This is a genomic window from Streptomyces sp. NRRL S-31 (genome assembly GCF_000718775.1).
In the GTDB taxonomy this organism is placed as follows: Bacteria; Actinomycetota; Actinomycetes; order Streptomycetales; family Streptomycetaceae; genus Streptomyces.
In genome coordinates, this window is sequence record NZ_JOCB01000018.1 from 1 (window position 1) to 57671 (window position 57671).

A 57671-nucleotide genomic window follows, 5' to 3' on the forward strand; every position below is an offset into this window, starting at 1 on the left:
CCCCCACCGCCGTCCGCACCGGCCCCGCCCGGCCCGGCGCCGACACGGCGGCCGTCGCCCGGGACTGGGGGCTGCCCGCACACCCGGCCGGCACCCCCGGCGCCCCCGGTGCCCCGGTCACCGACGGCGGCTGACCCCGCCCCACCCCGCTCGGCCCACCCTCCCGAAAGGCACCCAGTTGAGCACCGAAGCGTACGTGTACGACGCGATCCGCACCCCGCGCGGCCGCGGCAAGGCGAACGGCGCCCTGCACGGCACCAAGCCCATCGACCTGGTCGTCGGTCTCATCCACGAGATCCGCGACCGCTTCCCGGGCCTGGACCCGGCCGCGATCGACGACATCGTCCTCGGCGTCGTCGGCCCGGTCGGCGACCAGGGCTCCGACATCGCCCGGATCGCCGCCCTCGCCGCCGGACTGCCGGACACGGTCGCGGGCGTGCAGGAGAACCGCTTCTGCGCCTCCGGCCTGGAGGCCGTCAACATGGCCGCGGCCAAGGTCCGGGCCGGCTGGGAGGACCTGGTCCTCGCGGGCGGTGTCGAGTCCATGTCCCGCGTCCCGATGGCCTCCGACGGCGGCGCCTGGTTCAACGACCCGATGACCAACCTCGCCGCCGACTTCGTCCCGCAGGGGATCAGCGCCGACCTGATCGCCACCGTCGAGGGCTTCTCCCGCCGGGACGTCGACGAGTACGCGGCCCTGTCCCAGGAGCGCGCCGCCACCGCCTGGAAGGAGGGCCGCTTCAACCGCTCCCTCGTCCCCGTCAAGGACCGCAACGGCCTGGTCGTCCTCGACCACGACGAGCACCCGCGCCCCGGCACCACCGCGGACTCCCTCGCCAAGCTGAAGCCGTCGTTCGCGGACATCGGCGACCTGGGCGGCTTCGACGCGGTCGCGCTCCAGCGGTACCACTGGGTGGAGAGGATCGACCACGTCCACCACGCGGGCAACTCCTCCGGCATCGTGGACGGCGCCGCGCTCGTCGCGATCGGCTCCCGGGAGGTCGGCGAGCGCCACGGCCTCACCCCGCGCGCGCGGATCGTCTCCGCCGCCGTCTCCGGCTCCGAGCCGACCATCATGCTCACCGGCCCCGCCCCCGCCAGCCGCAAGGCCCTGGCCAAGGCCGGCCTCACCATCGACGACATCGACCTCGTCGAGATCAACGAGGCGTTCGCCGCGGTCGTGCTGCGCTTCGCCAGGGACATGGGCCTGAGCCTGGACAAGATCAACGTCAACGGCGGCGCGATCGCCCTCGGCCACCCGCTCGGCGCCACCGGCGCCATGATCCTCGGCACCCTCGTCGACGAACTGGAGCGCCAGGACAAGCGCTACGGCCTCGCCACGCTCTGCGTCGGCGGCGGCATGGGCATCGCCACCATCGTCGAACGCATCTGACCTCCCCGCGGACCCACGCCACTGCAACGGAGACGACTGTCATGACCGAGAGCACCACCATCCGCTGGGAGCAGGACGACACCGGTGTCGTCACCCTCGTCCTGGACGACCCCGACCAGTCCGCGAACACCATGAACCAGGCGTTCCGCGCCTCCCTCGCCGCGATCACCGACCGGCTGGAGGCCGAGCGGGATTCCGTCCGCGGTGTCATCCTCACCTCGGCGAAGAAGACCTTCTTCGCCGGCGGCGACCTGCGCGACCTGATCCGGGTCACGCCCGAGACCGCCCAGGAGCTGTTCGACGGCGGCCTCGCGATCAAGCGCGACCTGCGCCGCATCGAGACCCTCGGCAAGCCGGTCGTCGCGGCGATCAACGGCGCGGCCCTGGGCGGCGGCTTCGAACTGGCCCTCGCCTGCCACCACCGGGTCGCCCTCGACACCCCCGGCACCAGGATCGGCTGCCCCGAGGTCACCCTCGGCCTGCTCCCGGGCGGCGGCGGAGTCGTCCGCACCGTACGGCTGCTGGGCATCGCGGACGCCCTGCTGAAGGTCCTCCTCCAGGGGCAGCAGTACAACGCGCCGCGCGCCCGGGAGAACGGCCTCGTCCACGAGGTCGCCGCCACCCCCGAGGAGCTGCTCGCCAAGGCCCGCGCCTTCATCGACGCCAACCCCGAGTCCCGGCAGCCCTGGGACAAACCCGGCTACCGCATCCCCGGCGGCACCCCGGCCAACCCGAAGTTCGCCGCCAACCTGCCCGCCTTCCCGGCCAACCTGCGCAAGCAGACCGGCGGCGCCCCCTACCCGGCCCCGCGCAACATCCTCGCCGCCGCCGTCGAGGGCTCCCAGGTGGACTTCGAGACCGCCCAGGTCATCGAGGCCCGCTACTTCGTGGAGCTGGCCGCGGGACAGACCTCGAAGAACATGATCCAGGCGTTCTTCTTCGACCTCCAGGCGGTCAACTCCGGCGCCAACCGCCCCCAGGGCATCGAGCCCCGCCCGGTCCGCAAGGCAGCCGTCCTCGGCGCCGGCATGATGGGCGCCGGCATCGCCTACGCGTGCGCCCGCGCCGGCATCGAGGTCGTCCTCAAGGACGTCTCCCTGGAGGCGGCCGTCAAGGGCAAGGGCTACTCGGAGAAGCTGTGCGCCAAGGCCGTCGCCAGGGGCCGGACCAGCCAGGAGAAGGCCGACGCCCTGCTCGCCCGGATCACCCCCACCGCCGAGGCGGCCGACCTCGCGGGCTGTGACGCCGTGATCGAGGCCGTGTTCGAGGACACCGCCCTCAAGCACAAGGTCTTCCAGGAGATCGAGTCGGTCGTCGCCCCCGACGCGCTGCTCTGCTCCAACACCTCCACGCTGCCGATCACCACCCTCGCCGAGGGCGTGCAGCGCCAGGCCGACTTCATCGGGCTGCACTTCTTCTCGCCGGTCGACAAGATGCCGCTCGTGGAGATCATCAAGGGCGAGCGCACCGCCGACGAGACGCTCGCGCGCGCCTTCGACCTGGTCCGGCAGATCAACAAGACCCCGATCGTCGTCAACGACTCGCGCGGCTTCTTCACCTCCCGGGTGATCGGCCACTTCATCAACGAGGGCGTCGCCATGGTCGGCGAGGGCGTCGAGCCCGCCTCCGTGGAACAGGCCGCCGCCCAGGCCGGCTACCCGGCCAAGGTGCTCTCCCTGATGGACGAGCTGACCCTCACCCTGCCGCGGAAGATCCGGACCGAGACCCGGCGGGCCGTGGAGGAGGCGGGCGGCACCTGGACCGCGCACCCGGCCGAGGCGGTCATCGACCGCATGGTGGACGAGTTCGGCCGCACCGGCCGCAGCGGCGGCGCCGGCTTCTACGACTACACCGAGGACGGCAAGCGGGCCGGGCTCTGGCCGGGCCTGCGCGAGCACTTCACCGAGCCGGGGCACGAGATCCCGTTCCGGGACATGCAGGAGCGCATGCTCTTCGCCGAGGCGCTCGACACCGTACGCCTCCTGGAGGAGGGCGTCCTGACCTCGGTCGCGGACGCCAACATCGGCTCGATCCTCGGCATCGGCTTCCCCGGCTGGACCGGCGGTGTGCTCCAGTACATCAACGGCTACGAAGGGGGGCTGCCCGGCTTCGTGGCCCGCGCGCGCGAGCTGGCCGAGCGCTACGGCGAGCGGTTCGCCCCGCCCGCGCTGCTCGTGACGAAGGCCGGGAACGGGGAGACCTTCACCGACGGCCGCTGAGCGCCTCAGCCGGACGGCGTGCCCCGGGACCCGTCTCCCGGGGCCGCCGCCGCGCCGTCCAGCCACTGGCGCAGTTCCTCCCTCAGCGACCGCTGGAAGGTGGTGAGCAGCGCCTGCACCACCAGCGGGTGCATATGGGCCGACAGGGACCTGACGTCCCGCGGGTCGCGTTCGGCCACGGCCTCGCGCAGCAGGTCCGACAGCTCGTGCGCCGCCGCGCGCGCGTGGCCGGTCAGGGCGGTCCGCGCGGCCAGGATCGTCTCCTGCGCCAGCGGCACGTCGAGGAGCCGTACCGCGAGCCGCAGCAGACCGCAGTCCACGCGGAAGGACTCCCCGTCCCGCGTCACCACGTTCATCGCGGCCAGCCGGTCCACGTCCTCCTCGGTCAGCCGTCGTCCCGCGCGCCGCTCCAGCTCCGGGCGGGACACGGTCTCCACCGTGTCCGGGGCCCAGGAGGCGACCACCGCCCGGTGGATCGCCAGGTCGTGCGGGCCGAGGTCGGCCGGCAGCTGCCGCAGGTGCCGTTCGATCGCGGCGAGGGTCATGCCCTGGTGCTGCATCTCCTCGATCAGCGTCAGCCGGGCCAGGTGCTCACGCCCGTAGTGGCCCACCCGGCGCGGACCGATCACCGGCGGCGGCAGCAGTCCCCTGGTGCCGTAGAAGCGGACCGTGCGGACCGTGACGCCCGCCTGAGCGGCCAGCTCGTCGATGGTGAGGGGCGCCGTGTCCCCGTCCTCGGTCGTCATGCGTGTCAGTATCGCTGTCTCACCAATGGTGTGAAACCTCCGGCACACGTCGGGTGGATGACGCGTGGACGCTGGGTGGATCGTGTGAGAAGCGACGCTCTGTGACGTGGGCCACCGCGAACCGGCGCACCTCTCTGGGAAGCTGCTGGCTTGGTCTGTATCGCACACGCGGGTGGTGCGGGCCGAGACCTGTACGACCCCCGGCCATGAGGTCCGGGCGCACCAGGAAGTTGGATCCCACCACGATGAGCAAGGAAGCCGTGGAACCGGCACAGGCCGCCCCGGACACCCGGGTGGCCCCGACGCCCGCGGACGCGGGCGACGCCGGTTACAGCAAGGACCTCAAGGCCCGCCACGTCAACATGATCGCCATCGGCGGTGCCATCGGCACGGGCCTCTTCCTGGGCGCCGGCGGACGCCTGCACAACGCGGGACCGGCGCTCGCCCTGGCCTACCTGGTCTGCGGCGTCTTCGCCTTCTTCGTCGTGCGGGCGCTGGGCGAGCTGGTGCTGTACCGCCCGTCCTCCGGGTCCTTCGTGTCGTACGCGCGCGAGTTCCTCGGCGAGAAGGGCGCCTACGTCGCCGGCTGGATGTACTTCCTGAACTGGTCGACCACCGGCATCGCCGACATCACCGCGATCGCGCTCTACACGCACTACTGGAGCATGTTCACCTCCATCCCGCAGTGGGTGCTGGCGCTGATCGCCCTCGCGGTCGTGCTCACCGTGAACCTGATCTCGGTGAAGATCTTCGGCGAGATGGAGTTCTGGTTCGCGATCATCAAGGTCGCCACCCTCGTGGGCTTCATGCTGATCGGCATCTTCCTGCTGGCCACCCAGCACGACGTCGGCGGCAGCAAGCCGGGCCTCTCCGTGATCAGCGACAACGGCGGCGTCTTCCCGCACGGCCTGATGCCGGTCGTCCTGGTCATGCAGGGCGTGATCTTCGCCTACGCCGCCCTGGAGCTGGTCGGCGTGGCCGCCGGCGAGACCGCCGAGCCGGAGAAGGTCGTCCCGCGCGCGGTGAACTCGATCATGTGGCGCGTGGCCCTGTTCTACGTCGGCTCGGTCGTGCTGCTCGCCCTGCTGCTGCCCGGTTCGGTCTACTCCGCCGACCAGAGCCCGTTCGTGACCGTGCTGTCCAAGATCGGCGTCCCGGCGGCCGGTGACGTGATGAACCTGGTCGTGCTGACCGCGGCCATGTCCTCGCTCAACTCCGGCCTGTACTCCACCGGCCGCATCCTGCGCTCGATGGCGATGGCCGGCTCGGCGCCGAAGTTCACGCGCGTGATGAGCCGCAGCCAGGTGCCCTACGGCGGCATCCTGCTGACCTGCGGGGTCTGCGTGCTCGGCGTCGGCCTGAACTACCTGGTGCCCAGCCAGGCCTTCGAGATCGTGCTGAACGTCGCCTCGCTCGGCATCATCAGCACCTGGGTGATCATCATGGTCTGCCACATGATCTTCGTCCGCCGCGCCCGCGCGGGTCTGGTCGACCGGCCGCACTTCCAGCTGAAGTTCAGCCCGGTCACGGAGATCGCCACGATCGCGTTCCTGCTGGTCTGCCTCGGCATGATGTGGAACGACGACGAGGTCGGCCGCAAGACCCTGCTGCTCATCCCGGTGATCGCCGTCATGCTGGTCGCCGGCTGGTTCGGCGTCCGCCGCCAGGTGGCCCGGAACTCCGCCCAGGAGCTGCCGGACGGCGCGCGGTAGCACCGAAGGCGCCGCCTGTCCCGGGGCCTCGTCCGAAGGCGCCGCCCGTCCCGGCGGGGAGATTCCCCGCCGGGACGGGCGGCGGCCACGACACGCGCGGGGGCGTCAGCGGCCGTGCACGTCGTTCGTCGCCTCGATCTTCTTCCACGACGCCGGCCGCGCCACCGCCGTACCGGTCCTCACCAGGGCGCGGGCCGACGGGGCGGCCGGCTTGGACGTCTGGAACAGCCAGGTGTCGAACAGCGCGGCGAGGGGCTTGCCGGAGACCCGCTCGGCGTACTTCTGGAAGTCGGCCACCGAGGCGTTGCCGTAGGCGTGCTCCCGCGGCCAGCCCTTCAGGATCGCGAAGAACGCGTCGTCGCCGATCGCGTTGCGCAGCTCCTGGATGGCGAGGGCGCCGCGGTCGTAGACGGCGGCGCCGAACTGCTCGTCCGCGCCGGGGTCGCCGGGCGCGACCGTCCAGAACGCGTCGTCGGCCGGGTGCGAGGCGTACACGTAGTCGGCGAGCTGCTGCGCGGTGCCCTCGCCCTCGTGCTCGGACCACAGCCACTGCGCGTACCGGGCGAAGCCCTCGTTGATCCAGATGTCCTTCCAGCGCTTCAGCGACACGTCGTCGCCGTACCACTGGTGGGCCAGCTCGTGCACGACGACGGAGGCGTTGGAGCCGTTCGCGAACTGCCTCGGGCTGTAGTAGACGCGGGACTGCGTCTCCAGCGCGTACCCGGTGGTGGTGTTCGGGACGTAGCCGCCGGCCGAGCTGAACGGGTACGGCCCGAAGTAGCCGCTCAGCCAGTCCACGATCTCCCCGGTGCGCTCCACGCTGGCCCGCGCGGCCCCCTCGTTGTCGCCCAGGTCCCGGCTGTAGGCGTTGATGACGGGCACCCCGCCGTCGGAGGTGCCGGTGGTGATGTCGAACCTGCCCAGCGCGAGCGTGGCCAGATAGGTGGCCTGCGGCTTGTTCTGCCGCCAGTTGTAGCGGGTCCAGCCCAGTTTGGAGCTGGTGGACTGGAGCGTGCCGTTGGAGATGGCCTGGGTGCCGTCCGGCACGGCCACCGACACGTCGTAGGTGGCCTTGTCGCTCGGATGGTCGTTGCTCGGGAACCACCACCAGGCCGACTCGGGCTCGTCGGCGGCCACCGCGCCGTCCGGTGTGCGGTGCCAGGTGCTGAAGCCGTAGGCGCTCTTCGTCGACGGCACCCCGCTGTAGCGGACCACGACCGTCACCGACGCCCCCTTGGCCAGCGGCGTCTTCGGCGTGACGACCAGTTCGTGCTGACCGGACGTGGTGAAGGCCGCCTTGGCGCCGTTGACCCGCACCTCGCTCACGTCCAGCAGGAAGTCCAGGTCGAAGCTGGACAGGTCCTGGGTGGTCTTCGCCAGGATCGTCGCCGTGCCCTCCAACTCGTCCGTCTTCGGCTGGTATTGCAGCCTCAGGTCGTAATGGGAGACGTCGTAGCCGCCATTGCCGTAGTCCGGGTAGTAGGGATCGCCGATGCCCGGCGCGCCCGGGGTGTGGCTCGCGGCCGATGCCGGGATCGCCAGCAGCAGGGAGGCCGCCGCCAGTGCTCCCGGCGCGATGATTCTGCGGTGCACGTTCAGCTCCAAGTCGTCAGGACTGCACGTCCGTTCGGAAGAGTCCACTGCGACCCTATTCAGTCCCCGTGGCCCTGCCCTGTCCATGGCACCGGCTGTCACACGATCGCCATTCAGCCGTCACGAGGCCCCGGAGAGCCCTCTTTTGCCGGGGAGTCGGCCGGAGTACCGTCCGCGCATGCCGACACGCACGCGCTCCGCGATCCGGAGAACGCTCGTCACAGCCGCCGCCGTCGCCCTGACGGCCGTCCCGCTCACCCCGGCAGCCGCCCGCACCGCACCCCGCGAGAGCACCCCCGTCTACTCCTACGCCCAGGCCGTCCGCGAATCCGTGTGGGTCGACACCGGGCTCGACGCGGACGGCGACGGACGGAGCGACCGCGTCGCCACCGACATCGTCCGGCCCGCCGAACCCGCCCGGCAGGGACGCAAGGTACCGGTCGTCATGGACGCCAGCCCGTACTACTCCTGCTGCGGGCGCGGCAACGAGAGCCAGCTCAAGACGTACGACGCACAGGGCCGTGTCGTCCGCATGCCGCTGTTCTACGACAACTACTTCGTCCCCCGCGGCTACGCCTTCGTCGGCGTCGACCTCGCCGGCACCAACCGCTCCGACGGCTGCGTCGACGTCGGCGGCCGCTCCGACGTCCAGTCCGCGAAGGCGGTGATCGACTGGCTGAACGGCCGCGCGAGGGCGTACACCAGCCGGACCGGTGGCAGCCCGGTCCGGGCCGACTGGACCGACGGCAGCACCGGCATGATCGGCAAGAGCTGGGACGGCACCATCGCCAACGGTGTCGCCGCCACCGGCGTCAGGGGTCTGAAGACCATCGTCCCGATCAGCGCGATCTCCTCCTGGTACGACTACTACTTCGCCCAGGGCGCCCCGCTCTACGACGGCGGCCCCGACAGACTCGCCGACTACGTCGAGAGCGCCGACGCGCACGCCCACTGCGCGGCCGTCCAGCGGGAACTCGCCGACGGCAGCCCGCGCAGCGGTGACTGGACCGCCCTGTGGAGCCGGCGGGACTACGTCGAGGACGCGGCCAAGGTGCGCGCCAGCGTCTTCCTGGTGCACGGCATGCAGGACCTCAACGTCCGCACCAAGAACGCCGGACAGTGGTGGGACGCCCTCGCCCGGCACGGCGTGCGGCGCAAGATCTGGCTGTCCCAGACCGGACACGTCGACCCCTTCGACTACCGGCGCGGCGCCTGGGTCGACACGCTGCACCGCTGGTTCGACCACGAACTCCTCGGCTACGACAACGGAATCGACGCCGAACCGGTGGCCGACGTCGAACGCCGGCCCGACCAGTGGGTCACCTCCGGCGCCTGGCCCCCGGCCGGCACCCGCGGCACCGTCCTGCACCCGGCCGCCGGCAGCCGGGCGGGCGTCGGCACCCTCGGACTGCGCCGGGCCGCCGGCACCGAGCGGTTCACGGACGACCCGGGGCTGAGCGAGACCGACTGGGCCGCGCACGTCACCGCGTCCACGCCCGAGAAGGCGGGTTTCCTCACCGCGCCCCTCACCCGTGCCCTCCGGCTGGCCGGCTCCGCCGAGGTGACGGTCACCGCGACCCCGACCACCGCCTCCGCCCACCTGACCGCCGTCCTCGTCGACGTCGGCGCCGACACCATCCGTGACTACGGCGACCCCGCCGAGGGCATCACCACCCTCGCCGAGCGGACCTGCTGGGGCGAGAGCACGGCCGGGGACAGCGCCTGCTACAAGGAGACCAGGGCGAAGACCACCGCGGTCGGCTACACCGTGGTCAGCCGCGGCTGGGCCGACCTCGGCCACCACGCCTCGGCGACCCGGGGCGTCCCGCTCACACCGGGCAGGGCCTACCGGATGACCCTCCACCTCGCCGCCACCGACCACGCCGTGCCCGCGGGCCACCGGCTGGCGCTGATCGTCGCCGGCACCGACAAGGACCTCATCGACCCCGCGTCCACCAGGCCGACGCTCACCCTGGACCTGTCCCGGACGACGGCGAAGGTGCCGCTGGTGGGCGGCGCGGAGGCGTTCGCCCGCGCCACGTCCGGCCGGGCCACCGCCCCCGCGCCGACCGTCCTGGAAGGCATCCGCACACCGCACGGCACCCGGCACGTCCCGGCGGGCTGACGGTTCGGGGACGCCGGACCGCGCGTCACCCCCCGCCCCGGCCGCAGTCGCATCGCGGGTCACCCCGTGCCCGGTCGTGGTCGGGTCGCGGGGCGGCCCGTGCCTGGCTGCGGTGGGGTCGCGGGGCGGCCCGTGCCTGGCTGCGGTGGGGTTGCGGGGCGGCCCGTGCCTGGCTGTGGTCGGATTGCCGGGCGGCCCTTGCCTGGTCGTGGTCGGGGCGCGTGGTGATGTGTGCCCGGTCGTGGTCGGGTCGCCGGGCGATCCGTGCCTGGCTGTGGTCGGGGCGCGTGGTGATGTGTGCCCGGTCGTGGTCGGGTCGCGGCGATGTGTCCCTGACTGTGGTCGGGTCACGGGGCGACCCCCGCCTGGTCGTGGTTCAAATTGCGGGGCAACCCGTGCCCGGTCGCGGTCGGATCGAGGGGCACCCCGCGCCCGACCGTGGTCGGCTCGCGCGGCGGCCCGCGCCCGGTCGTGGTCGGATCGGCGGGCCCCGGCGCCCGCCGGGGTGCCGGTGGGGTGCCGGTGGGGTGTCGGGCGGTCAGCCCGTCGGGAAGGCCAGGGCGGCGGCCTCGCGTGCGCAGCCCCAGGCCACCGTGACACCGCCGCCGCCGTGGCCGTAGTTGTGCACCAGCGCACGGCCGCCGGGGAGGGGGCGGCGCTCCAGCCGTACCGCCTCCCTGGCGGGCCGCAGCCCCACCCGGTGCGCCAGCACACGGGCCCCGGCGATCTCCGGCCGGACCGCCGCGCAGCGGGCGACGATCGCCGCGGCGGTCCGCGGGTCCGGGTCCGGCGACCAGTCGTCCTCCTCGGCCGTACCGCCCAGCAACAGCCGGCCCGGCTGCGGAATGAAGTACGTGGACGCGGTCGAGGAGTGGTCGACGGCGGTGAACCACTCCGTGACGCCCGGGTTCTCCACCACGACCAGCTGCCCGCGCACCGGACGCACCGCCGGGTCCGGCACCAGGGACCGCGCACCGAGACCGGTGCAGTTGACCACCACGGCCGCGGGCACGGCGGCCAGGTCGGTCACCGCGCGGACCTCCACCGTGCCCGCCGCCCCGAGCAGCCGCCGCCGCAGCCACACCAGGTGCGCCGGCATGTCGATCACCGGCAGCCGCGCCGCCAGCCCGTCGGCCACCGCCCGCAGCCCCGGCACCCGGCCCGCCCAGTCGCCCAGCTCCTCCAGCCGGGTCCCGTGCAGCAGGCCCTCGACCAGGCGCACCCCCGTCTCCTCCGGCCGGTCCGCCAGCTCCCGGTACACACCGAGGGACTCCAGCGCCCACGCGGCGGCCAGCGGTTCCGGCTCGATGCGGTACGGCCACCACAGGCCGCCGGCGACCGCGGAGGTCGTCCGCTCGGCCGGCTCCCGGGTCCACACCCGTACCCGCCGCCCGGACTCCGCCAGCAGCACGGCCGTCGTCAGCCCGACGACACCGCCGCCGACCACGATCACTTCGTCACTCGTCGCACGGTCCATGCCAGGACGATAGGCCCCGCCCGTCCGTCTCTGGCAGGCCGGGGGCGGACGGGCGGGCCAGGTGCCCGGTGCCCGGGGGAAACGTGGCCGAGGCGGTCGCGTGCCGCCACTAGGATCGGCGTCCTGATGACTGCCACCCTCGTTGCCAAGAACCTCGCCGCCGGGCACGGCGACCGCCCCCTGTTCTCCGGACTCGACCTGGTCGTCGCGCCAGGCGACGTGATCGGGCTGGTCGGCGCCAACGGCGCGGGCAAGTCGACCCTGCTGCGGATGCTCGCCGGACTCGTCCCGCCCGAGCGGGGCGAACTCCGGCTGTCCCCGCCCGCCGCGACCGTCGGCCACCTGCCGCAGGAGCCGGAGCGCCGGCCGGGCGAGACCGTCCGGGCGTTCCTGGCCCGCCGCACCGGAGTGGCGCGGGCCCAGCGGGTGATGGACGAGGCCACCCAGGCGCTGGTCGACGGCGCCCCCGGCGCCGACGACGCCTACGCGGCGGCCCTGGAACGCTGGCTCGGTCTCGGCGGCGCCGACCTGGAGGAGCGCGCGGAGGAGGTCGCCGACTCCCTCGGTCTGGCGGTGGACCTCGACCAGCCGATGACCGCCCTCTCCGGCGGCCAGGCGGCCCGCGCCGGCCTCGCCTCCCTGCTGCTGTCCCGCTACGACGTGTTCCTGCTGGACGAGCCCACCAACGACCTGGACCTGGACGGCCTGGAGCGGCTGGAACGGTTCGTCGGCGGACTGCGCGCGGGCACGGTCGTCGTCAGCCACGACCGCGAGTTCCTCACCCGCACGGTCACCGGCGTCCTCGAACTCGACCTCGCCCAGGGGCAGGTCAACCTCTACGGCGGCGGTTACGCGGCCTACCTGGAGGAACGGCAGGTGGCCCGCCGGCACGCCCGCGAGGAGTACGAGGAGTACGCCGACAAGAGGTCCGCCCTCCAGGACCGCGCCCAGACACAGCGGGCCTGGATGGACAAGGGCGTGAAGAACGCCCGGCGCAAGGCGGGCAACGACAACGACAAGATCGGCCGCAAGTTCCGCAGCGAGGCCAGCGAGAAGCAGGCCGCCAAGGCCCGCCAGACCCAGCGCATGATCGAGCGCCTGGAGGTGGTCGAGGAGCCGCGCAAGGAGTGGGACCTGCGCATGGAGATCGCGTCGGCCCCGCGTTCCGGCGCGGTCGTGGCGACGCTGCGGGACGCCGAGGTGCGGCGCGGCGACTTCACCTTCGGCCCGGTGTCGCTCCAGGTCGACTGGGCGGACCGGATCGCGGTGACGGGCGCCAACGGCGCCGGGAAGTCCACCCTGCTCGGCGTCCTGCTGGGCCGGGTCCCGGTCGACTCCGGCCATGCGGCGCTCGGGTCCGGCGTGCTGGTCGGCGAGGTCGACCAGGCCCGTGCGCTGTTCCACGGCCCGCAGACCCTGCTCGACGCCTTCCGTGCCGCCGTCCCCGACACCGAGCCGGTGGAGGTCCGCACCCTGCTGGCCAAGTTCGGCCTGAAGTCCGAGCACGTACTGCGGCCGGCCGAGACGCTCTCCCCGGGCGAACGCACCCGCGCCGCGCTCGCCCTGCTCCAGGGCCGGGGCGTCAATCTGCTGGTCCTGGACGAGCCGACGAACCACCTGGACCTGCCGGCCATCGAACAGCTGGAGTCGGCCCTCGACGCCTACGAGGGCACCCTGCTGCTGGTCACGCACGACCGGCGCATGCTGGACGCCGTCCGGGTGACCCGGCGCCTGGAGGTCGCGGACGGCAAGGTGACCGAACGGTAGTCCCGGCGCGACGCCTCCGGGCCCCGCGCCCGGGGGCGGGCCGCTGGGCCCGGGACCGCCGGTCCGGCGAGCCGGACGGGCCGGGCGGGAAGGGCCGCCCGGCCCGCACCCGTAAGGTCAGCGCTTCTTGGGGTCCAGCAGTCCCGCGCGGCGCAGCGCGTCCGCCATGGCGCCGTTGGCGGGCGGCGGGGCCTGCCGTCCGCCGCGGTCGCCGCCACGGCCCTGCCGCTGCCCCTGACCGCCCTGCCGCTGTCCCTGGCCGCCCTGTCGTCCCTGGCCGCCCTGCCGCTGCTGGGGCGGGCGGGCGCCGCCGCGCTGCTGCCGGCCGCCGCCCTGCCCCTGCGGGGCCGCCTCGTCGTCCAGGCGCAGGGTCAGCGCGATCCGCTTGCGCGGGATGTCCACGTCGAGCACCTTCACCTTGACGATGTCACCGGGCTTGGCGACGTCGCGCGGGTCCTTGACGAACGTTTTGGACATCGCCGAGACGTGCACCAGACCGTCCTGGTGGACGCCGATGTCGACGAAGGCGCCGAAGGCGGCCACGTTCGTCACCACGCCCTCCAGGATCATCCCGGCGGACAGGTCGGAGATCTTCTCGACGCCCTCCTTGAAGGTGGCCGTCCGGAACGCGGGCCGCGGGTCGCGGCCCGGCTTCTCCAGCTCCTTGAGGATGTCCGTCACGGTCGGCAGACCGAAGGTGTCGTCCACGAAGTCGGCAGCCCGGAGCGAGCGCAGCACACCGGTGTTGCCGACGAGGGAGGCCACCTCCTGGCCCGTGGTCTTCACCATGCGCCGCACCACCGGGTACGCCTCCGGGTGCACGCTGGAGGAGTCCAGCGGGTCCGTGCCGCCCCGGATGCGCAGGAAGCCGGCGCACTGCTCGTACGCCTTCGGGCCGAGCCGCGCCACCTTCTTCAGCTCCGCGCGGGAGGTGAACGGGCCGTTGGCGTCCCGGTGCGCCACGATGTTCTCGGCGAGCCCCGAGGAGATCCCCGACACCCGCGAGAGCAGCGGCACGGACGCGGTGTTGACGTCCACGCCGACGCCGTTCACACAGTCCTCCACGACCGCGTCCAGCGAGCGGGACAGCTTCACCTCGGACAGGTCGTGCTGGTACTGGCCGACGCCGATCGACTTGGGGTCGATCTTCACCAGCTCGGCCAGCGGGTCCTGGAGGCGCCGGGCGATGGAGACCGCGCCGCGCAGCGACACGTCCATGTCGGGCAGTTCCCGCGAGGCGTACTCCGACGCCGAGTACACCGACGCGCCCGCCTCGGACACCATCACCTTGGTGAGCTTCAGCTCCGGGTGCCGGGCGATGAGGTCGGCGGCGAGCTTGTCGGTCTCGCGGGACGCGGTGCCGTTGCCGATCGCGACCAGGTCGACCGAGTGCTCCTCGGCGAGCCGGGCCAGCTTGGCGAGGGCCTCGTCCCACTTGTTGGCCGGCACGTGCGGGTAGATCACGTCCGTGGCGACGACCTTGCCGGTGGCGTCGACCACGGCCACCTTCACCCCGGTACGGAAACCGGGGTCCAGGCCCAGCGTGGCGCGGGTGCCCGCCGGGGCGGCCAGCAGCAGGTCGCGCAGGTTCGCCGCGAAGACGTTCACCGCCTCGTCCTCGGCGGCCGTGCGCAGCCTCAGCCGCAGGTCGATGCCGAGGTGGACCAGGATGCGGGTGCGCCAGGCCCAGCGGACCGTGTCCGTCAGCCACTTGTCGCCCGGGCGGCCCCGGTCGGCGATCCCGAACCGGTGCGCGACGATGCCCTCGTACGACGACGGGCCCTCCGTCGGCTCCTCCGGCTCCAGGACGAGGTCGAGGACCTCCTCCTTCTCGCCGCGCAGCATCGCCAGCACGCGGTGCGAGGGCAGCTCGGCGAACGGCTCGGCGAAGTCGAAGTAGTCGGCGAACTTGGCGCCCGCCTCCTCCTTGCCCTCCCGCACCTTCGCGGCGAGCCGTCCACGCGTCCACATGCGCTCGCGCAACTCGCCGATCAGGTCGGCGTCCTCGGAGAACCGCTCGGTGAGGATCGCCCGCGCGCCGTCCAGCGCGGCCTGCGCGTCGGCGACGCCCTTGTCCGGGTCCACGAACGCGGTGGCGACGGCCGACGGCTCGACCGACGGATCGCCCAGCAGCCCCTCCGCCAGCGGCTCCAGCCCCGCCTCGCGGGCGATCTGCGCCTTGGTGCGCCGCTTGGGCTTGTACGGGAGGTAGACGTCCTCCAGCCGCGCCTTGGTCTCGGCGCCGCGGATCCGCGCCTCCAGCTCCTCGGTGAGCTTGCCCTGCTCCCGCACCGACTCCAGGATCGCGCTCCGCCGGTCCTCCAGTTCCCGCAGGTAGCGCAGCCGCTCCTCGATCGTGCGCAGCTGCGCGTCGTCGAGCGTCTCGGTCGCCTCCTTGCGGTAGCGGGCGATGAAGGGCACCGTCGAACCGCCGTCGAGCAGTTCCACCGCGGCCCTCACCTGCCGCTCCCGTACGCCGAGCTCCTCGGCGATCCTGCCTTCGATGGACCCTGCTCCGAGGGACCCGGGTGTCGTCACGATGCGGTACCGCCTTCTCCACTGGGGTTGCGCGGCAATTGTGGCAGGTGACACCGGCGACCGGGGATCAGGGCGGCCCCCGGCGGGGCGCCGTGCACCCGGTCCGCCCGGCCGCCGGCCGAGCACGGTCCGCGGCCGGGCGGACCGCGCTCGGCCGGCCGCGGAAGGCGTCCGCGCGCCCGGGGGAGCAGTGCCGGGCGGCTCAGCCGGTCCGGCCGGCCGGGGACGCGCTCCAGGTGAAGCGCGGCTGCCGGCGCTCCAGGAACGCGGCCACACCCTCGGCCGGGTCGCCGCTGCCGCGCGCCTGCGCGCCCCAGTGGGCGTCGCGGTCGGTGCGGCCGGCCGCGAACTCCTTGGCGGCGGCCTGGGTGAGCTGTGAGCGGGACACCAGCACCCGGGTCAACTCCGCGACCCGCTTGTCCAGTTCGCCCTCGGGCAGCACCTCGTCCACGAGACCGGTGCGCAGCGCCCGTGGGGCGTCGATCAACTCCGCCGTGAACAGCAGGTACTTGGCCGCCGCCGGGCCGACCAGGGACACCAGCCGACGGGTCGAGGAGGCCGGGTAGACGAGGCCGAGCCGGGCCGGTGTCACCCCGAACAGCGCGCCGTCCTCCGCCAGCCGCAGGTCGCAGGCCGCCGCCAACTGCGCCCCGCCGCCCACGCAGTGCCCGCGCACCGCCGCCACGGCCGGCTTGGGGAACGCGGCCAGCGCCTCCTCGGCGGCCACCGCGAGCCCCTGCGCCTCCTCCGGCGAGCCCCGGAGCGTGGAGATGTCGGCGCCCGCGCAGAAGGTGCCGCCCTCACCGGTCAGCACCAGAGCCCGTACGCCCGGATCACGCGCCAGCGTGTCCAGCAGCGGGGGCAGGGCCCGCCACATCGCCGCCGTCATGGCGTTGCGCTTGGCGGGGTGGCGGATGACCACGGTGGCGACGGAGTCGGTGACCTGGTGGGACAGCTGGGGCTCCATGCGGCGGATCGTAGCGGAGGTGCCCGTACAACCCGACTAGTTCGGGAACCAGCGGGCCGGGCGACAGGAACGGTCCCGCCCGCTCCCTGCTCATGCGCGCTCGGTCAGAAAGTGTTCGATAACCGCTGACTTCTGTTCAGTCATCCGGGCGGGAGCACATCGTTACCAACACTCGACGGGTGGTGACAATCGAGCGCGAGGATGGCGACCGGACGATGGACGACCACGGGCGCGGGTACGGCCCGTGCCCGGCGGAGGGCGGCGAAGGGCCGCCGGGTCCGCTGCCGTACGAGGGTGTCTGGCGGTTCACCGCGCCGGCGGTGGACGCCTCGGTCCCGCAGGCCCGGCACGCGGTCCGGGACCTGCTGCTGCGCCAGGGCGTGCCGGTCTCCGACGACCTGGCGCACGGGCTGCTGCTGATCGTCTCCGAGCTGGTCACCAACGCGGTGCGGCACGCGGCGCTGCTGTCGCCGGTGCTCGCCGTGGAGGTGGCCGTGGGAGCCGAGTGGGTGCGGGTGTCGGTGGAGGACGACCACCCCTACCGGCCCACCGCCCTGGAGGCCGACCACGGCCGGACCGGCGGCCGGGGGCTGCTCCTGGTCCGCGAGGTGGCCCGGGAGGCGGGCGGGACGGTCGACATGGAGCACACCGCGAGCGGCGGCAAGGTGATCCGGGCCGCCCTGCCGCTCAAGCCCACGGCGCTGTCGTAGGGGGTTGGCTCACCAGCCGGCGGACGGGCCCGTCAGCTCCCTGATCGCCGGACGGGCCGCGTCCAGTACGGTCATGAACCAGGCCGAGAACGGGTCCTGGGCGTGCCGCTCGGCCAGCTCGGCCGCCGTCACGAAGACGGTCGAGGCGACCTCCTCCGGGTCCGGCGCGAGCGAGGCCTGCGCCAGGCCGACGAACAGGTGGTTGAACTCCTGTTCCACCAGGCCCGAGGCGGGGTCCGGGTGGTTGTAGCGGACGGTGCCGGCCTCCGCGAGCAGCGACGGCGACACGCCCAGCTCCTCGAACGTGCGCCGGGCCGCCGCCGCGAACGGCGCCTCGCCCGGGTAGGGGTGACCGCAGCAGGTGTTGGACCACACACCGGGGGAGTGGTACTTGCCCAGCGCCCGCTGCTGGAGCAGCATCCGGCCCTGCTCGTCGAAGAGGAAGACGGAGAACGCCCGGTGCAGCTGCCCGGGCGGCTGATGGGCGGCGAGCTTCTCCGCCGTACCGATCGTCACACCCTTCTCGTCGACCAGTTCCAGCAAAATCGCCTCTGCGGTGCCCTCCGACGAGCTGTGCGTCGCCGTGGCAGGTGTGATCGGCATACCCATCCTTCGCTTCGGTCCTGCACCCCAAGTCTGCCGTACGGATCCGGTGCCCCGGCACGTCCCGCCGCCGCGCGCGGCGTGGCACCGGGATCCGGACCCGGTAGATCATCGTGCCCGGCCTCCGCCGCCGGGAACCGCCCGGGAGCGCGTCGACCGGCGGTGTGCGGCCGGGGCGGCGCGGTCAGTGGCAGAGCCGGGCCTCGTGCTCCGCGTGCCCGCCCGGCTCCAGCTGGAAGGTGCAGTGCTCCACGTCGAAGTGGTGGCCGAGGCAGCCCTGGAGCTCGTGCAGCATCTTCTCGTGCCCCATGGCGTTCAGCACCTCGGAACTGACCACCACGTGCGCCGACAGCACCGGCATGCCCGAGGTGATCGTCCAGGCGTGCAGGTCGTGGACGTCCTCCACACCGTCCAGCGCCAGGATGTGGGCCCGGACATCCGCCATGTCGACGCCCTTGGGCGCGGCCTCCAGCAGCACGTCCAGGGTCTCGCGCAGCAGCTTCAGCGTCCGCGGCACGATCATCAGGCCGATGACCAGGGACGCGATCGGGTCCGCCGGCTGCCAGCCGGTGGCCAGGATCACCGCCGCCGAGATCAGCACCGCCACCGAGCCCAGCGCGTCCGCCGCCACCTCCAGGAAGGCGCCGCGCACGTTCAGGCTCTCCTTCTGCCCGCGCATCAGCAGGACCAGCGAGACGGAGTTCGCGAGCAGGCCGATCAGACCGAACACGATCATCAGCCCGCCCCGGGTCTGCGCGGGCTCGACGAACCGCTGGACCGCCTCGTACAGGACGTACCCGCCGACGCCGAGCAGCAGCAGACAGTTGGCCAGGGCCGCGAGGATCTCCGCGCGGGCGTAGCCGAAGGTGCGGTTGGTGCTGGGCGGGCGGTTGGCGAAGTGGACGGCGAGCAGCGCCATGCCGAGGCCCACCGCGTCGGTCGCCATGTGGGCCGCGTCCGCGATCAGCGCGAGCGAGTCGGCGACCAGGCCGCCGACGATCTCCACCACCATCACCGTGAGCGTGATGCCCAGGGCGATGCGCAGCCGGCCGCGGTACGCGGCCGTGGCCGTACCCGGGGCCGGCGCGTGCGCGTGCCCGTGGTCGTGCCCTGCCCCCATGACAACCGCCTTCCGTAAGCCTGCCCGGACGGCCAGTGAACTACGGGTGGGGGGTATTCGGCAACGCGGCACTGAACACCGTTGTCATCTGCTCTGACCTGCGGAAACGTTCCGCAGGTCAGGGGCCTGGGACGCCCCGGGGACGGGGGCGTGGCGGACTCAGCCGGTGTGGTGCAGCCGCCAGCCCGCCCAGGCGGACTCGACCATCTCCCGTACCCCGCGCCGGGCCCGCCAGCCCAGGACCTCGGCGGCCCGCTCGGCCGACGCCACCGCGCGCGGCGCGTCCCCCGGACGGCGCCCCTCCACCACGGGCGCCCGGCGGTCCCCGGTGACCTCCCCGATGACCGAGATCAACTCGCGCACCGAGACCCCCTCGCCCCGGCCGATGTTCAGCGTCAGATCGCCCGGGACACCGCCGTCGGCCAGCAGCCGCGCCGCCGCCAGATGGGCCTCCGCGAGATCGGCGACGTGGATGTAGTCCCGTACGCAGGTGCCGTCCGGCGTCGGGTAGTCGTCCCCGAAGACGCGCGGGGCCTCGTCCCGCGTCAGCCGGTCGAAGACCATCGGCACGATGTTGAACACCCCGGTGTCCGCCAACTCCGGCGCCGCCGCCCCCGCCACGTTGAAATAGCGCAGACAGACCGTGGAGATCCCGTGCGCCCGCCCGGCCGCCCGCACCAGCCACTCCCCGGCCAGCTTGGTCTCGCCGTAGGGGTTCACCGGGGCGCACGGGGTGTCCTCGGTGATCAGGTCCACGTCCGGGTTGCCGTACACCGCCGCCGACGACGAGAACAGCAGCCGGCCGACGCCCGCCTCCGCGACCGCGTCCAGCAGCGTGGCCAGACCGCCGACGTTCTCCCGGTAGTAGCGGGTGGGCCGGGCCACCGACTCCGCGACCTGCTTGCGCGCCGCGAGGTGGACGACGCCCGTCACGCCGTACTCCGCGAGGACCCGCTTCAGCAGCGGTCCGTCCAGTGTGGAGCCCTTCACGAGCGGCACCTCGGCCGGCAGCCGCGAGGGCACCGCGGCCGACAGGTCGTCCAGCGCCACGACGCTCTCCCCGGCGCCCGCCATGGCCCGTGCCACGTGCGCCCCGATGTATCCGGCTCCGCCGGTGATCAGCCACGTCATGGTCGCCCACCCTATGCCGAGCCACCCCGTGTCCCGGTTGCCCGGGTCTGCCCCACGGGTTTGTGGGCCGGGCCCCGGATCACCGATGATGATCGCGGCAAAGGCGGGGGCAGCCCCCGTGGGCCGGGCCGTGAACGGCCGGTGAACACGGGCTCCGGCCCATCCGATAGCCTCTGCCGACATGCCGCCCGGGTGCCGCAGGCCAGGGCGCCCCACCACGCAGAAGCCCGGCGTCCGCGCGCGTCGGCACCCAGGGAGTGAATGCGGTTGTCGACGGCCATCGTCACCGGTCAGCCGGTCCCCGGATCGTCACTGGAGAGCGATCTGCGGTCCCTCGGCTTCGAGGTGCGCGTGGCCGCCGACACCGCCGAGGCGCGGGCCCTGCTCGCCGCCGTGCCGGCCGACCGGCGCGTGGCCCTGGTCGACGCCCGCTTCGTCGGCCACCCGCACGCGCTGCGCCTCGGCCTGACCGACCCCCGCTTCCCGCTCGCCGCCGTGCCCGGTGCCGTCACCGCCCAGCCGGCCGCCCGGCAGGCGCTCACCGGCGCCGTGACCCGCGCCGCCGCCGAGGGCCCGGCCGCCGCCCCGGAGACCGCGGGCGGCGCCCCCGCGCTCGCCGTGGACAGCCTCGCCGATCGCGTCGTCACCGCCCTCGACGCCGACGGCACCGCGGTGCACCGGCCCGAGCTGGGCAGCCTGGTCGCCGCCGTCCCCGCCGACCCGCAGGCCCGCAACGAGGCCCGGCAGGCCGTCGCCGCCGTCGACGACGAGGCCGTCCGCCTGAGGTCGGCCGTGAAGTCCCGCGACGGCTTCTTCACCACGTTCTTCATCAGCCCCTACTCGCGCTACATCGCCCGCTGGTGCGCGCGCCGCGGCCTGACCCCGAACCAGGTCACCACGGCCTCGCTGCTCACCGCGCTGATCGCGGCCGGCTGCGCGGCGACCGGCACCCGCGGCGGCTTCATCGCGGCCGGCGCACTGCTGATCGCCTCCTTCGTCCTGGACTGCACCGACGGCCAGCTCGCCCGCTACGCGCTGAAGTACTCCACCCTCGGCGCCTGGCTCGACGCCACCTTCGACCGGGCCAAGGAGTACGCCTACTACGCGGGCCTCGCCCTCGGCGCGGCCCGCGGCGGCGACGACGTGTGGGCCCTCGCCCTCGGCGCGATGATCCTCCAGACCTGCCGGCACGTGGTCGACTTCTCCTTCAACGAGGCCAACCACGACGCCAGCGCCAACACCAGCCCCACCGCCGCCCTCTCCGACAAGCTCGACAGCGTCGGCTGGACGGTCTGGCTGCGCCGCATGATCGTGCTGCCGATCGGCGAGCGCTGGGCGCTGATCGCGGTCCTCACCGCGGCCACGACCCCGCGGATCACCTTCTACGTCCTGCTCATCGGCTGCGCCTTCGCTGCCACCTACACCACGGCCGGCCGCGTGCTGCGCTCCGTGACCCGCCGGGCCCGGCGCACCGACCGGGCCGCGCGGGCACTCGCCGACCTGGCCGACTCCGGGCCGCTCGCGACGGCGGTCGGACGGATCGCCCGGCGCGGCCTGCCCGGGCTCGCCGTGCCCGCCGCGGCCCTGCTGGGCGGCGCCGCGGTCGTCGCCTGCGCGGCGCTCACCGGCTTCGGCGGGTTCCTGCCGGTCGCCGGCGCCCTCGTGTACGTCCTCACCTCGGCCCTCGCCGTGGCCCGCCCCCTCAAGGGCGCCCTCGACTGGCTGGTCCCGCCCTTCTTCCGGGCCGCCGAGTACGGCACCGTGCTCGCCCTGGCCGGTAAAGCGGGGGTGAACGGAGCCCTTCCCGCCGCCTTCGGCCTGGTGGCCGCGGTCGCCTACCATCACTACGACACGGTGTACCGCATCCGCGGCGACGCCGGAGCGCCCCCGGCCTGGCTGGTGCGCGCCATCGGGGGGCACGAGGGACGGACGCTGCTGGTCACCGTCCTGGCCGCGGTGCTCACCGCCGCGCAGTTCAAGGTCGCGCTCACGGTGCTCGCCGTGGCCGTCGCCCTGCTGGTGCTCGTGGAGAGCATCCGCTTCTGGGTGTCCGCTGGGGCGCCCGCCGTACACGACGAAGGAGAAACCGCATGATCGGCCTCGTGCTCGCGGCCGGCGCCGGACGGCGCCTGCGCCCCTACACCGACGCCCTGCCCAAGGCGCTGGTGCCGGTGGGGCCCGCGGGCATAGAGGACTCGATCACGGTGCTCGACCTCACCCTCGGCAACTTCGCCGAGATCGGGCTGACCGAGGTCGCGGTCATCGTCGGCTACCGCAAGGAGGCCGTGTACGAGCGCAAGGCGGCGCTGGAGGCCAAGTACGGCCTCAAGCTCACCCTCATCGACAACGACAAGGCCGAGGAGTGGAACAACGCCTACTCCCTGTGGTGCGGCCGTGACGCCCTCAAGGACGGTGTGATCCTCGCCAACGGCGACACCGTCCACCCCGTCTCCGTCGAGCGCACCCTGCTGGCCGCGCGCGGCGAGGGCCGGAAGATCATCCTCGCCCTGGACACGGTGAAGGACCTGGCCGACGAGGAGATGAAGGTCGTCGTCGACCCGCAGAAGGGCATGACGAGGATCACCAAGCTGATGGACCCGGCCGAGGCCACCGGCGAGTACATCGGCGTCACCCTGATCGAGGGCGACGCCGCTCCCGAGCTGGCCGACGCGCTGAGGACGGTCTGGGAGACCGACCCGCAGCAGTTCTACGAGCACGGCTACCAGGAACTGGTCAACCGCGGCTTCCGCATCGACGTGGCGCCGATCGGCGACGTCAAGTGGGTGGAGATCGACAACCACGACGATCTCGCCCGTGGACGGGAGATCGCGTGCCAGTACTGACCCGGCTGATCCCCTCGCCGGTCGTCGTGGACATCCGCCCGGGTGCCCTGGACGACCTGGCCTGCGTACTCGCCGACGAGCGCATCTCGCAGTCGGGCCGGCTCGCCATCGCCGTCAGCGGCGGCTCCGGCGCCCGGCTGCGCCGGCGCATCGCCCCCACCCTGCCCGGCGCCACCTGGTACGAGGTCGGCGGCGGCACCATCGACGACGCGGTCCGGCTGGCGAGCGACATAAAGGCCGGCCACTACGACGCGGTCGTCGGCCTCGGCGGCGGGAAGATCATCGACTGCGCGAAGTTCGCGGCGGCCCGGGTCGGCCTGCCGCTGGTCGCCGTCGCCACCAACCTCGCCCACGACGGCCTGTGCTCGCCGGTCGCCACCCTCGACAACGACGCGGGCCGCGGCTCGTACGGCGTGCCGAACCCGATCGCGGTCGTCATCGACCTGGGCGTGATCCGCGAGGCACCCATGCGGTTCGTGCGCTCCGGCATCGGTGACGCCATCTCCAACATCTCCGCCGTGGCGGACTGGGAGCTGGCCAACCGGGTCAACGGCGAGAGGATCGACGGCCTGGCCGCCGCCATGGCCCGGCAGGCCGGCGAGGCGGTGCTCAGGCACCCGGGCGGAGTCGGCGACGACGACTTCCTCCAGGTGCTGGCCGAGGCGTTGGTCCTCACCGGTATCGCCATGTCCGTGTCGGGCGACTCCCGCCCGTCCTCCGGCGCCTGCCACGAGATCAACCACGCCTTCGACCTGCTCTACCCCAAGCGCGCCGCCGCCCACGGCGAGCAGTGCGGCCTCGGCGCCGCCTTCGCGATGTACCTGCGCGGCGCCCACGAGGAGTCGGCATACATGGCCGAGGTGCTGCGCCGGCACGGGCTCCCGGTGCTGCCGGAGGAGATCGGCTTCACGGTGGACGAGTTCGTCCGCGCGGTGGAGTTCGCCCCGGAGACCCGCCCCGGCCGCTACACGATCCTCGAAGACCTCGACCTCAAGACGAACCAGATCAAGGACATCTACGCCGACTATGTCAAGGCCATCGGTAGCTGAACTCCGTCCGGTCGTCCACCCCGCGGGGGTGAAGGACCGGCGCAGCGGTGAGCACTGGGCGGGACGCCTCTACATGCGCGAGGTGTCCCTGCGCGTCGACCGCTACCTGGTGAACACCAGGGTCACGCCCAACCAGCTCACGTACCTGATGACCGTCTGCGGCGTGCTCGCGGCCCCGGCCCTGCTGGTGCCGGGGATCGCGGGCGCGGTGCTCGGCGTGGTCGCCACCCAGCTGTACCTGCTGCTCGACTGCGTCGACGGCGAGGTCGCCCGCTGGAAGAAGCAGTACTCGCTGAACGGCGTCTACCTGGACCGGGTCGGCGCCTACCTCACCGACGCGGCCGTGCTGGTCGGCCTCGGCCTGCGCGCCGCCGACCTGTGGGGCAGCGGCCGCATCGACTGGCTGTGGGCCTTCCTCGGCACCCTCGCCGCGCTGGGCGCCATCCTGATCAAGGCCGAGACCGACCTGGTCGGCGTCGCCCGCCACCAGGCCGGCAAGCCCCCGGTGCAGGAGGCTGCGGCGGAGCCGCGCTCCTCGGGCATGGCGCTGGCCCGGCGGGCCGCCGCCGCGCTGAAGTTCCACCGGCTGATCCTCGGCATCGAGGCCGCGCTGCTCATCCTGGTCCTCGCGATCGTCGACCAGGTCCGCGGCGACCTGTTCTTCACCCGCCTCGGCACGGCCGTCCTGGCCGGCATCGCCCTGCTCCAGACGCTGCTGCACCTGGTGTCGATCCTCGCGTCGAGCAGGCTGAAGTGAGCACGGCCATGCGCGTCGGCGCCGTCATCATCACCATGGGCAACCGGCCCGAGGAACTGCGTGCCCTGCTCGACTCGGTCGCGGGGCAGGACGGCGACCCGGTCGAGGTGGTCGTCGTCGGCAACGGCTCGCCCGTCCCGGACGTCCCGGAGGGCGTGCGGACCATCGAGCTGCCCGAGAACCTGGGCATCCCCGGCGGACGCAACGTCGGCATCGAGGCGTTCGGGCCCGGTGGCCGCGATGTCGACATATTGCTCTTCCTCGACGACGACGGCCTGCTCGCCCGCCACGACACCGCCGAGCTGTGCCGCGCGGCCTTCGCCGCCGACCCCGAGCTGGGCATCGTCAGCTTCCGCATCGCCGACCCGGACACCGGCGAGACCCAGCGCCGGCACGTCCCCCGGCTGCGCGCGTCGGACCCGATGCGCTCCTCGCGCGTCACCACCTTCCTCGGCGGCGCCAACGCCGTCCGCACCCGGGTCTTCGCGGAAGTCGGCGGGCTGCCGGACGCATTCTTCTACGCGCACGAGGAAACCGACCTGGCATGGCGGGCCCTCGACGCGGGCTGGATGATCGACTACCGGTCCGACATGGTGCTGTACCACCCCACGACCGCGCCCTCCAGGCACGCGGTCTACCACCGCATGGTCGCCCGCAACCGGGTCTGGCTCGCCCGCCGCAACCTCCCCGCCCCGCTGATCCCGGTCTACCTCGGGGTCTGGCTGCTGCTCACCCTGGCGCGCCGCCCCTCCCGGACGGCCCTGCGGGCCTGGTTCGGCGGCTTCCGGGAGGGCTGGACCGCGCCCTGCGGTCCCCGCCGCCCGATGCGCTGGCGTACGGTGTGGCGGCTCACCCGGCTGGGCCGTCCGCCGGTCATCTGACAAGCTCGTCCCCGACGGGCCCGTGCCCGCGCGGACGGACCGGACGGCGCACGCGCACGGACGCACCGCACGCGCACGGACGCACCGGACGACGCACCCGAACGAACCCGAAGACGAAAGTATCCACCTGTGAGTGAGACCACGCACGACGGCACGGTCGCGGTGACCGCGGCGCCGTCGCCCGACGCGGGACTGACGGCGGCCGACCTGGCCGCGAAGTACGGGCTCTCGGTGAGCGGCGCCCGGCCCTCGCTCGTGGAGTACGTCCGGCAGCTGTGGGGGCGCCGCCACTTCATCCTGGCCTTCTCCCAGGCGAAGCTGACCGCCCAGTACAGCCAGGCCAAGCTCGGCCAGCTCTGGCAGGTGGCCACACCGCTGCTGAACGCGGCCGTGTACTTCTTCATCTTCGGGCTGATCCTGCACGCCAGCCGCGGCATGTCGCAGGACGTCTACATCCCGTTCCTGGTGACCGGTGTCTTCGTGTTCACCTTCACCCAGAGTTCGGTGATGTCGGGCGTGCGCGCCATCTCCGGCAACCTCGGCCTGGTGCGGGCCCTGCACTTCCCGCGCGCCGCCCTGCCGGTCTCCTTCTCGCTCCAGCAGCTCCAGCAGCTGCTGTTCTCGATGCTGGTGCTGTTCGTCGTGGCCATCGGCTTCGGCAGCTACCCGGGGCCGTCCTGGCTGCTGATCGTGCCGGTGCTGGTGCTCCAGTTCCTGTTCAACACCGGGCTCGCGCTGATCGTGGCCCGCATGGGCGCCAAGACGCCGGATCTCGCGCAGCTGATGCCGTTCCTGCTGCGCACCTGGATGTACACCTCCGGCGTCATGTTCTCGATCAACAAGATGCTGGAGGGGCGTCCCGAGTGGATCGTCCGGCTGCTCCAGGTCAACCCGGCGGCCGTCTACATGGACCTGATGCGCTTCGCCCTGATCGACGGCTACGGTGCCGCCAACCTGCCGCCGCACGTGTGGGCCATCGCCCTGTTCTGGGCCGTGGCCGTCTTCGCCGGTGGCTTCGTGTACTTCTGGAAGGCTGAGGAGCGGTACGGCCGTGGCTGAGCGGAACACCCAGGACCAGCGCCCGACGGTCATCGCGGACGAGCTGCACATCGTCTACCGGGTCAACGGCGCCAAGACCGGCAAGGGCAGCGCGACAGCGGCCCTGAGCCGCATCCTCAAGCGCGGCGAGGAGCGGGGCGTGCGCAAGGTGCACGCCGTGCGCGGCGTGTCCTTCGTGGCCTACCGCGGCGAGGCCATCGGCCTGATCGGCTCCAACGGCTCCGGCAAGTCGACCCTGCTGCGCGCCATCGCCGGCCTGCTGCCCGCGGAGAAGGGCAAGGTCTTCACCGACGGCCAGCCGTCGCTGCTGGGCGTCAACGCGGCCCTGATGAACGACCTCACGGGCGAGCGGAACGTCATCCTCGGCGGGCTCGCCATGGGCATGTCCCGGGAGCAGATCAAGGAGCGCTACCAGGACATCGTGGACTTCTCGGGCATCAACGAGAAGGGCGACTTCATCACGCTGCCGATGCGCACCTACTCCTCCGGTATGGCGGCCCGGCTGCGTTTCTCCATCGCCGCCGCCAAGGACCACGACGTCCTGATGATCGACGAGGCGCTGGCCACCGGCGACCGGAAGTTCCAGAAGCGTTCCGAGGAGCGGATCCGGGAACTGCGCAAAGAGGCCGGAACGGTCTTTCTGGTCAGTCACAACAACAAGTCGATCCGCGACACCTGCAACCGCGTGCTGTGGCTGGAGCGCGGTGAGCTGCGGATGGACGGACCCACCGACGAGGTTCTCAAGGAGTACGAGAAGTTCACGGGCAGGTGACCCGTTTCGGCCAGGGCCCCGCCGGAATTCGTCCGGCGGGGCCCTGCGTCTGCAAAGGAAACGTCAACTCGGTCTCGCGTTAGGAATCTTGGAGCCAATCGGTGTGTTGTTGTGATGTGCAGGACACCCCGACGGTCGGCGCCGCGTTGTACAACGTAAGCTGTACCAGTGCCGGAAACCGGCAAGTGGGGCGATAACGCACGCCTTCCTTCATGGGGGCGTGCGCGCGCATTGCGGGGCGGCGTGTCCGAAATAGTGTGTATTGGGTCGGCAGTGTAGAACGGGAGATGTGACGGCAATGGCTACGGAGACTCCCCAGCTCAGCGCAGCATGTGCCGTCCCCGTGCGGAGCGGCGCCCGATGACGGGCACCGCCGCGGTGCCCGACCTGGAACGCGCCACGCTGGACAAGGCCGCGCGGGAGAACTTCCCGGTGGCCCCCTTCTTCCTCCCCCGGGCCTGGCGCGACGACCTCATGGCCGTCTACGGCTTCGCCCGCCTGGTGGACGACATCGGCGACGGCGACCTCGCGCCCGGCGGCGCCGACGCCCGCGTCCTCGGCGCGCCGCCCGCCGGCGCGGAGGACCGGATGGTCCTCCTCGACGCCTTCGAGGCCGACCTGCGCCGGGTCTTCGACGGCGTCCCGCGCCACCCGCTGCTGCGCCGCCTCCAGCCCGTCGTCCGCCGCCGCGCCCTCACCCCCGAGCCGTTCCTCGGACTGATCGCCGCCAATCGCCAGGACCAGCTCGTCGCCCGGTACGAGACCTACGACGACCTCCTCGCCTACTGCGAACTGTCCGCCAATCCCGTCGGCCGCCTCGTCCTCGCCGTCACCGGCACCTCCACCCCCGAGCGGGTCCGGCTGTCCGACGCGATCTGCACCGCGCTCCAGATCGTGGAACACCTCCAGGACGTCGCCGAGGACCTCGGCCGCGACCGGATCTACCTCCCCGCCGAGGACATGAAGCGCTTCCACGTCCAGGAAGCCGATCTTGGCGAGAAAACCGCGGGCGCATCGGTGCGCGCCCTGGTTGCATACGAAGCGCAACGCGCCCGCGATCTGCTGAATGAAGGCGCCCCCCTGGTGGGTAGCGTCCACGGCAGGCTCAAGCTGCTGCTCGCGGGGTTCGTGGCGGGGGGGAGGGCGGCGGTCGAGGCGATCGCCGCCGCCGAATACGACGTACTTCCCGGCCCGCCCAGACCCGGCAAGGTCCGGTTGCTGCGTGAGGCGGGCTCGATCCTGCGAGGAGAGGGGTGATCCGGACCGTGGAGTCTCCGCCGCACGTGTCGGCACCGGTACTCGCCGCCTACAGCTACTGCGAGGCCGTCACCGGGCAGCAGGCCCGCAACTTCGCCTACGGCATCCGGCTGCTGCCGACGGCCAAGCGCCGCGCCATGTCGGCGCTGTACGCGTTCTCCCGGCGCGTGGACGACATCGGCGACGGAGACCTCGCCGACGACGTCAAGGTGGCGCGGCTGGAGGACACCCGGGCACTGCTCGCCCGGGTCCAGGCGGCCGAGGTCGAGGAGGACGACACCGACCCGGTGGCCGTCGCCCTCAGCCACGCCGCACGGACCTTCCCGATCCCGCTCGGCGGCCTCGACGAGCTGATCGACGGCGTCCAGATGGACCTGCGCGGCGAGACCTACGAGACGTGGGACGACCTCAAGGTGTACTGCCGGTGCGTCGCCGGTGCCATCGGACGCCTCTCGCTCGGCGTCTTCGGCACCGAACCCGGGGCGCGCGGCGCCGAACGCGCGGCCGAGTACGCCGACACACTGGGCCTCGCGCTCCAGCTCACCAACATCCTCCGCGACGTCCGCGAGGACGCGATGGGCGGCCGCACCTACCTGCCCGCCGACGACCTCGCCAAGTTCGGCTGCTCGGCCGGCTTCCACGCGCCGACCCCGCCGGAGGGCTCCGACTTCGCCGGCCTCGTCCACTTCGAGGTGCGCCGCGCCCGCGCCCTGTTCGCCGAGGGTTACCGGCTGCTGCCCATGCTCGACCGGCGCAGCGGCGCCTGCGTGGCCGCGATGGCCGGCATCTACCGCCGGCTGCTGGACCGCATCGAGCGCGACCCGGAGGCCGTTCTGCGCGGCCGGGTCTCGCTGCCCGGACACGAGAAGGCGTACGTCGCCGTGCGCGGCCTGTCCGGGCTCGACACCCGGCACGTGACCCGCCAGGTCAGCCGGCGTACCTCCGTCAGGAGGCGCGCCTGATGGGCTCCACCGCACCCGACGGCACCCGACGGGCAACCCTCCGCCGCGGCATGGCGTCCCTGACTGCGACGACCGTGCGTGCACCGTTCGACCAGCACGCCCGGCACGCACGGAAGGACGCACGATGAGCGACGGCTCACCCTCTCCCGCGCCGCCGCACGCCCCGCGGACGGCGGGCCGCAGCGCGGTCGTGGTCGGCGGCGGCCTCGCCGGGACCACCGCGGCCCTCGCCCTCGCCGACGCGGGCGTCCGGGTCACCCTGCTCGAAGGCAGACCCAGGCTGGGCGGCCTCGCCTTCTCCTTCCGGCGCGGCGAGCTGACCGTCGACAACGGCCAGCACGTGTACCTGCGCTGCTGCACCGCCTACCGCTGGTTCCTCGACCGGATCGAGGGCGCGGCGCTGGCACCGCTCCAGGACCGCCTGGACGTGCCCGTCGTCGACGTCGCCAAGCCCGCGGGACGGCGGCTCGGCAGGCTGCGGCGCGACCCACTGCCCGTCCCCCTCCACCTGGGGCGCAGCCTGGCCGCCTATCCGCACCTCTCGCTCGCCGAGCGCGCGGCCGTCGGTCGGGCCGCGCTCGCGCTGAAGGGACTCGACCCCGCGGACCCGGCCCTGGACACCCAGGACTTCGGCAGCTGGCTGGCCGCGCACGGCCAGTCGGCGCGCGCCGTCGAGGCCCTGTGGGACCTGGTCGGGGTCGCCACCCTCAACGCGGTCGCGGGCGACGCCTCGCTGGGGCTCGCCGCGATGGTGTTCAAGACCGGTCTGCTGTCCGACCCGGGCGCGGCCGACATCGGCTGGGCCCACGTCCCGCTGGGCGAACTGCACGACCGGCTGGCCCGCAAGGCGCTCGACTCCGCGGGCGTCCGTACCGAGGTCCGTACACGCGTCACCTCCGTCTCCCACAACGAGAACGGCGGCTGGAGCGTTCAGGTTCCCGGCGAGACGCTCTCCGCGGACGCCGTCGTCCTCGCCGTACCCCAGCGCGAGGCCCACGAACTGCTGCCGCCCGGCGCCCTGGACGCGCCCGAGCGGCTGCTGGAGATCGGCACCGCCCCGATCCTCAACGTCCACGTCGTCTACGACCGCGAGGTGCTCGCGCGCCCCTTCTTCGCGGCCGTGGGCACCCCCGTGCAGTGGGTGTTCGACCGCACCCACGCCTCCGGACTGCGCACGGGCCAGTACCTCGCGGTGTCCCAGTCGGCCGCGCGGGACGAGATCGACACACCGGTCGCCGAACTCCGCGCGCGCTACCTGCCCGAGCTGGAGCGGCTGATCCCGGGCACGCGCACGGCCGCGGTACGGGACTTCTTCGTGACCCGGGAGCGCACCGCCACGTTCGCCCCCGCCCCCGGCGTCGGGCGTCTGCGGCCCGGCGCCCGCACCAAGGCCCCCGGCCTGTACCTGGCCGGAGCGTGGACCGCCACCGGGTGGCCCGCGACCATGGAGAGTGCGGTCCGCAGCGGGGTGAGCGCGGCCGACGCCGCGCTCGGCGCCCTGGGCCGGCCCCGCCCGCGCCACCTCTTCGACGTCGAGGAGGCGGCCTGATGCCCGAGCAACGGGCGGCAGCCCCCCGCACCCCCGGTACCGCAACAAGAAGGAGAGACTGTGCCCACTGTGCCCCCGGCCGCGACACCCGCTCGGAGGCCCGCGGTGGACGTGACCGCGCTCCTGGAGCGCGGCAGAACCCTGGCCACACCGGTACTGCGCGAGGCCGTCGACCGCCTCGCCCCGCCCATGGACACCGTCGCCGCCTACCACTTCGGCTGGATCGACGCGGCCGGCAACCCGGCCGACGGCGACGGCGGCAAGGCCGTCCGCCCCGCGCTCGCCGTCCTCTCCGCCGAGGTCACCGGCGCCGCGCCCGAGACGGGAGTACCCGGCGCGGTCGCCGTCGAACTCGTGCACAACTTCTCGCTGCTGCACGACGACCTGATGGACGGCGACGAGCAGCGCCGGCACCGCGACACCGTCTGGAAGGTGCACGGCCCCGCTCAGGCCATCCTGGTCGGCGACGCCCTGTTCGCCCTCGCCGGCGAGGTCCTGCTGGAACTGGGCACGGTCGCGGCCGGCCGCGCCACCCGCCGGCTGACCACGGCCACTCGCGCCCTGATCGACGGCCAGGCCCAGGACATCTCCTACGAGCACCGCGACCGGGTCAGCGTCGAGGAGTGCCTGGAGATGGAGGGCAACAAGACCGGCGCTCTGCTCGCCTGCGCCTCCTCCATCGGCGCGGTCCTCGGCGGCGCGGACGACGCCACCGCCGACGCGCTGGAACGGTACGGCTACCACCTGGGCCTCGCCTTCCAGGCCGTGGACGACCTGCTCGGCATCTGGGGCGACCCGGAGGCCACCGGCAAGCAGACCTGGAGCGACCTGCGCCAGCGCAAGAAGTCCCTGCCGGTCGTCGCCGCCCTCGCGGCCGGCGGCCCCGCCTCCGAGCAGCTCGGCGAGATCCTCGCCGCGGACGCCAAGAGCAGCGACTCCGAGAACTTCTCCGAGGAGGAGTTCGCGGCCCGCGCCGCGCTCATCGAGGAGGCCGGCGGCCGTGAGTGGACGGCCGGGGAGGCCCGCCGTCAGCACACCGTCGCCATCGAGGCCCTCGATGCCGTGAACATGCCCGACCGGGTGCGGGACTCCTTCACCGCGCTCGCCGACTTCGTCGTCGTACGGAAGAGATGATCACTATCGGACGAACACGTCTCGCGTAGTCGCCGGCCGGTGCCGCAGCACATGCGGACACCGGCCGACGGCGGACCCACAGCAGCACGACGCGCACGACTGCACGAAGGGGAAGCCATGACAGCGACGACCGACGGAAGCGCCGGGGCGATCCTGCCGTCCCGAGCTGCCGCGGCCAGCGACACCACCCTCACCACCCCCGAGACGGCCGGGGTGCACGAAGCCGCCGCACGCGCCGCACAGCGCGCCACCGATCTCCTGCTCGCCACGCAGGACGCCGAGGGCTGGTGGAAGGGCGACCTGGAGACCAACGTCACCATGGACGCCGAGGACCTGCTGCTCCGCCAGTTCCTGGGAATCCTGGACGAGCGGACCACGCAGGCCGCCGCGAAGTTCATCCGCGGCGAACAGCGCGAGGACGGCACCTGGGCCACCTTCTACGGCGGGCCCGGTGAACTGTCCACCACCATCGAGGCGTACGTCGCCCTGCGCCTGGCCGGCGACGCCCCCGACGACCCGCACATGGCGATGGCCTCGGCCTGGATCCGCGAGCGCGGCGGTATCGCCGCCGCCCGCGTCTTCACCCGGATCTGGCTCGCCCTGTTCGGCTGGTGGAAGTGGGAGGACCTGCCCGAACTCCCGCCGGAGCTGATCTACTTCCCCACCTGGTTCCCGCTCAACATCTACAACTTCGGGTGCTGGGCCCGGCAGACGATCGTGCCGCTCACCATCGTCTCCGCCAAGCGCCCGGTACGCCCGGCCCCCTTCGCGCTGGACGAACTGCACACCGACCCCGCCGTCCCCAACCCGCCGCAGCCGCTCGCCCCGGTGGCGAGCTGGGACGGGCTCTTCCAGCGGCTCGACAAGGTCGTCCGGGGCTACCGCAAGGTCGCCGTGCGCAGGCTCCGCCGGTCCGCGATGAACTCGGCGGCCCGCTGGATCATCGAGCGGCAGGAGAACGACGGCTGCTGGGGCGGCATCCAGCCCCCGGCCGTGTACTCGGTCATCGCCCTGCACCTGCTCGGCTACGACCTCGAACACCCGGTGCTGCGCGAGGGCCTCGCCTCGCTCGACCGGTTCGCCGTCTGGCGTGAGGACGGCGCCCGGATGATCGAGGCCTGCCAGTCCCCGGTGTGGGACACCTGTCTCGCCACCATCGCCCTGGTGGACGCCGGTCTGCCGGTGGACCACCCGCAACTGGTCAAGGCCGCCGACTGGATGGTCGGCGAGGAGATCGTCCGGCCCGGCGACTGGGCCGTACGGCGCCCCGAACTGCCCCCGGGCGGCTGGGCGTTCGAGTTCCACAACGACAACTACCCCGACATCGACGACACCGCCGAGGTCGCCCTCGCGCTGCGCCGGGTCAGGCACCACGACCCCGACCGCGTGGACCACGCGATCGGGCGGGCGGTGCGCTGGAACCTCGGCATGCAGTCGAAGAACGGCGCCTGGGGCGCCTTCGACGTCGACAACACCAGCCCGTTCCCGAACCGGCTGCCGTTCTGCGACTTCGGCGAGGTCATCGACCCGCCGTCCGCGGACGTCACCGCGCACGTCGTGGAGATGCTCGCCGCCGAGGGCCTGGCGCACGACCCGCGCACCCGCCGCGGCGTCGACTGGCTGCTCGCCGAACAGGAGCCGAACGGCTCGTGGTTCGGCCGCTGGGGGGTCAACTACCTTTACGGCACCGGTTCGGTCGTCCCCGCGCTCACCGCGGCCGGACTGCCCCGCTCGCACCCGGCGATCCGGCGGGCCGTGTCCTGGCTGGAGAGCGTCCAGAACGACGACGGCGGCTGGGGCGAGGACCTGCGCTCCTACCAGGACCCCGGGGAATGGAGCGGTCGCGGCGCCTCCACCGCCTCGCAGACCGGGTGGGCGCTGATGGCGCTGCTCGCGGCGGGGGAGAAGGGCTCCGAGGCCGTCGAGCGCGGCATCCGGTGGCTGGCCGAGACCCAGCGGGAGGACGGCAGCTGGGACGAGCCGTACTTCACCGGCACCGGCTTCCCCTGGGACTTCTCCATCAACTACCACCTCTACCGGCAGGTGTTCCCGCTCACCGCGCTCGGCAGGTACCTGCACGGGGACCCCTTCGAGCGCAATCTGCTCGCCCCGGCCCAGAAGACCGCCGCACGGGTCGAGGGGGACTGAATTGGACCACCAGCCCGCACCGGCCCCGCTGCTGATCGCCTGCGCGCTCGGCATCGAGCACCTCGCCCTGCGCACCGGTGACAGGAGCGGGGCGGACGGGCCGGTCACCTTCGTCCGCACGGGCATGGGCCCCCGTGCGGCGGAACGCTCCGTCAGCCGGCTCCTCGCCGGACCGGCACCGGCCGACACGGCCGTGCTGGCCACCGGCTTCTGTGCCGGGCTGGCCCCCGGGATGCACCCCGGCGACCTGGTCGTCGCCGAGAAGACCCGGGACCCGCGCGGGACCGTCCCGTGCGTGGGCACCGAACTCCTGGTCAAGGAACTCGTGCGCCTGCTGCCCGGACGCACCGTCCACACCGGCCCGCTCACCGGCTCCGACCACGTCGTCCGGGGTCCCGAGCGGTCCGACCTGCTCGCCACCGGCGCGATCGCGGTGGACATGGAGTCGGCGGCCACACTGCTGGCCGCCGTCCGCACGGGCCCCCGCCCGGTCGCGGCGGTCCGGGTGGTCGTGGACGCGCCCGAACACGAACTCGTCCGGATCGGCACGGTGCGCGGTGGGATATCGGCCTTCCGCGTTCTTCGTTCCATCCTTCCTGCATTTTTCGAATGGCACCGTTCTTTGCTGCTCCCCCGGAGGTGAGCCAGATGGCCATGCCGTTGCGCCAGTCCATCAAGGTCGCTACATACCTGGCTGAACAGAAGCTCCGCAGGCGGGACAAGTTTCCGCTCATCGTCGAGCTGGAACCGCTCTTCGCCTGCAATCTGAAATGCGAGGGCTGCGGCAAGATCCAGCACCCGGCCGGTGTGCTCAAACAGCGCATGCCGGTGGCCCAGGCCGTGGGCGCGGTGCTGGAGTCCGGTGCGCCGATGGTCTCCATCGCCGGTGGCGAGCCCCTGATGCACCCCCAGATCGACGAGATCGTGCGCCAGTTGGTGGCGAAGCGGAAGTACGTCTTCCTCTGCACCAACGCCATGCTGATGCGCAAGAAGATGGACAAGTTCACGCCGTCGCCCTATTTCGCCTTCGCCGTGCACATCGACGGGCTGCGGGAGCGGCACGACGAGTCCGTGGCGAAGGAGGGCGTGTTCGACGAGGCGGTGGCGGCCATCAAGGAGGCCAAGCGGCGCGGCTTCCGGGTGACCACCAACTCCACCTTCTTCAACACCGACACCCCGCAGACCATCATCGAGGTGCTCAACTTCCTCAACGACGACCTCCAGGTCGACGAGATGATGATCTCGCCCGCCTACGCCTACGAGAAGGCGCCCGACCAGGACCACTTCCTCGGTGTGGAGCAGACCCGCGAGCTGTTCAAGAAGGCATTCGCGGGCGGCAACCGCAAGAAGTGGCGGCTCAACCACTCCCCGCTCTTCCTGGACTTCCTGGAGGGCAAGGTCGACTTCCCGTGCACCGCGTGGGCGATCCCGAACTACTCGCTCTTCGGCTGGCAGCGCCCCTGCTACCTGATGAGCGACGGGTACGTGCCGACGTACCGCGAACTGGTCGAGAAGACCGACTGGGACAAGTACGGCCGCGGCAAGGACCCGCGCTGCGACAACTGCATGGCGCACTGCGGCTACGAGCCCACCGCCGTCCTCGCCACCATGGGCTCCCTGAAGGAGTCCCTGCGGGCGATGCGCGAGACCGTCTCCGGGAACCGGGAGTGAGACGGTGACCGTCGTCCCCCTGGGCGTTCCCGAGGTGCCGGCCCGTCCGGTCGCGCCGCGGCGGCAGTCGCGGCGCCTGGAGGTCGGGCCGGTGGCGGTCGGGGGCGGAGCCCCGGTGTCGGTGCAGTCGATGACGACGACCCGTACGTCGGACATCGGCGCCACCTTGCAGCAGATCGCGGAACTCACCGCGTCCGGCTGTGAGATCGTCCGCGTCGCCTGCCCCACGCAGGACGACGCGGACGCCCTCGCGACCATCGCCCGCAAGTCGCAGATCCCGGTGATCGCGGACATCCACTTCCAGCCGAAGTACGTGTTCGCGGCCATCGAGGCCGGCTGTGCGGCGGTCCGCGTGAACCCGGGGAACATCAAGAGGTTCGACGACCAGGTCAAGGAGATCGCCCGGGCCGCCAAGGACCACGGCACACCGGTCCGGATCGGGGTCAACGCCGGCTCCCTGGACCGGCGGCTGCTCCGGAAGTACGGCAGGGCCACCCCCGAGGCGCTGGTCGAGTCGGCGCTGTGGGAGGCGTCGCTCTTCGAGGAGCACGGCTTCCGGGACCTCAAGATCTCGGTCAAGCACAACGACCCGGTCGTGATGGTCGAGGCGTACCGGCAGCTCGCCGAGGAGTGCGACTACCCCCTCCACCTCGGGGTCACGGAGGCCGGCCCGGCCTTCCAGGGCACGATCAAGTCCGCCGTGGCCTTCGGGGCGCTGCTGTCCCGGGGCATCGGCGACACGATCCGCGTCTCGCTGAGCGCGCCGCCGGTCGAGGAGGTCAAGGTCGGCCTCCAGATCCTCCAGTCGCTGGGCCTGCGGCAGCGGCGGCTGGAGATCGTCTCCTGTCCGTCCTGCGGCCGGGCCCAGGTCGACGTGTACAAGCTCGCCGAGGAGGTCACGGCGGGCCTGGAGGGCATGGAGGTACCGCTCAGGGTCGCGGTGATGGGGTGTGTGGTCAACGGCCCGGGCGAGGCCCGGGAGGCCGACCTGGGGGTGGCCTCGGGCAACGGCAAGGGGCAGATCTTCGTGAAGGGCGAGGTCGTCAAGACCGTCCCCGAGTCGAGGATCGTGGAGACCCTCATCGAGGAGGCGATGAAACTCGCCGAGCGGACGAACCCCGCGGACCACGCGGGTTGAGGCAAGGCACGGACCGAGAGGGGGCCCGAGAGTTGACCATTCTGGAGAGCATCCGCGGACCACGCGAGCTGAAGGCGCTGTCCCAGGCGGAACTCGGTGAACTGACCGGAGAGATACGCGAGTTCCTGGTGCAGGCGGTGTCGAGAACCGGCGGTCACCTGGGGCCCAACCTGGGAGTGGTGGAACTCTCCGTCGCGCTCCACCGGGTCTTCGAGTCACCGGTCGACCGCATCCTGTGGGACACCGGCCACCAGGCGTACGTCCACAAGCTGCTGACCGGCCGTCAGGACTTCTCGAAACTGCGCGGCAAGGGCGGCCTGTCCGGCTACCCCTCGCGCGAGGAGTCCCCGCACGACGTCATCGAGAACAGCCACGCCTCCACCGCGCTCGGCTGGGCCGACGGCCTTGCCAAGGCCAACCGGGTACGGGGCGAGAAGGGCCATGTGGTCGCGGTCATCGGCGACGGCGCGCTGACCGGCGGCATGGCCTGGGAGGCCCTGAACAACATTGCCGCGGCCCGGGACCGGCCGCTCATCATCGTCGTCAACGACAACGAACGCTCCTACGCCCCCACCATCGGCGGCCTCGCCAACCACCTGGCCGCCCTGCGCACCACTGACGGCTACGAGAGGATGCTCGCCTGGGGCAAGGAGGTGCTCCAGCGGACCCCGGTCGTCGGCAGCACGCTCTACGAGTCCCTGCACGGCGCCAAGAAGGGCTTCAAGGACGCCTTCGCCCCGCAGGGCATGTTCGAGGACCTGGGGCTGAAGTACCTCGGTCCGATCGACGGCCATGACATCGGGGCCGTCGAGTCCGCGCTGCGCCGTGCCAAGCGCTTCCACGGCCCCGTCCTGGTCCACTGCCTCACCGAGAAGGGCCGCGGCTACGAACCGGCGCTCGCCCACGAGGAGGACCGCTTCCACTCCGTGGGCGTGATGGACCCGCTCACCTGCGAACCCCTCGCCCCCTCGGGCGGCCCCTCCTGGACCTCCGTGTTCGGCGAGGAGATGGTCAGGATCGGCGAGGAGCGCGAGGACGTCGTGGCGATCACGGCGGCCATGCTGCACCCGGTGGGCCTCGGCCGGTTCGCCGAGCGCTTCCCGGACCGGGTGTGGGACGTGGGCATCGCCGAGCAGCACGCCGCCGTCTCGGCCGCCGGGCTCGCCACCGGCGGGCTGCACCCGGTCGTCGCCGTCTACGCCACCTTCCTCAACCGGGCCTTCGACCAGCTGCTGATGGACGTCGCCCTGCACCGCTGCGGGGTCACCTTCGTCCTGGACCGGGCCGGCGTCACCGGTACCGACGGCGCCTCCCACAACGGCATGTGGGACATGTCCGTCCTCCAGGTCGTCCCCGGCCTGCGGATCGCCGCCCCGCGCGACGCCGACCAGCTCCGCGCCCAGCTGCGCGAGGCCGTCGCCGTGGACGACGCGCCCACCCTGGTCCGCTTCCCGAAGGAGTCCGCGGGCCCGCGGATCCCGGCGGTCGGCCACGTCGGCGGCATGGACGTGCTGCACCGCGCGGAACGCCCCGAGGTGCTGCTGGTGGCCGTCGGCGTGATGGCACCGGTGTGCCTGGGGGCCGCCGAGCTGCTTCAGGCCCGCGGCATCGGCTGCACGGTGGTGGACCCGCGCTGGGTCAAGCCCGTCGACCCCGCGCTGCCCGGCCTCGCGGCCGGCCACCGGCTGGTGGCCGTGGTGGAGGACAACAGCCGGGCCGCGGGCGTGGGTTCGGCCGTGGCACTGGCCCTCGGCGACGCCGACGTGGACGTGCCGGTACGGCGGTTCGGCATCCCGGAGCAGTTCCTCGCGCACGCCAAGCGCGGCGAGGTGCTGGCCGACATCGGCCTCACACCGGTCGAGATCGCCGGCCGGATCAGCGCGAGCCTGGCCGTCCGGGACGCCGGCGGCACAGTCAAGGAGAGTGAATGACCACGGAGTTCGACCTCGGCGCCCTGCTCGCCGAGCGCGGAGCCGAACGCTACGAGCTGCACGCGAAGCACCTCAACCCGCAGCTCCCGCGCATGCTGCACACCATCGGCTTCGACAAGGTCTACGAGCGCGCGGAGGGAGCGCACTTCTTCGACGCGGAGGGCGGCGACTACCTCGACATGCTCGCCGGGTTCGGGGTGATGGGCCTCGGCCGGCACCACCCGGTCGTCCGCAAGGCGCTGCACGACGTGCTGGACCTGGACCTCGCCGACCTCACCCGGTTCGACTGCCAGCCGCTGCCCGGCCTGCTCGCCGAACGGCTCCTCGCGCACAGTCCGCACCTGGACCGGGTGTTCTTCGGCAACAGCGGCACCGAGGCGGTCGAGACGGCCCTGAAGTTCGCCCGGTACGCCACCGGCAGGCCCAGGGTCCTCTACTGCGACCACGCCTTCCACGGCCTGACCACCGGCTCGCTGTCGGTCAACGGCGAGGCCGGCTTCCGCGACGGGTTCGCCCCGCTGCTGCCGGACACCGCCGTACCGCTCGGCGACCTGGACGCGCTGGCCCGGGAACTGCGCAAGGGCGACGTGGCCGCCCTGATCGTGGAGCCGATCCAGGGCAAGGGTGTGCACGAGGCGCCGCCCGGCTATCTCCGCGCCGCGCAGGAGCTGCTGCACCGGCACAAGGCGCTGCTCATCGCCGACGAGGTGCAGACCGGCCTCGGCCGCACCGGCGACTTCTACGCCTACCAGCACGAGGACGGCGTCGAACCGGACCTGGTGTGCGTGGCCAAGGCGCTGTCCGGCGGCTACGTGCCGGTCGGCGCCACCCTCGGCAAGGAGTGGATCTTCAAGAAGGTCTACTCGTCGATGGACCGGGTGCTGGTGCACTCGGCGAGCTTCGGCGCCAACGCCCAGGCGATGGCGTGCGGCCTCGCGGTGCTGTCGGTCATGGAGAACGAGCAGATCGTCGCCGGCGTGCGCCGCACGGGCGAGCTGCTGAAGTCCCGGCTCACCGCGCTGATCGACACCTACGAACTGCTCGCCGACGTCCGCGGCCGGGGCCTGATGATCGGCATCGAGTTCGGCAAGCCGTCCTCGCTGAAGCTGCGCGGCCGCTGGACCATGCTCCAGACGGCCCGCAAGGGACTGTTCGCCCAGATGGTCGTCGTACCGTTGCTCCAGAAGCACCGGATCCTCACCCAGGTCTCCGGCGACCACCTCGAGGTGATCAAGCTGATCCCGCCACTGGTCCTCGACGAGGCCGACGTGGACCGGTTCGTGGCCGCCTTCACCGCCGTGATGGACGACGCGCACAGCGGCGGCGGCCTGATGTGGGACTTCGGCAAGACCCTGATCAAGCAGGCGGTGGCCAACCGCTGACCGTGCCGGGGGAGTGCGCCGGGGGGCGCGGACGTTCTTGCCTCAGAGGCAAAGAAATTGCCGCAGAGGCAAGATCGGGCTGAAATGGAGGCATGAACGCCTCAGACGCCGCGCCGCCGGCGGCTCCGGACGACGGACTTCCCTCCGTCGCGCCGCAGCTGCGCGCCCTGCGCCGGCGCGCCGGCCTCACGCTGGAGGCCGCGGCCCGCGCCGCCGGTCTCTCGCCGGCCCATCTCTCCCGGCTGGAGACCGGGCAGCGCCAGCCGTCGCTGCCCATGCTCCTCGCGCTCGCCCGTATCTACGGTACGACCGTCTCGGAACTGCTCGGCGAGACGGTCGCCGACCGGGACTCGATCGTGCGGGCCTCCGACATGGAGCCGACCCGGGCCGGCGGATGGACGTACTTCCAGGCCGGAGCGCCCGGCCGCGGCATGCAGGCCCTGCGGGTGCGGGTGCCGTACGGCTCGCAGGGCGACATCGTGCGCGTCCACCCCGGCGAGGAGTGGGTCTACGTCCTCAAGGGGCGGCTGCGGCTGCGCCTCGGGGACACCGCGCACCTGCTCGGCTCCGGTGACAGCGCGCACTTCGACTCGCTCACCCCGCACCGCCTCGCCGCCGAGGACCACGACGGCGTGGAACTGCTGTTCGTCCACACCCTCTTGCAGAGCCCTACGGCCACCCTGTGCCTGGGCCCGCTGACCGGAGAGCTGCCATGAGCAACTTCGAGACCAAGTTCCCCCGCTCCCTGTGGATCCGGCTGCTCATCTACATCGCCCTCGGGCACGTCCTGGCCGCGTTCCTCTACCTGCTGTTCGCGGTGGGCGCCAAGAGCTGACCCGCACACCGGCACCTCGCCTTGGCGGGCGGCCGTCGCCGGCCGCCGTCAGTCCAGCAGGCGCTCGCGCAGGCGCTCGCGGGTCGAAGGGGTGAGCCCGAGGCCCCGGGCCAGGTAGGTCTCGGTGTCGCCCCAGGTCTCCTCGATGCTCGCGAAGGCCGCCTCCAGATACTCGGCGCGGGCGTCGAAGAGCGGGTCGAGCAGATCCATCACCTCGGGCGAGTACGCCGTCCCCGCGCCGCCGCCGCGGCGGATGCGGTAGCGGCGGTGCTTGGCGTTGGACTCCAGGTAGTCGGCGGTGATCGCCTCGCGCTCGACGCCCACGGCGAGGAGCGTGACCGCGACGGAGATGCCCGCCCGGTCCTTGCCGGCCGCGCAGTGCATGAGCGCGGGGACGCTGTCCTCGGCGAGCGCGGCCAGCACCCGGGAGTGCTCGGCGGTGCGCTCCTTGACGATGCTCCGGTAGGAGGCGGCCATCCGGGCCGCCGCCTTGCCATCGCCGAGGATCGCGCGCAACTGGTCGAGGTCGCCGTCCCGGACCATCTTCCAGAACTCGGCGCCGTCCGCCGGGTCGGTCAGCGGCAGGTTCACGTTCCGCACGCCGGGCAGCTCGACGTCGGGGCCCTCCAGCTTCTGGTCGGCCGCGTTGCGGAAGTCGAAGATGGTGTGCAGGCCCAGGGAGGCGAGGAAGGCCGCGTCCTCCTCCGTCGCGTGCGCGAGGTGGCCGCTGCGGTACAGCACGCCCTGCCGCACCCGCCGCCCGTCCACCGTGGGCAGCCCGCCCACGTCACGGAAATTGCGCACTCCGGAGAGTTCCGGCTCGGTCGACGGGGCCTGCTGCGTCACGGGGGGCTCCTCCCGGTCGGTCCCGCCGGCGCGGCTCACCGTCGGGCGCTGCGTCGACCATACGACATGGATTTCGCCGGACGGCGAGTTGACCACAGGCATTGTCAGACGGTCCACGGCCCTTGATGATGTTGGCACTTGAGCGTATCTGTCGGCCCTTGTGAGGTCTCGATGCTGGACATCGCCGAAGACGGTCGCACCTGGCTCCTGTCGGGCCCCGGCAGCAGCTATGCCGTGCATCTCACCGACACGGACGAACTGCTGCACCTGCACTGGGGGCCGCGCATCGCCCTCGCCGACGCCGAGGCGCTCGCGGCGCGCCCGCTGCCCGGCTACTGGCCCTTCGAGTCGCCGCTCGACGGCCGTGAGGAGTACCCGGTCGAGGGCGGCCCCCGCTTCGTCCGGCCCGCCCTGTCCGTCCGCACCGCCGAACGCCGCGGCACCGAGTGGCGTTTCACGGGCCATCAGGAAGAGGATGGCGAGCTGCGGCTGCGCTTCGACGACGACGGCGTCGGCATCACGCTGCACTACCGGATGCGCGGTGACGTCGTCGAGCGCTGGGTGACGGTCGACAACGGCGGCCGCGCGCGCGTGGAGCTGCTGCGGGCCGACGCGGCGACCTGGACCCTGCCCGACCGCGAGGGCTGGCGGCTGTCCCAGCTGCACGGCCGCTGGGCCGCCGAGTCCCGGCTCACCACCGCCCCCCTCACCTACGGGGAGAAGGTCCTCGGCAGCCGCCGCGGCCACACGAGCCACCAGCACCTGCCCTGGGTGGCCCTCGACACCGACGCCACCGAGGAGCGCGGCGAGGTCTACGGCTGCGCGCTCGGCTGGTCCGGCTCCTGGCGCATCGCGGTCGCCCAACTCCCCGACGCGCGAGTGCAGATCACCGGCGGCGCCGGGTACGACGACTCGGGCCTGCTGCTCCTTCAGCCCGGGGAGTCGTACACCACCCCGGTCTTCGCGGGCCTGTGGAGCGACGGCGGCTTCGGCGGCGCGAGCCGCGCCTGGCACGCCTACCAGCGCGCCCATGTCATCCCGGACGCCGGGCGGGACCGGCCGGTCCTGTTCAACTCCTGGGAGGCGACCACCTTCGACATCTCCGAGGAGCAGCAGGCCGCCCTCGCCCGCCGGGCCGCCGAGATCGGTATCGAGCTGTTCGTGGTGGACGACGGCTGGTTCGGCGCCCGCACCAGCGACCGCGCAGGCCTCGGCGACTGGACGCCCAACCCCGACCGCTTCCCGCACGGCCTGGCGCCCCTGGCGGACCGGGTGCACGGCCTGGGCATGCGGTTCGGCATCTGGGTCGAGCCCGAGATGGTCAACCCGGACAGCGAGCTGTACCGCGCCCACCCCGACTGGGTGCAGCACCAGCCGGGACGCGCGCGGACGGAACTGCGCAACCAGCTGGTGCTCAACCTCGCGCGCGAGGACGTCCAGGAGTACGTGTGGGAGCGGCTGGACACCCTGCTGTCCAGTGCCCCGATCGACTACGTGAAGTGGGACTTCAACCGCTGCTTCACCGACGCCGGCTGGCCCGGGGAGCCGTATCCGCAGCGCCTGTGGGTGGACCATGTCCGCGCCCTGTACGCCCTGTTGGACCGGTTGCGGGCCGCCCACCCCCAGGTCGCCTTCGAGTCCTGCTCGGGCGGCGGCGGCCGGATCGACCTCGGCATCATGAGCCGCACCGACCAGGTGTGGACCTCCGACAACACCGACCCGCTGGACCGGCTCGCCATCCAGCACGGCTTCACCCAGCTCCATCCCGCCCGGGTCATGGCGGCCTGGGTCACCGACAGTCCGAACACCCAGCTCAACGGGCGGGTCAGCTCACTGCGCTTCCGGTTCGTCAGCGCCATGGCGGGCGTGCTCGGGGTCGGCGGCGATCTGACGGAGTGGAGCGCGGACGAACTGGCCGAGGCCCGGGCCTGGGTGGAGCTGTACAAGGAGATCCGCCCGGTCGTGCAGCACGGCGAGCTGTACCGGCTGCGGCGCCCGGCGGGCGGCCTCAGCGCCGTGCAGTACGTCCGGGACGAGGAGGCCGTCGTCCTCGCCTGGCTCCAGGCGCAGAGTTACGGCGAGCCGGTCCCGGCGGTGCGGCTGCGCGGACTCGACCCGTCGGCGTCGTACGAGTGCCGGGAGACGGGCGAAGTGCACCGGGGGGCGGTGCTGTTGCACCACGGGCTGCGCACCGGACTCACGGGTGACCTGGACGCGGCGGTGTTCCGGCTGCGCCGCAGATGAGACCCGTGTCCGTAATAGCGTCTTTGTGGGGATTGATTGCGAAATAAAGGGGTGTAGGGAAGTGGTGCGTGACGAGCGTCACATCAGTGACCGTGCGTTGCACGTCATGTCCATGCAATAAACGCGCTGAAATGGGCGATCACCGGTCCGGCGGCACGGAGGTGCACGCTCGGTGATCATCCCTCCCCTCGACTCGCCGCCCGGGGCTCCAACACCGGCGCCCAAGCGCTTGTTTCGGCGCCTCCCGCTCGCTTACTTTCGCCATCCACCCATCCGGACGGAACGCCGAATCCTGCCGCCGCCCGGAGTCCCCACACACTTGACCCGTGCCCGGCAGGAGCGGGGGACCACCAGGTGCGACTGCCTGTCCCGGTCTCCGCGACAGGCCAGGGGTGCAGCCGTCCGCGCACGGCCGGGCGGCTCCAGCCCGAACCCGACAGCTGACCTCGCAGGCGTCGGAGAGGATCGCGCCATGCCCGGCAAGGGTAAGCACCGACGCGCCAAGACCCCGCGTCTTTCCCGCTCCATAGCCGTCGCCGGAACCGGCGGCGCCGCCCTGGCCCTCCCGCTCCTCGGAGCGGCCGAATCCCACGCCGCGACCCCGGCGGCCCCGTCCGCCTCCGGGAAGACCACGACCCCGGCTGCCCCGTCCGGCTCCGGGATGACCGTGCAGATCCAGACGGCGAAGAAGGCCGCAAAGACCGCCGCCACGGCGCGCGCGGACGTGCGCGTGTACAAGGTGCGCAGCGGTGACTGCCTCTCGAAGATCGCCGCCGAGCAGCACGTCAGCGGCGGTTGGCAGCGGCTCTACGACGACAACCGGCGGGCGGTCGGCGCCGACCCGTCGCTCATCCACCCGGGTCTGGCACTCACCCTCGGCAAGAAGGCGGCGCCGGCCCCCGCCCACACCGCCGCGTCCCGGCAGACCGAGACCGCGCCGCGCCCCGCCAAGGCCGCGCCCCAGCACACCAAGGCCGCGCCCCGGCACACCAGGACCGCGGTGAAGCCCGCCCACCGCCCGCGTGCGTCCCAGGCCCACCGGCCCACCGGGTCCGGCACCGCACGGCGGGTCTCCACCGGCTTCACCCTCCCGGTGACCGGCGCCCCCATAGGCACCGCCTACCGCGTGGCCGGCGGCATGTGGTCCAGCGGCCACCACACGGGCGTCGACTTCGTGGTGCCGACCGGCACCCCCCTCAAGGCCGTCGGCGCGGGCACCGTCGTCTCCGCCGGCTGGGGCGGCGCCTACGGCAACCAGGTCGTCATCAAGCTGCACGACGGCCGGTACGCCCAGTACGCCCACCTCTCGCGGCTGTTCGTCTCGGCCGGCCAGGCCGTGACCGCGGGCCGGCAGATCGGCCTCTCCGGCGCCACCGGCAACGTCACCGGCCCGCACCTGCACTTCGAGATCCGCACCACGCCGAACTACGGCTCCGACATCGACCCGCTCGGCTACCTGCGCGGGCACGGCGTCTCCGTCGGCTGACCGCCGCCCCCGCAGCACCCGCCCGGCACCCCGTCGAAGGCCGGACCCGCGATCCCGGGTCCGGCCTTCGGCGCGCCCGGCTCCAACAGCCGCGCGGGCGGCCGTATTCCTGAGATCGCCCAACCTTTACGAGTGGCTTATATCACCGTTCGTCAACCCCGCCTTACGGTCGCGTAGGTCACATCCCAAGGTGAATCATGGTCCGCCGTGGCAAACGATTCGAAGAGTGACAACAGATCAGTGATCGGGTCGTACGTGGCGGTGGGGGACAGCTTCACCGAGGGCGTCGGCGACCCCGGGCCGGACGGGGCGTTCGTGGGCTGGGCCGACCGCTTCGCGGTGCTGCTCGCCGACCGGCGCCCCGAGGGCGACTTCCAGTACACCAACCTCGCCGTGCGCGGCAAACTCCTGGACCAGATCGTGGCCGACCAGCTCCCGCAGGCCGCCGCCATGGCCCCGGACCTGGTCTCCTTCTGCGCGGGCGGCAACGACATCATCCGCCCGGGCACCGATCCCGACGAGGTGGCCGAGCGTTTCGAACGCGCCGTGGCCCGGCTGACCGAGGCCGCCGGCACCGTGCTGGTGACGACCGGTTTCGACACCCGTGGCGTACCCGTCCTCAAGCACCTGCGCGGCAAGATCGCCACCTACAACGGGCACGTCCGCGCCATCGCCGACCGGTACGGCTGCCCCGTGCTCGACCTGTGGTCCCTGAAGTCCGTACAGGACCGCAGGGCCTGGGACAGCGACCGCCTGCACCTCTCGCCCGAGGGGCACACGCGCGTGGCGCTGCGCGCCGGACAGGCCCTCGGCCTGGACGTCCCGGCCGACCCGGAGCAGCCCTGGCCGCCGCTGCCGCCCCGCGGCACCCTGGACATCCGCCGCGACGACGTCCAGTGGGCGCGCGAGTACCTCGTCCCCTGGATCGGACGCCGGCTGCGCGGCGAGTCCTCCGGCGACCACGTGACCGCCAAGGGCGCCCTCTCGCCGGACGACATCAAGATGCGCATCGCCTCCGTGGCCTGACCCCGCCGGCCGCGCCCCGGACCGCCCGCTGCGGCGGCCCGGGACGCGGCCGGCGCGCTCACCGCTCCCGTCCGGTCAACGCCGCGCGGTCCAGGCCCAGTTCCCGGGCGAGGGCGTCGTCCACCCAGCGCTGCGCCCGGGACCGCGGCACCGCGCCCGGGTACGACGTCAGCTGCACGGCCAGCCCGTCCAGCAGCGCCGTCAGCCGCAGCGCCGCACCGGCCGGGTCCGCGCAGGCGAACTCGCCCGCCGTCACACCCTCCGCGATGACCTCCGTGATCGCCGCCTTCCACTGCCGGTCCAGGTCCCGGGTGACCTCCCGCAGGGCGGGCTCGCGCAGGGCCACCGCCCAGCCCTCGATCCACAGCCGCCAGCCCTTGGCCTGGCCCGTCGGCGCGTACCAGCGCACGGCCGACCGCAACCGGCGCAGCGCGGTCGTCCGCCGGCCCACCAGCTTGCGCAGCCGCGCCAGATCGTCCTCCGCCGCGTACGCGAACGCGGCGGCGACCAGTTTCTCCTTCGTGGAGAAGTGGTACAGCACCAGCGCGTTGCTCACGCCGAGCACCGCGGCCACGTCGGCGATCCTGACCGCCGCCACGCCCCGCGCCTCGATCTGCTCGATGGCGGCCCGCAGCAGTTCCTCCCGCCGCTCCGCCACGCTCAACCGCACTCTCGCCACCCCGTCACCCTAGTGGCTCACCCCGGCGCCGCCGAAGCCGTCCGGTACCCCCGCGGACGCCGTACCGCACGCCGGTGACGGCCGGCCGCACCCCGCCGCACCCCGCCGTGCCCGCACCGCCGCGGGCGCCGACCATAATGGAGCACCTCGATCCACTCCACCAGGAGGTACCGTGACCGGTTTGCGTTCCGCGAGCTCCGGGCTGCGCGCGCTGCGGCCCGCCGCGTTCGGGGCGGACCCGGGCGGTGACCGCCTGGCACGCATCCGCCGCTCCCCGCACTTCGCGGACGGTGTCTTCCAGAACCCGGGAGGCCCCGCCCGCACCCGGCCCAGCGGCTCCACCCTGGACCTCGCGAAGGTGTTCCTGGACAAGGACACCCGGCCGCTGCGCGCGCCGAAGGGCACCGTCCCGGTGCACCCCACGACCTTCGCCGACCTGGCCGAGCCGCCCGCGACCGGACTCCGGCTGACCTGGGCGGGGCACTCCAGCGTGCTCGCCGAGATCGACGGCCACCGGGTCCTGTTCGACCCCGTCTGGGGCGAGCGCTGCTCCCCGTTCCCCTTCGCCGGGCCCAAGCGGCTGCACCCGGTGCCGCTGCCGCTGGCCGCGCTCGGTCCGGTCGACGTGGTCGTCATCTCGCACGACCACTACGATCACCTGGACCTGCCCACCATCAAGGCGCTGGCCGGCACGGACACGCTGTTCGCCGTGCCGCTCGGCGTCGGCGCTCACCTGGAGCACTGGGGCGTCTCCCCGGACCGGCTGCGCGAACTGGACTGGCACGAGTCCACCCGGGTCGGCGGCCTCACCCTCACCGCCACCCCGGCCCGCCACTTCTGCGGCCGGGGCCTGCGCAACACCCAGCACACCCTCTGGGCGTCCTGGGTCGTCGCCGGCGAGGAGCACCGGATCTACCACAGCGGCGACACCGGCTACTTCGACGGCTTCGAGGACATCGGCGCCGCGCACGGCCCGTTCGACGCCACGATGATCCAGATCGGGGCGTACAGCGAGTTCTGGCCCGACATCCACATGACCCCCGAGGAGGGCCTGCGCGCCCACCTCGACCTCCAGGGCGGGGCGCCGCACGGCGTGCTGCTGCCGATCCACTGGGGCACCTTCAACCTCGCCCCGCACCCCTGGGCGGAGCCGGGGGAGTGGACCAAGGAGGCCGCCGAGGAGGCCGGCCAGGCGGTGGCCCTGCCGCGTCCGGGCGAGCCCTTCGAACCCGCCGGCAAGCTGCCGGCGGAGGCGTGGTGGCAGACCGTCTCCGGGCCGATCGCACACCCGTGGCGCCGTCCTCGGATCGTCGAGGCAGGGACTGAGACGAGCAACGCCGACCTCGACCTCGCGGGCGGGCGGTGACGCCGGGCGCTACGGCAGCCCGGTGACACCACAACTCGCCTGCGGACTCCGCGATCAGGCGACGGGGGTCGTCAGCGGCCTCGGAACTCCGTTCCGGCAGCTCGCGCAGCCACAGCATCGCGTCGCCACCGGACGTACCCCCTGACTGGTGGAGCTGCCATGGCGCCCGGTGTGACCACCGTGAGCGGGAAATCGTCGGGGACGCCACCGTCGGATCCCGTGCGGCACCGGCCGGCGAGTAAGGCCACCGATTCCGGCATGGACGGAACGGCGGCGCCGGACATTTCCAGCGGCGGGCGGCGGTGGGGCAGGGTGGAAGAGGCCGCCCCACCGCGCCGGGGGGACACCGTCACCGCACGGTTCCTTCCCGATCTGCCGCGCGGTGACAGCCCGGCCGTCCCCCCGACCCACCCTGCGAAGGAGTGCATGATGATCTTCATCACCGTAAAGTTCCCCGTCCGTCCCGAGCGGAGTGCGGACTGGATCGACCTCGTCGACGACTTCACCCAGGCCACCCGGAGCGAGCCGGGCAACCTGTTCTTCGAGTGGTCCCGCAGCGTGGACGACCCGAACGAGTTCGTCCTCGTGGAGGCGTTCCGCGATGCCGACGCGGGTCGTGAGCACGTCGAGTCCGCCCACTTCCGGCAGGCCATGGAGACCATGTCGTACGCCGTCGCCGCGACCCCGAAGATTGTCAGTGTGGAGATACCCGACCGAGAGGGCTGGGCCCCGATGGCCGAGGTCTCTCCCCGTCAGGCATGACGACGGCCACGGGGGAGGAGCGGAAGCCGAGGTCTCCGACCCCTCGGCACCACCCGGGGTCCGTCCCGGCCGAGGTCGGCGCACCCGGTGGGCAGGGAGGGTGACGCTCCCCCTGCGAGAATGGCGGGAGCGGGGCCGGCGGCCGACTCGATCGGGGCACGTGCACGCGGAACAGGGACGAACGAAGCAGGGGAGGCGCCATGCCCGGTCAGACCGGGCCGCGAGCAGCGGAGCGCATCCTCGAGGTGCTGGAACTCGTCGCCGAGGCGGCCGGGCCGGTATCGGCCAAAACCCTGGCCCGCAGTCTCGGCTGCGCCCTGTCCACCGTGTACACCCTGCTCACCCCACTCACCCAACGCGGATACCTGGTACGCGCGGACGGCGGCTACGAACTCGGCTACCGGGTCCCCGCCCTGCACCGCTCGTTCCAGCGGCAGACGGGTGTGGACGACGGCATCGACGGACTGCTGGCGAGGTTGCAGCACGCCACCCGCGCCTCGGCCAACTACGTGGCCTTCCAGGGCGACGGCCTGGTGATCGCGGACGTCAGGACCGTCAGTCCCCGAGGTGAGGAACGGCCCGCTCTGGGCGTCGGGGTCGATCCGCGGACCCACGCCTACGCCCACGGCAAGATCGCGCTGGCGGCCGCGAGCCCGGCAGCGCGCCGTCGATACCTGGAAGAGCCCGGTCTGCGCCGGTTCACCCCGCACACGATCGCGTCCGCCACACGACTCGACGAGGAACTGCGGCGGATCCGGCGTTCCGGAGTCGCTCTGGACGTCGAGGAAGCCCGGCCGGGACTGGCCTGTCTGGCGGCGCCCGTACTCGGTGCGGACGGAACCGTGATCGGATGTGTCGCCCTGTCCGTCGATCCGGACGAACTGCGCGTCAGACGGTCGCCGTTGATCGCCACCGTGCGCCGGGCCGCCCAGGAGGCCACACAGGTCCACCACCGCTGAGCTGTCCTTTTCCGGACGACAGCCTCTTCGGGCTCGCCACCGCACACCCGCGTAGCGCACGCACTTTGTACGTGCGCTTCGTCGTGTGCCCGTGCGTTCCGGCTTCTCCGCCCGCCTGGCCACGGCCAAAGCAAACACTCTCTGTGATGGGAGGCTGGGAATCGGACCGCTGCCCAGGGTTCTCGCCGGTCCCCTTCGGGGTGGGTGGGAAGCGCGCTGCGGCGTGCGCGGGGGCGCTCGGCGCGGAGGAGGAGAACGGGGCGCGACTCACCCGTTTTCCCTCCGCGACCACTTCTGACCAGCGCTGATCGATCTTGCCTGAGTCCGGTCGCCCGCCGAACGGCGGTCATCGGACTTTCGTACGGCCCCTCATACCAGAGCGGGACGCTCCCCGGGGGACTTCGCCAACTGCCCACCGAGCAGGGCGCGCAGGCAACTACTGTGAGTGTCCGTAGGGCGACACGCGGCCGGACTCACCGGTCCGGTCGGCCCACGCCGCGATGACGTGTGCCCGCATCGACGCATGCCCGCAGCGCACCGCACGAGGACACCAGGCCCGACGGACCAGTACGAGGACGCAGATGTCTCACCTCCGAGCACCGGCCACCCGCGCCGACCGCCGCGAGGGCGGCCGGCACGGGCGGCCGGTCGCCCGACCCGCCCCCGCACTGCCCGACCCGCACATACGGCCCCAGCTCATGCGGCTCGCCGTGCTGCCGCCCCTCGCGGTCGCGCTCGGCGCCAGCGCGGCGGTGCTGTTCAGCGTCCGCTCCGCCGGCACCCGCACCAGCCCCCTCCTGTGGGCCGTGATCGCCGGGGCGGTCGGCGTGACCGTCGCCGGCATCCTGATCGCCGCCGTGGCCGCCGACCGCGCCGCCCGCTCGGTCACCGACCGCGTCGACGCGCTCCGCCGCGCCGCCGCGCAGGGCGAGGCCGACCTGCACGCCCTGGTCGACGCGCTGCGCCGGGGCGAGAGCCCGCCGCGGCGCAGCCAGCGCCGCCGGCTCCCCGCGGACGCCGACGACTTCGAACTGCTCGCCGCCGACCTGACCCGCGCGCACGACGGCGCCGTCACCGCCGTCGTACGGGCCGCCCAGCTCTCCAGCCGTACGGGCAGCGAACAGAAACTGGAGGTCTTCGTCAACCTCGCCCGCCGGCTCCAGTCGCTCGTACACCGGGAAATCCTGATCCTCGACGACCTGGAGAACGAGATCGAGGACCCCGGTCTGCTCAAGGGGCTGTTCCACGTCGACCACCTGGCCACCCGCATCCGGCGGCACGCCGAGAACCTCGCCGTGCTCGGCGGCGCGGTCTCCCGCCGGCAGTGGAGCAACCCGGTCAGCATGACCGAGGTGCTGCGCTCCGCCATCGCCGAGGTCGAGCAGTACCCCCGGGTCAAACTGGTGCCGCCCGTCGACGGCGAACTGCGCGGCCACGCCGTCGCCGACGTCATCCACCTGCTCGCCGAACTCATCGAGAACGCCACGGTGTTCTCCGCCCCGCACACCCAGGTGCTGCTCCGCGCCAGCCTCGTCACCTCCGGGCTCGCCGTGGAGGTCGAGGACCGCGGACTGGGGCTGCCCGTCGCCGAGCAGAACCGGATGAACGCCCTGCTCGCCGACCCCGACCAGGTCAACGTCGCCAGCCTGCTGGCCGACGGCCGTATCGGTCTCTACGTCGTCTCCCAGCTAGCCCGCCGGCACGGCATCCACGTGCGGCTCCAGAGCAACATCTACGGCGGTGTGCAGGCCGTACTCGTCGTTCCCCAGGCCGTGTTGGGCCGGACGCGGAGCGCGCCGGAGGCGGACACCGGGGCGTCACGGCAGGTACCGGTGCCCGTGCCGCCACCCGCGCGGGAACCGGCCGCGCGGCCCGCGAGCGGCACCGTGTCCGGGAACGCCACGGAGACCGTCGCGGGGAGCACCACCGAGATCGAGGCGGGGACCGACGTCGGGAACGGCTCCGCGGCCGGCGGGGGCACTGGGGTCTGGGCGGGCTCCGCGGCCGGCGGGGGCACCGGGGCCTGGGCGGGCTCCGCGGCCGGCGGGGGCACCGGGCCGGTTCCGGCCACCGGGCGGCGACTCCACGCACAGCGCGGAAGCGGGCGGCGCGACACGGAGAGCGGTACGCGCGGACGGCACGAAGGTGCCCCGGCCCCGCTGCCCGTGCGCGGCGCGCGGGAGCGTCGGCCCGCCGTCGCCGATTCCGTGCCCGGCGTCAGCGCCGAGGGCCGGGCGGTGGTGGAGGCGAACGCGGGTGTCCTGCCCGCCCCGCGCGTCGGCACGGTCGGCGGCACCGCCGACAAGCCCCTGCTGCCCCGCAGGCGCGCCCAGGAGCACATCGCGCCCCAACTGCGCGGCGGCCCGGCGCCCCGCCAGAACACCGACCGGGTCGCCGGGCACGACCCCGGCCTGATGGCCGCGTTCCGGCGCGGCATCGGACTCGCCGAGGCGCAGGCGCAGCGGAACGTGGAGTCGGGGTACGAGGAGCCGAGGTACGGGCTGGAGCATGGGAGTGTCCCCGCCATGGACTCCGGCCATATGGGCTCCGGGCACATGGGTTCCGGTCATTCCGGTCATATGGGCTCCGACGGCACAGGGTCTGCCCGGACGGCCGTCGGCCACACGGAGTCTGACCACATGGGCGTCCATGACATGGGCTCGGCCCCCACAGCCTCAGACCACACCACCTTAGACCACAGGGGCTCGGCCCACACAGCCTCAGACCACAGGGGCTTGGACCACACAGCCTCGGGCCGTACCACCTCAGACCACGCAGCCGCAGCGCACATGGGCGCCCACGACATGGGCTCGCCCCACACAGTCCCGGACCCCACGGCCCCCGAACAGACGCCCGCCCCGGCCCCCATACCCCAGGTCCATGCCCACGCCCACGCCCCTGTCCACGCGCCCCCGCCGGACGGCAGCCGCGGCGCCGGCCGGGCCGGGGGGAGCGGCGGGAGCGGGGGGAGCGCCCCGGCCGGATGAGCACGTCCGCACCCGCACGTCGTACCCCCACCCCCAGCGCTCCCGCAGACATGCGGACCCCAAGGACCCCAAGGAGTCGATCCACCATGGCGAGCGATGCGCCGACCGCCCACGCCTCCGACCTCGACTGGCTGCTGAGCGGCCTCGTGCAGCGCGTACCCCACACCAGCAGCGCGGTGCTCCTGTCCTGCGACGGACTGGTCAAGTCCGTGCACGGCCTGGACATCGACAGCGCCGACCACATGGCGGCCCTGGCCTCCGGTCTGTACTCCCTCGGCCGCAGCGCCGGCGTCCGGTTCGGCGACGGCGGGGACGTCCGCCAGGTCGTCGTCGAACTCGACGCGACCCTGCTCTTCGTCACCACCGCCGGCTCCGGCACCTGCCTCGCCGTCCTCGCCGGCCGCGAGGCCGACGCAGCGGTGCTCGGCTACGAGATGGCGATGCTGGTCAAGAGCGTGCGCCCCTATCTGGTGACCGCCCCCCGGCAGCACGCCGTGGACTCCGCCGCGACGAGGCCCTGAGCGTGGCCGCAGCCGGCGACGGACCCTGGCTGGACGACGCGGCCGGGCGGCTGGTGCGCCCCTTCACGGTCAGCAACGGACGCACCGAGCCGAGCATCGCCCTGGACCTGATGTCGCAGGTGATGGCCACCGGCGTCACCCCGCTCGGCTACCTCGGCCCCGAGCACGCGCAGGCACTCGACCTGTGCCGCGCGCCCGTCTCGGTCGCCGAGGTGGCCGCCCAGCTGAGACTGCCCGCCGTGATCGGCAAGGTGCTGCTCTCGGACCTGGTCGACTGCGGCGCGCTGACCACCAAGCCGCCCGCCTACCACCACACCCCCACTGACCGGTCTCTGCTGGAGGCAGTGCTCGATGGACTACGACGACAGCTCTGACCCGTTCCCGACCGCGCTCAAGATCCTCGTCGCGGGCGGCTTCGGGGTCGGCAAGACGACCTTCGTGGGCGCGGTCAGCGAGATCGCGCCGCTCAGCACGGAGGAGCTGCTCACCACGGTCGGCGTCGGCACGGACAGCCTCGAGGGCGTCGAGAACAAGATGGAGACCACGGTCGCCATGGACTTCGGCCGGATCACCCTCGACCCGGAACACGTGCTGTACCTGTTCGGCACACCGGGGCAGGAGCGGTTCTGGTTCATGTGGGACGAGCTGTCCGAGGGCGCGCTCGGCGCGGTGATCCTCGCCGACACCCGCCGGCTCCAGGAATGCTTCGCCGCCGTCGACTTCTTCGAGGAGCGCGGACTCGCCTTCGTCATCGCCGTCAACGAGTTCGACGGCGCCCACCGCTACAACCCGGACGAGGTGCGGGCAGCCATCGACCTGGACCCGGAGATCCCGGTGGTGCGCTGCGACGCCCGGATCTCCAGCTCCGGTGTGCAGACCCTGCTCACCCTCGTACGCCATCTGCTCTCCCATGCCCCGGCGACCACGCCCAGCCATGGCGCCCACATGTGATCCCGTCCTACCGCCCACGGAGCCGCTATATGAGGTACTCCCACAGCGCCGGAGCCCGGCCATGAGCTACGAGCCGCCCCGGCCGGTCCGGGGTCTGCTGCTCACCCCCGAGGACAAGGAGGCCCCCGCCCGTGTGCAGCGGCTGCGCCGGCTCGGCCTCGCCGACCGGGCCGACCCCGCGCTCGACGCCTTCGCCGGCCACCTCGCGCAGCTCACCGGCGCGTTCTACGCCATGGTCAACTTCATCGGCGAGGAGCATCAGTTCTTCGCCGGACTGAGCGTCACGGCCACCGCGCCCGTCGTGCGCGAGGACGGCAGCAGGGCCGAGATCGGCCGGGTGCTGCCGCGCGATCATGGTTTCTGCCCCCATGTGGTGGTCCGCCATAAGGCGCTCGTTCTGGAGGACGTCCGCGACTATCCGCGGTTCGCGGGCAACCCGGTCGTCGACGAGTTCGGCATCCGCTCCTACCTCGGCGCCCCGCTCCTCGACAGCTCCGGCAGGGCGCTCGGCACCCTGTGCGCCGCCGACACAGCGCCCCGCACCTGGGGCAGGGCGGGCCTGGAGACCGTCAAGGCGCTCGCCGCCGACCTCGTCGTACGCCTCGAACGCGGGGTGCCGGACGGTCTGCCCCTCTGACGTGGGCGGCTTCCCGGACGGCGGCAGGCAGGCCGTCGCGCGGGGCCTGAAGGAAAGCTGAGGCGCCGGTTAAGAAAAGCTCGATGGACCGGGACTCGCGCGTACGGCAGATTGCAGGGTGATTCCACCCCTCTGACCCGGTGCGGGCGCCTTCGGCGTGCCCGCGGGCCGGGCCTCACCACACAGGAGCCGTAGCGTTGAAGGCGCTCGTCAAGGAGAAGGCCGAGCCGGGACTGTGGCTGACGGACGTCCCGGAGCCCGCCATCGGCCCCGGTGACGTACTGATCAAGGTCATGCGGACCGGCATCTGCGGTACCGACCTGCACATCCGGGCCTGGGACGGCTGGGCCCAGCAGGCGATCCGCACACCGCTCGTGGTGGGCCACGAGTTCGTCGGGCAGATCGTCGAGGTCGGCCGGGACGTCACCGAGATCCGTGTCGGCGACCGGGTCAGCGGCGAGGGCCACCTGGTGTGCGGCAAGTGCCGCAACTGTCTGGCCGGCCGCCGCCACCTGTGCCGGGCCACCGTCGGCCTCGGCGTCGGCCGCGACGGCGCGTTCGCCGAGTACGTCGCCCTGCCCGCGTCCAACGTCTGGGTACACCGGGTCCCCGTGGACCTCGATGTCGCCGCGATCTTCGACCCGTTCGGCAACGCCGTGCACACCGCGCTCTCCTTCCCGCTGGTCGGCGAGGACGTCCTGATCACCGGCGCCGGCCCGATCGGCCTGATGGCCGCCGCCGTGGCCCGGCACGCGGGCGCCCGCAACGTCGTCGTCACCGACGTCAGCGAGGAGCGCCTGGACATCGCCCGCAAGATAGGGGTGAGCCTCGCCCTCAACGTGGCCGGGTCCACCATCGCCGACGGCCAGCGCGAGCTGGGGCTGCGCGAGGGCTTCGACATCGGCCTGGAGATGTCCGGCCGCCCCGAGGCCATGCGCGAGATGATCGCCAACATGACGCACGGCGGCCGGATCGCCATGCTCGGCCTGCCCGCCGAGGAGTTCCCGGTCGACTGGGCCCGGATCGTCACCTCGATGATCACCATCAAGGGCATCTACGGCCGCGAGATGTTCGAGACGTGGTACGCGATGTCGGTGCTGCTGGAGGGCGGCCTCGACCTCGCCCCCGTGATCACCGGCCGCTACGACTACCGCGAGTTCGAGGCCGCCTTCGCCGACGCGGCGAGCGGCAAGGGCGGCAAGGTCATCCTCGACTGGACCGTGTGAGCCCGTACCCCGGACACGCGCACCCCCTCACCCCGTCAGCACGTTCAGGAGCCCCCATGTTCGACACCGTCCGCGACGACCTGCGCGCCACCCTCGACGAGATCCGCGCCGCCGGCCTGCACAAGCCCGAGCGGGTCATCGACACCCCGCAGTCCGCGACCGTGCACGTCTCCGCCGGCGGCCGTCCCGGCGAGGTCCTCAACTTCTGCGCCAACAACTACCTCGGCCTCGCCGACCACCCGGCCGTCGTCTCCGCCGCCCACGCCGCCCTGGACCGCTGGGGCTACGGCATGGCCTCCGTCCGCTTCATCTGCGGCACCCAGGAGGTCCACAAGGAGCTGGAGGCGCGTCTGTCGGCGTTCCTCGGCCAGGAGGACACGATCCTGTACTCCTCCTGCTTCGACGCCAACGGCGGTGTCTTCGAGACCCTGCTCGGCGAGGAGGACGCGGTGATCTCCGACGCCCTCAACCACGCCTCCATCATCGACGGCATCCGCCTGTCCAAGGCCCGC

48 protein-coding genes, 2 pseudogenes and 1 riboswitch (1 of these 51 running past the window's edge) are annotated in these 57671 nt (G+C 72.7%); of the genes and pseudogenes, 40 read left to right on the top strand and 10 right to left on the bottom strand.

Annotated features, from left to right (window positions below; genetic code table 11):
* The 3 genes and pseudogenes from IF37_RS46580 to IF37_RS0109930 all read left to right on the top strand — a co-directional run.
* A pseudogene (locus tag IF37_RS46580) lies at nt 1–134 on the top strand (CoA transferase); the annotation flags it as partial.
* A gap of 44 nt (nt 135–178) precedes the next feature.
* On the top strand, nt 179–1393 hold the full coding sequence (locus IF37_RS0109925; protein WP_030739447.1) for an acetyl-CoA C-acetyltransferase: 1215 nt from the start codon (nt 179–181) through the stop codon (nt 1391–1393).
* 41 nt (nt 1394–1434) lie between these two features.
* Complete coding sequence (locus tag IF37_RS0109930; protein ID WP_030739449.1) at nt 1435–3612, top strand: 3-hydroxyacyl-CoA dehydrogenase NAD-binding domain-containing protein; 2178 nt, start codon at nt 1435–1437, stop codon at nt 3610–3612.
* Nucleotides 3613–3617: 5 nt separating this feature from the next.
* Here IF37_RS0109930 and IF37_RS0109935 read toward each other — a convergent pair whose 3' ends face one another.
* Nucleotides 3618–4358 (bottom strand): MerR family transcriptional regulator, encoded by a 741-nt coding sequence (locus IF37_RS0109935; protein WP_030739452.1) that lies wholly within the window; start codon nt 4356–4358, stop codon nt 3618–3620.
* Between the two features lie 245 nt (nt 4359–4603).
* On the opposite strand from IF37_RS0109935, the gene IF37_RS0109940 reads away from it, so the two are divergent.
* Complete coding sequence (locus IF37_RS0109940; protein ID WP_030739454.1) at nt 4604–6070, top strand: amino acid permease; 1467 nt, start codon at nt 4604–4606, stop codon at nt 6068–6070.
* Between the two features lie 105 nt (nt 6071–6175).
* Here IF37_RS0109940 and IF37_RS0109945 read toward each other — a convergent pair whose 3' ends face one another.
* Nucleotides 6176–7663: a M1 family metallopeptidase gene (locus IF37_RS0109945; RefSeq protein ID WP_030739456.1), complete on the bottom strand. Its 1488-nt coding sequence runs from the start codon at nt 7661–7663 to the stop codon at nt 6176–6178.
* Nucleotides 7664–7841: 178 nt separating this feature from the next.
* Between IF37_RS0109945 and IF37_RS0109950 the strand changes: the two genes are divergently transcribed.
* Nucleotides 7842–9788 carry a Xaa-Pro dipeptidyl-peptidase gene (locus tag IF37_RS0109950; protein ID WP_037856166.1) on the top strand — a complete coding sequence of 649 codons (1947 nt, stop codon included), beginning with the start codon at nt 7842–7844 and terminating at the stop codon, nt 9786–9788.
* Between the two features lie 538 nt (nt 9789–10326).
* Here IF37_RS0109950 and IF37_RS0109955 read toward each other — a convergent pair.
* The gene (locus IF37_RS0109955) at nt 10327–11265 is read right to left on the bottom strand and encodes an FAD-dependent oxidoreductase (protein WP_030739460.1); all 939 of its coding nucleotides are present in this window, start codon (nt 11263–11265) and stop codon (nt 10327–10329) included.
* Nucleotides 11266–11391: 126 nt separating this feature from the next.
* Between IF37_RS0109955 and IF37_RS0109960 the strand changes: the two genes are divergently transcribed.
* Nucleotides 11392–13032: an ABC-F family ATP-binding cassette domain-containing protein gene (locus IF37_RS0109960; protein ID WP_030739463.1), complete on the top strand. Its 1641-nt coding sequence runs from the start codon at nt 11392–11394 to the stop codon at nt 13030–13032.
* 117 nt (nt 13033–13149) lie between these two features.
* On the opposite strand, the gene IF37_RS0109965 is transcribed toward IF37_RS0109960, so the two are convergent.
* Nucleotides 13150–15570, bottom strand: coding sequence for a Tex family protein (locus IF37_RS0109965; RefSeq protein ID WP_030739465.1), 2421 nt, complete (start codon nt 15568–15570; stop codon nt 13150–13152).
* 202 nt (nt 15571–15772) lie between these two features.
* Nucleotides 15773–16537: an enoyl-CoA hydratase/isomerase family protein gene (locus tag IF37_RS0109970; protein WP_030739467.1), complete on the bottom strand. Its 765-nt coding sequence runs from the start codon at nt 16535–16537 to the stop codon at nt 15773–15775.
* 215 nt (nt 16538–16752) lie between these two features.
* On the opposite strand from IF37_RS0109970, the gene IF37_RS0109975 reads away from it, so the two are divergent.
* Nucleotides 16753–17247 carry an ATP-binding protein gene (locus IF37_RS0109975; RefSeq protein ID WP_030739470.1) on the top strand — a complete coding sequence of 165 codons (495 nt, stop codon included), beginning with the start codon at nt 16753–16755 and terminating at the stop codon, nt 17245–17247.
* Nucleotides 17248–17256: 9 nt separating this feature from the next.
* Here IF37_RS0109975 and idi read toward each other — a convergent pair whose 3' ends face one another.
* The 3 genes from idi to galE form a co-directional block, all read right to left on the bottom strand.
* Nucleotides 17257–17850, bottom strand: a complete 594-nt coding sequence (gene idi / locus IF37_RS0109980) for an isopentenyl-diphosphate Delta-isomerase (RefSeq protein ID WP_030739471.1) — start codon at nt 17848–17850, stop codon at nt 17257–17259.
* 184 nt (nt 17851–18034) lie between these two features.
* A complete protein-coding gene (locus IF37_RS0109985; RefSeq protein WP_030739472.1) occupies nt 18035–18970 on the bottom strand; it encodes a cation diffusion facilitator family transporter in 936 nt (311 codons plus the stop codon).
* Between the two features lie 159 nt (nt 18971–19129).
* Nucleotides 19130–20101 carry a UDP-glucose 4-epimerase GalE gene (gene galE, locus IF37_RS0109990; protein ID WP_030739473.1) on the bottom strand — a complete coding sequence of 324 codons (972 nt, stop codon included), beginning with the start codon at nt 20099–20101 and terminating at the stop codon, nt 19130–19132.
* A gap of 267 nt (nt 20102–20368) precedes the next feature.
* On the opposite strand from galE, the gene IF37_RS0109995 reads away from it, so the two are divergent.
* The 20 genes and pseudogenes from IF37_RS0109995 to IF37_RS39205 all read left to right on the top strand — a co-directional run bounded on the left by IF37_RS0109995 (nt 20369) and on the right by IF37_RS39205 (nt 41469).
* Nucleotides 20369–22195 carry a DUF5941 domain-containing protein gene (locus IF37_RS0109995; RefSeq protein WP_030739476.1) on the top strand — a complete coding sequence of 609 codons (1827 nt, stop codon included), beginning with the start codon at nt 20369–20371 and terminating at the stop codon, nt 22193–22195.
* The gene (locus IF37_RS0110000; protein WP_030739478.1) at nt 22192–22944 is read left to right on the top strand and encodes a sugar phosphate nucleotidyltransferase; all 753 of its coding nucleotides are present in this window, start codon (nt 22192–22194) and stop codon (nt 22942–22944) included. Before IF37_RS0109995 ends, IF37_RS0110000 begins: the two co-directional genes overlap by 4 nt.
* Nucleotides 22932–23993: an iron-containing alcohol dehydrogenase family protein gene (locus IF37_RS0110005; RefSeq protein ID WP_030739480.1), complete on the top strand. Its 1062-nt coding sequence runs from the start codon at nt 22932–22934 to the stop codon at nt 23991–23993. Before IF37_RS0110000 ends, IF37_RS0110005 begins: the two co-directional genes overlap by 13 nt.
* A complete protein-coding gene (locus tag IF37_RS0110010) occupies nt 23971–24750 on the top strand; it encodes a CDP-alcohol phosphatidyltransferase family protein (RefSeq protein WP_079165649.1) in 780 nt (259 codons plus the stop codon). Before IF37_RS0110005 ends, IF37_RS0110010 begins: the two co-directional genes overlap by 23 nt.
* Nucleotides 24751–24758: 8 nt before the next feature.
* On the top strand, nt 24759–25631 hold the full coding sequence (locus IF37_RS0110015) for a glycosyltransferase family 2 protein (protein ID WP_030739485.1): 873 nt from the start codon (nt 24759–24761) through the stop codon (nt 25629–25631).
* Nucleotides 25632–25760: 129 nt separating this feature from the next.
* Nucleotides 25761–26690, top strand: a complete 930-nt coding sequence (locus tag IF37_RS0110020) for an ABC transporter permease (protein ID WP_030739488.1) — start codon at nt 25761–25763, stop codon at nt 26688–26690.
* Nucleotides 26683–27462 carry an ABC transporter ATP-binding protein gene (locus IF37_RS0110025; protein WP_030739491.1) on the top strand — a complete coding sequence of 260 codons (780 nt, stop codon included), beginning with the start codon at nt 26683–26685 and terminating at the stop codon, nt 27460–27462. The genes IF37_RS0110020 and IF37_RS0110025 overlap by 8 nt, the downstream gene beginning before the upstream one ends.
* Nucleotides 27463–27822: 360 nt before the next feature.
* On the top strand, nt 27823–28719 hold the full coding sequence (gene hpnC, locus IF37_RS0110030; RefSeq protein WP_030739494.1) for a squalene synthase HpnC: 897 nt from the start codon (nt 27823–27825) through the stop codon (nt 28717–28719).
* Nucleotides 28716–29681, top strand: coding sequence for a presqualene diphosphate synthase HpnD (gene hpnD, locus IF37_RS0110035; RefSeq protein ID WP_030739496.1), 966 nt, complete (start codon nt 28716–28718; stop codon nt 29679–29681). The genes hpnC and hpnD overlap by 4 nt, the downstream gene beginning before the upstream one ends.
* Nucleotides 29682–29731: 50 nt before the next feature.
* The gene (locus IF37_RS46585; RefSeq protein ID WP_367647058.1) at nt 29732–29809 is read left to right on the top strand and encodes a DUF6380 family protein; all 78 of its coding nucleotides are present in this window, start codon (nt 29732–29734) and stop codon (nt 29807–29809) included.
* Entirely contained in the window at nt 29806–31230 is a 1425-nt protein-coding gene (gene hpnE, locus IF37_RS0110040; protein ID WP_030739499.1) for a hydroxysqualene dehydroxylase HpnE, read from the top strand. Before IF37_RS46585 ends, hpnE begins: the two co-directional genes overlap by 4 nt.
* Nucleotides 31230–32364, top strand: a pseudogene (locus IF37_RS0110045) (polyprenyl synthetase family protein). The gene hpnE and the pseudogene IF37_RS0110045 overlap by 1 nt, the downstream one beginning before the upstream one ends.
* A gap of 117 nt (nt 32365–32481) precedes the next feature.
* Nucleotides 32482–34512, top strand: a complete 2031-nt coding sequence (gene shc, locus IF37_RS0110050; RefSeq protein WP_030739503.1) for a squalene--hopene cyclase — start codon at nt 32482–32484, stop codon at nt 34510–34512.
* A 1-nt stretch (nt 34513) separates the two neighbouring features.
* The gene (locus tag IF37_RS0110055) at nt 34514–35155 is read left to right on the top strand and encodes a hypothetical protein (RefSeq protein ID WP_030739505.1); all 642 of its coding nucleotides are present in this window, start codon (nt 34514–34516) and stop codon (nt 35153–35155) included.
* A 5-nt stretch (nt 35156–35160) separates the two neighbouring features.
* Nucleotides 35161–36183 carry an adenosyl-hopene transferase HpnH gene (hpnH, locus tag IF37_RS0110060; RefSeq protein ID WP_030739506.1) on the top strand — a complete coding sequence of 341 codons (1023 nt, stop codon included), beginning with the start codon at nt 35161–35163 and terminating at the stop codon, nt 36181–36183.
* Between the two features lie 4 nt (nt 36184–36187).
* On the top strand, nt 36188–37321 hold the full coding sequence (ispG, locus tag IF37_RS0110065; protein ID WP_030739507.1) for a flavodoxin-dependent (E)-4-hydroxy-3-methylbut-2-enyl-diphosphate synthase: 1134 nt from the start codon (nt 36188–36190) through the stop codon (nt 37319–37321).
* A gap of 32 nt (nt 37322–37353) precedes the next feature.
* Nucleotides 37354–39252, top strand: coding sequence for a 1-deoxy-D-xylulose-5-phosphate synthase (gene dxs / locus IF37_RS0110070; protein ID WP_030739510.1), 1899 nt, complete (start codon nt 37354–37356; stop codon nt 39250–39252).
* Nucleotides 39249–40634 carry an aspartate aminotransferase family protein gene (locus IF37_RS0110075; RefSeq protein WP_030739512.1) on the top strand — a complete coding sequence of 462 codons (1386 nt, stop codon included), beginning with the start codon at nt 39249–39251 and terminating at the stop codon, nt 40632–40634. The genes dxs and IF37_RS0110075 overlap by 4 nt, the downstream gene beginning before the upstream one ends.
* Before the next feature lie 92 nt (nt 40635–40726).
* The gene (locus IF37_RS0110080) at nt 40727–41350 is read left to right on the top strand and encodes a helix-turn-helix domain-containing protein (RefSeq protein ID WP_030739515.1); all 624 of its coding nucleotides are present in this window, start codon (nt 40727–40729) and stop codon (nt 41348–41350) included.
* Complete coding sequence (locus tag IF37_RS39205; protein WP_037856168.1) at nt 41347–41469, top strand: DUF6126 family protein; 123 nt, start codon at nt 41347–41349, stop codon at nt 41467–41469. Before IF37_RS0110080 ends, IF37_RS39205 begins: the two co-directional genes overlap by 4 nt.
* Before the next feature lie 48 nt (nt 41470–41517).
* Here the strand turns inward: IF37_RS39205 and IF37_RS0110090 are convergent, their stop codons facing one another.
* The gene (locus IF37_RS0110090) at nt 41518–42315 is read right to left on the bottom strand and encodes a tyrosine-protein phosphatase (RefSeq protein WP_030739517.1); all 798 of its coding nucleotides are present in this window, start codon (nt 42313–42315) and stop codon (nt 41518–41520) included.
* A 171-nt stretch (nt 42316–42486) separates the two neighbouring features.
* On the opposite strand from IF37_RS0110090, the gene IF37_RS0110095 reads away from it, so the two are divergent.
* From IF37_RS0110095 to IF37_RS0110105, 3 genes are all read left to right on the top strand, one after another.
* Entirely contained in the window at nt 42487–44559 is a 2073-nt protein-coding gene (locus IF37_RS0110095) for an alpha-galactosidase (RefSeq protein ID WP_030739519.1), read from the top strand.
* A gap of 311 nt (nt 44560–44870) precedes the next feature.
* Nucleotides 44871–45027: riboswitch (cyclic di-AMP (ydaO/yuaA leader) on the top strand.
* A gap of 4 nt (nt 45028–45031) precedes the next feature.
* Nucleotides 45032–46045, top strand: coding sequence for a M23 family metallopeptidase (locus tag IF37_RS0110100; RefSeq protein WP_030739521.1), 1014 nt, complete (start codon nt 45032–45034; stop codon nt 46043–46045).
* Between the two features lie 240 nt (nt 46046–46285).
* Nucleotides 46286–47071, top strand: coding sequence for an SGNH/GDSL hydrolase family protein (locus IF37_RS0110105; RefSeq protein ID WP_030739522.1), 786 nt, complete (start codon nt 46286–46288; stop codon nt 47069–47071).
* Between the two features lie 58 nt (nt 47072–47129).
* Here IF37_RS0110105 and IF37_RS0110110 read toward each other — a convergent pair whose 3' ends face one another.
* The gene (locus tag IF37_RS0110110; protein ID WP_106981743.1) at nt 47130–47750 is read right to left on the bottom strand and encodes a TetR family transcriptional regulator C-terminal domain-containing protein; all 621 of its coding nucleotides are present in this window, start codon (nt 47748–47750) and stop codon (nt 47130–47132) included.
* A gap of 172 nt (nt 47751–47922) precedes the next feature.
* On the opposite strand from IF37_RS0110110, the gene IF37_RS0110115 reads away from it, so the two are divergent.
* The 10 genes from IF37_RS0110115 to IF37_RS0110160 all read left to right on the top strand — a co-directional run.
* Complete coding sequence (locus IF37_RS0110115; RefSeq protein ID WP_030739525.1) at nt 47923–49116, top strand: MBL fold metallo-hydrolase; 1194 nt, start codon at nt 47923–47925, stop codon at nt 49114–49116.
* A 429-nt stretch (nt 49117–49545) separates the two neighbouring features.
* On the top strand, nt 49546–49878 hold the full coding sequence (locus IF37_RS0110120) for a putative quinol monooxygenase (protein ID WP_030739527.1): 333 nt from the start codon (nt 49546–49548) through the stop codon (nt 49876–49878).
* A gap of 200 nt (nt 49879–50078) precedes the next feature.
* The gene (locus tag IF37_RS0110125) at nt 50079–50837 is read left to right on the top strand and encodes an IclR family transcriptional regulator (RefSeq protein ID WP_037856169.1); all 759 of its coding nucleotides are present in this window, start codon (nt 50079–50081) and stop codon (nt 50835–50837) included.
* A 581-nt stretch (nt 50838–51418) separates the two neighbouring features.
* Nucleotides 51419–53824: an ATP-binding protein gene (locus IF37_RS39210; protein ID WP_253915718.1), complete on the top strand. Its 2406-nt coding sequence runs from the start codon at nt 51419–51421 to the stop codon at nt 53822–53824.
* 86 nt (nt 53825–53910) lie between these two features.
* Nucleotides 53911–54345 carry a roadblock/LC7 domain-containing protein gene (locus IF37_RS0110135; RefSeq protein WP_030739531.1) on the top strand — a complete coding sequence of 145 codons (435 nt, stop codon included), beginning with the start codon at nt 53911–53913 and terminating at the stop codon, nt 54343–54345.
* 2 nt (nt 54346–54347) lie between these two features.
* Nucleotides 54348–54719, top strand: a complete 372-nt coding sequence (locus tag IF37_RS0110140; RefSeq protein ID WP_030739533.1) for a DUF742 domain-containing protein — start codon at nt 54348–54350, stop codon at nt 54717–54719.
* The gene (locus IF37_RS0110145; RefSeq protein ID WP_030739535.1) at nt 54697–55296 is read left to right on the top strand and encodes an ATP/GTP-binding protein; all 600 of its coding nucleotides are present in this window, start codon (nt 54697–54699) and stop codon (nt 55294–55296) included. Before IF37_RS0110140 ends, IF37_RS0110145 begins: the two co-directional genes overlap by 23 nt.
* 61 nt (nt 55297–55357) lie before the next feature.
* Complete coding sequence (locus IF37_RS0110150; protein WP_030739537.1) at nt 55358–55933, top strand: GAF domain-containing protein; 576 nt, start codon at nt 55358–55360, stop codon at nt 55931–55933.
* Nucleotides 55934–56130: 197 nt separating this feature from the next.
* The gene (tdh, locus tag IF37_RS0110155) at nt 56131–57159 is read left to right on the top strand and encodes an L-threonine 3-dehydrogenase (protein WP_030739538.1); all 1029 of its coding nucleotides are present in this window, start codon (nt 56131–56133) and stop codon (nt 57157–57159) included.
* Between the two features lie 56 nt (nt 57160–57215).
* On the top strand, nt 57216–57671 hold the 5' end (the start) of the coding sequence (locus tag IF37_RS0110160; RefSeq protein WP_030739540.1) for a glycine C-acetyltransferase. Its footprint extends 744 nt past the window's final position; the window shows 456 of its 1200 coding nt (coding positions 1–456); the start codon lies at nt 57216–57218; its stop codon lies beyond the right edge, outside the window.

Bases quoted from the DNA above. Each gene is read 5' to 3' on its own strand.
- IF37_RS0109930 (WP_030739449.1), top strand. From the start codon at position 1,435: ATGACCGAGAGCACCACCATCCGCTGGGAGCAGGACGACACCGGTGTC.
- IF37_RS0109935 (WP_030739452.1), bottom strand. From the start codon at position 4,358: ATGACGACCGAGGACGGGGACACGGCGCCCCTCACCATCGACGAGCTG.
- IF37_RS0109940 (WP_030739454.1), top strand. From the start codon at position 4,604: ATGAGCAAGGAAGCCGTGGAACCGGCACAGGCCGCCCCGGACACCCGG.
- IF37_RS0109950 (WP_037856166.1), top strand. From the start codon at position 7,842: ATGCCGACACGCACGCGCTCCGCGATCCGGAGAACGCTCGTCACAGCC.
- IF37_RS0109955 (WP_030739460.1), bottom strand. From the start codon at position 11,265: ATGGACCGTGCGACGAGTGACGAAGTGATCGTGGTCGGCGGCGGTGTC.
- IF37_RS0109960 (WP_030739463.1), top strand. From the start codon at position 11,392: ATGACTGCCACCCTCGTTGCCAAGAACCTCGCCGCCGGGCACGGCGAC.
- IF37_RS0109970 (WP_030739467.1), bottom strand. From the start codon at position 16,537: ATGGAGCCCCAGCTGTCCCACCAGGTCACCGACTCCGTCGCCACCGTG.
- IF37_RS0109975 (WP_030739470.1), top strand. From the start codon at position 16,753: ATGGACGACCACGGGCGCGGGTACGGCCCGTGCCCGGCGGAGGGCGGC.
- idi (WP_030739471.1), bottom strand. From the start codon at position 17,850: ATGCCGATCACACCTGCCACGGCGACGCACAGCTCGTCGGAGGGCACC.
- IF37_RS0109985 (WP_030739472.1), bottom strand. From the start codon at position 18,970: ATGGGGGCAGGGCACGACCACGGGCACGCGCACGCGCCGGCCCCGGGT.
- galE (WP_030739473.1), bottom strand. From the start codon at position 20,101: ATGACGTGGCTGATCACCGGCGGAGCCGGATACATCGGGGCGCACGTG.
- IF37_RS0110000 (WP_030739478.1), top strand. From the start codon at position 22,192: ATGATCGGCCTCGTGCTCGCGGCCGGCGCCGGACGGCGCCTGCGCCCC.
- IF37_RS0110010 (WP_079165649.1), top strand. From the start codon at position 23,971: ATGTCAAGGCCATCGGTAGCTGAACTCCGTCCGGTCGTCCACCCCGCG.
- IF37_RS0110015 (WP_030739485.1), top strand. From the start codon at position 24,759: ATGCGCGTCGGCGCCGTCATCATCACCATGGGCAACCGGCCCGAGGAA.
- hpnC (WP_030739494.1), top strand. From the start codon at position 27,823: ATGACGGGCACCGCCGCGGTGCCCGACCTGGAACGCGCCACGCTGGAC.
- IF37_RS46585 (WP_367647058.1), top strand. From the start codon at position 29,732: ATGGCGTCCCTGACTGCGACGACCGTGCGTGCACCGTTCGACCAGCAC.
- hpnE (WP_030739499.1), top strand. From the start codon at position 29,806: ATGAGCGACGGCTCACCCTCTCCCGCGCCGCCGCACGCCCCGCGGACG.
- shc (WP_030739503.1), top strand. From the start codon at position 32,482: ATGACAGCGACGACCGACGGAAGCGCCGGGGCGATCCTGCCGTCCCGA.
- hpnH (WP_030739506.1), top strand. From the start codon at position 35,161: ATGGCCATGCCGTTGCGCCAGTCCATCAAGGTCGCTACATACCTGGCT.
- IF37_RS0110075 (WP_030739512.1), top strand. From the start codon at position 39,249: ATGACCACGGAGTTCGACCTCGGCGCCCTGCTCGCCGAGCGCGGAGCC.
- IF37_RS0110080 (WP_030739515.1), top strand. From the start codon at position 40,727: ATGAACGCCTCAGACGCCGCGCCGCCGGCGGCTCCGGACGACGGACTT.
- IF37_RS39205 (WP_037856168.1), top strand. From the start codon at position 41,347: ATGAGCAACTTCGAGACCAAGTTCCCCCGCTCCCTGTGGATCCGGCTG.
- IF37_RS0110095 (WP_030739519.1), top strand. From the start codon at position 42,487: ATGCTGGACATCGCCGAAGACGGTCGCACCTGGCTCCTGTCGGGCCCC.
- IF37_RS0110100 (WP_030739521.1), top strand. From the start codon at position 45,032: ATGCCCGGCAAGGGTAAGCACCGACGCGCCAAGACCCCGCGTCTTTCC.
- IF37_RS0110120 (WP_030739527.1), top strand. From the start codon at position 49,546: ATGATCTTCATCACCGTAAAGTTCCCCGTCCGTCCCGAGCGGAGTGCG.
- IF37_RS0110125 (WP_037856169.1), top strand. From the start codon at position 50,079: ATGCCCGGTCAGACCGGGCCGCGAGCAGCGGAGCGCATCCTCGAGGTG.
- IF37_RS39210 (WP_253915718.1), top strand. From the start codon at position 51,419: ATGTCTCACCTCCGAGCACCGGCCACCCGCGCCGACCGCCGCGAGGGC.
- IF37_RS0110135 (WP_030739531.1), top strand. From the start codon at position 53,911: ATGGCGAGCGATGCGCCGACCGCCCACGCCTCCGACCTCGACTGGCTG.
- IF37_RS0110145 (WP_030739535.1), top strand. From the start codon at position 54,697: ATGGACTACGACGACAGCTCTGACCCGTTCCCGACCGCGCTCAAGATC.
- IF37_RS0110150 (WP_030739537.1), top strand. From the start codon at position 55,358: ATGAGCTACGAGCCGCCCCGGCCGGTCCGGGGTCTGCTGCTCACCCCC.